Source organism: Nocardia kruczakiae NBRC 101016 (assembly GCF_001612965.1).
GTDB lineage: Bacteria > Actinomycetota > Actinomycetes > Mycobacteriales > Mycobacteriaceae > Nocardia > Nocardia kruczakiae.
Map to the genome: position 1 here is coordinate 1 of NZ_BDBL01000030.1, position 56994 is coordinate 56994.

General features: G+C 68.8%; 60 protein-coding genes (1 of these 60 only partly in view). 24 read left to right on the forward strand and 36 right to left on the reverse strand.

Annotated features, from left to right (window positions below):
* Positions 1–248, reverse strand: a 248-nt coding sequence (locus tag NK1_RS21470; RefSeq protein ID WP_439955956.1) for an SCO6745 family protein, incomplete at its 3' end; no start/stop codon positions are given.
* A 100-nt stretch (positions 249–348) separates the two neighbouring features.
* Entirely contained in the window at positions 349–558 is a 210-nt protein-coding gene (locus NK1_RS21475; RefSeq protein WP_063011276.1) for a calcium:cation antiporter family protein, read from the reverse strand.
* Between the two features lie 330 nt (positions 559–888).
* Here NK1_RS21475 and NK1_RS21480 point away from each other — a divergent pair, with 330 nt between their 5' ends.
* From NK1_RS21480 to NK1_RS21490, 3 genes are read left to right on the forward strand one after another with little or no spacing between them, the layout of a single operon-like run.
* A complete protein-coding gene (locus tag NK1_RS21480; protein ID WP_063011278.1) occupies positions 889–2913 on the forward strand; it encodes a CocE/NonD family hydrolase in 2025 nt (674 codons plus the stop codon).
* The gene (locus tag NK1_RS21485; protein WP_218023149.1) at positions 2900–3910 is read left to right on the forward strand and encodes an alpha/beta hydrolase fold domain-containing protein; all 1011 of its coding nucleotides are present in this window, start codon (positions 2900–2902) and stop codon (positions 3908–3910) included. The genes NK1_RS21480 and NK1_RS21485 overlap by 14 nt, the downstream gene beginning before the upstream one ends.
* Positions 3907–5196 (forward strand): ATP-grasp domain-containing protein, encoded by a 1290-nt coding sequence (locus NK1_RS21490; RefSeq protein ID WP_063011280.1) that lies wholly within the window; start codon positions 3907–3909, stop codon positions 5194–5196. Before NK1_RS21485 ends, NK1_RS21490 begins: the two co-directional genes overlap by 4 nt.
* Before the next feature lie 9 nt (positions 5197–5205).
* Here the strand turns inward: NK1_RS21490 and NK1_RS21495 are convergent, their stop codons facing one another.
* Positions 5206–5835 (reverse strand): class I SAM-dependent methyltransferase, encoded by a 630-nt coding sequence (locus tag NK1_RS21495; protein WP_063011282.1) that lies wholly within the window; start codon positions 5833–5835, stop codon positions 5206–5208.
* A gap of 108 nt (positions 5836–5943) precedes the next feature.
* On the opposite strand from NK1_RS21495, the gene NK1_RS21500 reads away from it, so the two are divergent.
* Together NK1_RS21500 and NK1_RS21505 are read left to right on the forward strand one after the other, a co-directional pair.
* Entirely contained in the window at positions 5944–6987 is a 1044-nt protein-coding gene (locus tag NK1_RS21500; RefSeq protein WP_063011285.1) for an alpha/beta fold hydrolase, read from the forward strand.
* 98 nt (positions 6988–7085) lie between these two features.
* Positions 7086–7490 (forward strand): DoxX family protein, encoded by a 405-nt coding sequence (locus tag NK1_RS21505; protein ID WP_063011287.1) that lies wholly within the window; start codon positions 7086–7088, stop codon positions 7488–7490.
* 9 nt (positions 7491–7499) lie between these two features.
* Here the strand turns inward: NK1_RS21505 and NK1_RS21510 are convergent, their stop codons facing one another.
* A complete protein-coding gene (locus tag NK1_RS21510; protein WP_063011289.1) occupies positions 7500–8336 on the reverse strand; it encodes an RNA polymerase sigma factor SigF in 837 nt (278 codons plus the stop codon).
* Positions 8337–8713: 377 nt separating this feature from the next.
* Here NK1_RS21510 and NK1_RS21515 point away from each other — a divergent pair, with 377 nt between their 5' ends.
* A complete protein-coding gene (locus NK1_RS21515; protein WP_245660725.1) occupies positions 8714–9388 on the forward strand; it encodes a PAS and ANTAR domain-containing protein in 675 nt (224 codons plus the stop codon).
* Here the strand turns inward: NK1_RS21515 and NK1_RS36240 are convergent.
* Both NK1_RS36240 and NK1_RS35410 read right to left on the reverse strand, forming a co-directional pair.
* Complete coding sequence (locus tag NK1_RS36240) at positions 9343–9597, reverse strand: DUF4822 domain-containing protein (RefSeq protein WP_369689827.1); 255 nt, start codon at positions 9595–9597, stop codon at positions 9343–9345. The genes NK1_RS21515 and NK1_RS36240 overlap by 46 nt on opposite strands.
* Positions 9551–10306 (reverse strand): class I SAM-dependent methyltransferase, encoded by a 756-nt coding sequence (locus NK1_RS35410; protein WP_218023150.1) that lies wholly within the window; start codon positions 10304–10306, stop codon positions 9551–9553. Before NK1_RS35410 ends, NK1_RS36240 begins: the two co-directional genes overlap by 47 nt.
* Before the next feature lie 231 nt (positions 10307–10537).
* Here NK1_RS35410 and NK1_RS21525 point away from each other — a divergent pair, with 231 nt between their 5' ends.
* A complete protein-coding gene (locus tag NK1_RS21525; protein WP_063011474.1) occupies positions 10538–11119 on the forward strand; it encodes a carboxymuconolactone decarboxylase family protein in 582 nt (193 codons plus the stop codon).
* Between the two features lie 13 nt (positions 11120–11132).
* Here NK1_RS21525 and NK1_RS21530 read toward each other — a convergent pair whose 3' ends face one another.
* The 10 genes from NK1_RS21530 to NK1_RS21575 form a co-directional block, all read right to left on the reverse strand.
* Complete coding sequence (locus tag NK1_RS21530) at positions 11133–11876, reverse strand: SDR family NAD(P)-dependent oxidoreductase (RefSeq protein WP_063011293.1); 744 nt, start codon at positions 11874–11876, stop codon at positions 11133–11135.
* On the reverse strand, positions 11873–12691 hold the full coding sequence (locus tag NK1_RS21535; RefSeq protein ID WP_063011295.1) for a TauD/TfdA dioxygenase family protein: 819 nt from the start codon (positions 12689–12691) through the stop codon (positions 11873–11875). Before NK1_RS21535 ends, NK1_RS21530 begins: the two co-directional genes overlap by 4 nt.
* Positions 12688–14121: an aldehyde dehydrogenase family protein gene (locus tag NK1_RS21540; RefSeq protein WP_063011297.1), complete on the reverse strand. Its 1434-nt coding sequence runs from the start codon at positions 14119–14121 to the stop codon at positions 12688–12690. The genes NK1_RS21535 and NK1_RS21540 overlap by 4 nt, the downstream gene beginning before the upstream one ends.
* Before the next feature lie 56 nt (positions 14122–14177).
* Positions 14178–15878, reverse strand: coding sequence for a thiamine pyrophosphate-binding protein (locus tag NK1_RS21545; protein ID WP_063011299.1), 1701 nt, complete (start codon positions 15876–15878; stop codon positions 14178–14180).
* The gene (locus tag NK1_RS21550) at positions 15875–16792 is read right to left on the reverse strand and encodes an SDR family NAD(P)-dependent oxidoreductase (protein WP_063011301.1); all 918 of its coding nucleotides are present in this window, start codon (positions 16790–16792) and stop codon (positions 15875–15877) included. The genes NK1_RS21545 and NK1_RS21550 overlap by 4 nt, the downstream gene beginning before the upstream one ends.
* A gap of 32 nt (positions 16793–16824) precedes the next feature.
* Positions 16825–18651, reverse strand: a complete 1827-nt coding sequence (locus tag NK1_RS21555) for a flavin-containing monooxygenase (protein WP_063011303.1) — start codon at positions 18649–18651, stop codon at positions 16825–16827.
* 32 nt (positions 18652–18683) lie between these two features.
* Positions 18684–20060 carry an aromatic ring-hydroxylating oxygenase subunit alpha gene (locus tag NK1_RS21560; RefSeq protein ID WP_063011305.1) on the reverse strand — a complete coding sequence of 459 codons (1377 nt, stop codon included), beginning with the start codon at positions 20058–20060 and terminating at the stop codon, positions 18684–18686.
* A 19-nt stretch (positions 20061–20079) separates the two neighbouring features.
* The gene (locus tag NK1_RS21565; protein WP_063011475.1) at positions 20080–20928 is read right to left on the reverse strand and encodes an SDR family NAD(P)-dependent oxidoreductase; all 849 of its coding nucleotides are present in this window, start codon (positions 20926–20928) and stop codon (positions 20080–20082) included.
* 5 nt (positions 20929–20933) lie between these two features.
* On the reverse strand, positions 20934–22529 hold the full coding sequence (locus NK1_RS21570; protein ID WP_063011307.1) for a Vgb family protein: 1596 nt from the start codon (positions 22527–22529) through the stop codon (positions 20934–20936).
* Positions 22530–22827: 298 nt separating this feature from the next.
* Positions 22828–23532 (reverse strand): DUF4389 domain-containing protein, encoded by a 705-nt coding sequence (locus tag NK1_RS21575; RefSeq protein ID WP_063011309.1) that lies wholly within the window; start codon positions 23530–23532, stop codon positions 22828–22830.
* A 167-nt stretch (positions 23533–23699) separates the two neighbouring features.
* On the opposite strand from NK1_RS21575, the gene NK1_RS21580 reads away from it, so the two are divergent.
* Positions 23700–24521, forward strand: coding sequence for an LLM class F420-dependent oxidoreductase (locus tag NK1_RS21580; protein WP_063011311.1), 822 nt, complete (start codon positions 23700–23702; stop codon positions 24519–24521).
* A gap of 9 nt (positions 24522–24530) precedes the next feature.
* Here NK1_RS21580 and NK1_RS21585 read toward each other — a convergent pair whose 3' ends face one another.
* Complete coding sequence (locus tag NK1_RS21585; protein ID WP_063011313.1) at positions 24531–25337, reverse strand: FadR/GntR family transcriptional regulator; 807 nt, start codon at positions 25335–25337, stop codon at positions 24531–24533.
* A gap of 94 nt (positions 25338–25431) precedes the next feature.
* Here NK1_RS21585 and NK1_RS21590 point away from each other — a divergent pair, with 94 nt between their 5' ends.
* Genes NK1_RS21590 through NK1_RS21610 form a run of 5 tightly spaced genes read left to right on the forward strand, consistent with a single transcriptional unit; the run spans position 25432 to position 30689 of the window.
* Complete coding sequence (locus NK1_RS21590) at positions 25432–26586, forward strand: acyl-CoA dehydrogenase family protein (RefSeq protein ID WP_063011315.1); 1155 nt, start codon at positions 25432–25434, stop codon at positions 26584–26586.
* The gene (locus NK1_RS21595) at positions 26583–27542 is read left to right on the forward strand and encodes an acyl-CoA dehydrogenase family protein (protein WP_063011317.1); all 960 of its coding nucleotides are present in this window, start codon (positions 26583–26585) and stop codon (positions 27540–27542) included. Before NK1_RS21590 ends, NK1_RS21595 begins: the two co-directional genes overlap by 4 nt.
* Before the next feature lie 34 nt (positions 27543–27576).
* Positions 27577–28380, forward strand: a complete 804-nt coding sequence (locus tag NK1_RS21600) for an enoyl-CoA hydratase/isomerase family protein (protein ID WP_245660727.1) — start codon at positions 27577–27579, stop codon at positions 28378–28380.
* A gap of 3 nt (positions 28381–28383) precedes the next feature.
* Positions 28384–29568, forward strand: a complete 1185-nt coding sequence (locus tag NK1_RS21605) for an acyl-CoA dehydrogenase family protein (protein ID WP_063011319.1) — start codon at positions 28384–28386, stop codon at positions 29566–29568.
* Positions 29565–30689 (forward strand): acyl-CoA dehydrogenase family protein, encoded by a 1125-nt coding sequence (locus tag NK1_RS21610; protein ID WP_063011321.1) that lies wholly within the window; start codon positions 29565–29567, stop codon positions 30687–30689. Before NK1_RS21605 ends, NK1_RS21610 begins: the two co-directional genes overlap by 4 nt.
* 10 nt (positions 30690–30699) lie before the next feature.
* On the opposite strand, the gene NK1_RS21615 is transcribed toward NK1_RS21610, so the two are convergent.
* Together NK1_RS21615 and NK1_RS21620 are read right to left on the reverse strand one after the other, a co-directional pair.
* Entirely contained in the window at positions 30700–31479 is a 780-nt protein-coding gene (locus tag NK1_RS21615; protein ID WP_063011323.1) for an SDR family NAD(P)-dependent oxidoreductase, read from the reverse strand.
* A gap of 52 nt (positions 31480–31531) precedes the next feature.
* On the reverse strand, positions 31532–33046 hold the full coding sequence (locus NK1_RS21620) for a class I adenylate-forming enzyme family protein (protein WP_063011325.1): 1515 nt from the start codon (positions 33044–33046) through the stop codon (positions 31532–31534).
* Positions 33047–33225: 179 nt separating this feature from the next.
* Here NK1_RS21620 and NK1_RS21625 point away from each other — a divergent pair, with 179 nt between their 5' ends.
* The 5 genes from NK1_RS21625 to NK1_RS21645 all read left to right on the forward strand — a co-directional run bounded on the left by NK1_RS21625 (position 33226) and on the right by NK1_RS21645 (position 37746).
* On the forward strand, positions 33226–34413 hold the full coding sequence (locus NK1_RS21625; RefSeq protein ID WP_084461349.1) for a CaiB/BaiF CoA transferase family protein: 1188 nt from the start codon (positions 33226–33228) through the stop codon (positions 34411–34413).
* Entirely contained in the window at positions 34410–35681 is a 1272-nt protein-coding gene (locus NK1_RS21630; protein ID WP_063011327.1) for an acetyl-CoA hydrolase/transferase family protein, read from the forward strand. Before NK1_RS21625 ends, NK1_RS21630 begins: the two co-directional genes overlap by 4 nt.
* A complete protein-coding gene (locus NK1_RS21635; protein WP_063011329.1) occupies positions 35682–36479 on the forward strand; it encodes an enoyl-CoA hydratase/isomerase family protein in 798 nt (265 codons plus the stop codon).
* Between the two features lie 140 nt (positions 36480–36619).
* A complete protein-coding gene (locus NK1_RS21640) occupies positions 36620–37243 on the forward strand; it encodes a TetR/AcrR family transcriptional regulator (RefSeq protein WP_063011331.1) in 624 nt (207 codons plus the stop codon).
* Between the two features lie 14 nt (positions 37244–37257).
* Positions 37258–37746 (forward strand): hypothetical protein, encoded by a 489-nt coding sequence (locus tag NK1_RS21645; protein ID WP_439955955.1) that lies wholly within the window; start codon positions 37258–37260, stop codon positions 37744–37746.
* Here the strand turns inward: NK1_RS21645 and NK1_RS21650 are convergent.
* Genes NK1_RS21650 through NK1_RS21665 form a run of 4 tightly spaced genes read right to left on the reverse strand, consistent with a single transcriptional unit; the run spans position 37743 to position 41849 of the window.
* Positions 37743–38723: an NADPH:quinone oxidoreductase family protein gene (locus NK1_RS21650; RefSeq protein WP_063011480.1), complete on the reverse strand. Its 981-nt coding sequence runs from the start codon at positions 38721–38723 to the stop codon at positions 37743–37745. The two genes, NK1_RS21645 and NK1_RS21650, sit on opposite strands and share 4 nt — an antisense overlap.
* A 5-nt stretch (positions 38724–38728) precedes the next feature.
* On the reverse strand, positions 38729–39538 hold the full coding sequence (locus NK1_RS21655; protein WP_063011335.1) for an enoyl-CoA hydratase-related protein: 810 nt from the start codon (positions 39536–39538) through the stop codon (positions 38729–38731).
* The gene (locus tag NK1_RS21660; protein ID WP_063011478.1) at positions 39535–40521 is read right to left on the reverse strand and encodes a phosphotransferase family protein; all 987 of its coding nucleotides are present in this window, start codon (positions 40519–40521) and stop codon (positions 39535–39537) included. The genes NK1_RS21655 and NK1_RS21660 overlap by 4 nt, the downstream gene beginning before the upstream one ends.
* Before the next feature lie 26 nt (positions 40522–40547).
* The gene (locus NK1_RS21665; protein ID WP_063011337.1) at positions 40548–41849 is read right to left on the reverse strand and encodes an acyl-CoA dehydrogenase family protein; all 1302 of its coding nucleotides are present in this window, start codon (positions 41847–41849) and stop codon (positions 40548–40550) included.
* A gap of 94 nt (positions 41850–41943) precedes the next feature.
* Here NK1_RS21665 and NK1_RS21670 point away from each other — a divergent pair, with 94 nt between their 5' ends.
* Together NK1_RS21670 and NK1_RS21675 are read left to right on the forward strand one after the other, a co-directional pair.
* Entirely contained in the window at positions 41944–42777 is an 834-nt protein-coding gene (locus NK1_RS21670) for an SDR family oxidoreductase (RefSeq protein WP_063011339.1), read from the forward strand.
* The gene (locus NK1_RS21675) at positions 42774–43394 is read left to right on the forward strand and encodes a TetR/AcrR family transcriptional regulator (RefSeq protein ID WP_063011341.1); all 621 of its coding nucleotides are present in this window, start codon (positions 42774–42776) and stop codon (positions 43392–43394) included. The genes NK1_RS21670 and NK1_RS21675 overlap by 4 nt, the downstream gene beginning before the upstream one ends.
* Here NK1_RS21675 and NK1_RS21680 read toward each other — a convergent pair.
* Positions 43354–44232, reverse strand: a complete 879-nt coding sequence (locus NK1_RS21680) for an ATP-grasp domain-containing protein (protein ID WP_063011482.1) — start codon at positions 44230–44232, stop codon at positions 43354–43356. The genes NK1_RS21675 and NK1_RS21680 overlap by 41 nt on opposite strands.
* A 104-nt stretch (positions 44233–44336) precedes the next feature.
* Positions 44337–45131, reverse strand: coding sequence for an acyl-CoA thioesterase domain-containing protein (locus NK1_RS21685; RefSeq protein ID WP_063011343.1), 795 nt, complete (start codon positions 45129–45131; stop codon positions 44337–44339).
* 133 nt (positions 45132–45264) lie between these two features.
* On the opposite strand from NK1_RS21685, the gene NK1_RS21690 reads away from it, so the two are divergent.
* Both NK1_RS21690 and NK1_RS33315 read left to right on the forward strand, forming a co-directional pair.
* On the forward strand, positions 45265–45870 hold the full coding sequence (locus tag NK1_RS21690) for a TetR family transcriptional regulator (RefSeq protein ID WP_063011345.1): 606 nt from the start codon (positions 45265–45267) through the stop codon (positions 45868–45870).
* Positions 45871–45938: 68 nt separating this feature from the next.
* A complete protein-coding gene (locus tag NK1_RS33315) occupies positions 45939–46085 on the forward strand; it encodes a DUF1059 domain-containing protein (protein WP_063820473.1) in 147 nt (48 codons plus the stop codon).
* A gap of 196 nt (positions 46086–46281) precedes the next feature.
* On the opposite strand, the gene NK1_RS21695 is transcribed toward NK1_RS33315, so the two are convergent.
* Positions 46282–47040, reverse strand: coding sequence for an SDR family NAD(P)-dependent oxidoreductase (locus NK1_RS21695; RefSeq protein WP_082857473.1), 759 nt, complete (start codon positions 47038–47040; stop codon positions 46282–46284).
* A 94-nt stretch (positions 47041–47134) separates the two neighbouring features.
* Between NK1_RS21695 and NK1_RS21700 the strand changes: the two genes are divergently transcribed.
* The gene (locus tag NK1_RS21700) at positions 47135–47689 is read left to right on the forward strand and encodes a TetR family transcriptional regulator (RefSeq protein WP_063011348.1); all 555 of its coding nucleotides are present in this window, start codon (positions 47135–47137) and stop codon (positions 47687–47689) included.
* Between the two features lie 25 nt (positions 47690–47714).
* Here the strand turns inward: NK1_RS21700 and NK1_RS21705 are convergent, their stop codons facing one another.
* Genes NK1_RS21705 through NK1_RS21750 form a run of 10 tightly spaced genes read right to left on the reverse strand, consistent with a single transcriptional unit; the run spans position 47715 to position 56628 of the window.
* Positions 47715–48548, reverse strand: coding sequence for an NAD(P)-dependent oxidoreductase (locus NK1_RS21705; protein ID WP_063011484.1), 834 nt, complete (start codon positions 48546–48548; stop codon positions 47715–47717).
* Positions 48549–48553: 5 nt separating this feature from the next.
* Entirely contained in the window at positions 48554–49372 is an 819-nt protein-coding gene (locus NK1_RS21710) for an NAD(P)-dependent oxidoreductase (RefSeq protein ID WP_063011350.1), read from the reverse strand.
* A gap of 29 nt (positions 49373–49401) precedes the next feature.
* Positions 49402–49923 (reverse strand): DoxX family protein, encoded by a 522-nt coding sequence (locus tag NK1_RS21715; RefSeq protein WP_084461332.1) that lies wholly within the window; start codon positions 49921–49923, stop codon positions 49402–49404.
* A 3-nt stretch (positions 49924–49926) separates the two neighbouring features.
* A complete protein-coding gene (locus tag NK1_RS21720; RefSeq protein WP_174552743.1) occupies positions 49927–50913 on the reverse strand; it encodes an alpha/beta hydrolase in 987 nt (328 codons plus the stop codon).
* A complete protein-coding gene (locus tag NK1_RS21725; protein ID WP_063011352.1) occupies positions 50910–52571 on the reverse strand; it encodes a thiolase C-terminal domain-containing protein in 1662 nt (553 codons plus the stop codon). The genes NK1_RS21720 and NK1_RS21725 overlap by 4 nt, the downstream gene beginning before the upstream one ends.
* Positions 52572–52623: 52 nt before the next feature.
* A complete protein-coding gene (locus NK1_RS21730; RefSeq protein ID WP_063011354.1) occupies positions 52624–54000 on the reverse strand; it encodes a cytochrome P450 in 1377 nt (458 codons plus the stop codon).
* Between the two features lie 10 nt (positions 54001–54010).
* Positions 54011–54202, reverse strand: coding sequence for a ferredoxin (locus NK1_RS21735; protein WP_063011356.1), 192 nt, complete (start codon positions 54200–54202; stop codon positions 54011–54013).
* Positions 54203–54213: 11 nt separating this feature from the next.
* A complete protein-coding gene (locus NK1_RS21740; protein ID WP_063011358.1) occupies positions 54214–55074 on the reverse strand; it encodes a mycofactocin-coupled SDR family oxidoreductase in 861 nt (286 codons plus the stop codon).
* A 46-nt stretch (positions 55075–55120) separates the two neighbouring features.
* The gene (locus NK1_RS21745) at positions 55121–55825 is read right to left on the reverse strand and encodes an SDR family NAD(P)-dependent oxidoreductase (RefSeq protein ID WP_063011489.1); all 705 of its coding nucleotides are present in this window, start codon (positions 55823–55825) and stop codon (positions 55121–55123) included.
* Positions 55822–56628, reverse strand: coding sequence for a TauD/TfdA dioxygenase family protein (locus NK1_RS21750; RefSeq protein WP_063011360.1), 807 nt, complete (start codon positions 56626–56628; stop codon positions 55822–55824). The genes NK1_RS21745 and NK1_RS21750 overlap by 4 nt, the downstream gene beginning before the upstream one ends.
* A 202-nt stretch (positions 56629–56830) precedes the next feature.
* Here NK1_RS21750 and NK1_RS21755 point away from each other — a divergent pair, with 202 nt between their 5' ends.
* Positions 56831–56994 carry the 5' end (the start) of an aldehyde dehydrogenase family protein gene (locus tag NK1_RS21755; RefSeq protein WP_063011362.1) on the forward strand. 1318 nt of this gene lie beyond the right edge of the window, so 164 of the gene's 1482 nt are visible here — the first part of the coding sequence; its start codon is at positions 56831–56833; its stop codon lies beyond the right edge, outside the window.

Sequence of the window (56994 nt, forward strand, 5' to 3'; positions counted from 1 at the left end):
GAGCGGGCCGCGAGGACGCGCTGCGGCGTCGCGAGCTCCCACACGCCCGGCAGCGCCCGGGCCACCATGGCGGGGGAGAAGCCGAAGAAGGTCGCTGTCACGACGCCGGGGCCGACCGGCCCGAACGGCGCCGAGCGACCGCCGAAGTAGCCGCGCCAGAAGCCGCGGAGCCCCGCCTGCTCGAATGCGGTCCGGCATTCCGGGGCGAAATAGGTCACCGCGTGGATCGGCTCGAACAACGTCCACATCTCGCGTGCTGAAATCACCCGCACCCCTTGTCTGTTCGCATCCTCCGGCCAATGGATCACCTCGATCCTAGGCATCCGGGAACCCGCCACCGAGCCGCCGTCAGGTCGGGATGAGCGCGAGGCCGACGATGCCGACGCGGGTGGAGGTCAGCCCGGTCGACAGTTCCGGCAGTGAGGTCGCCGCGGCCAGCACCGTGGCGCCGAACACCACTCCCGACATCCCGCAGCGGCCGAACAGCTCCTCACCGCTGCGCTCGATGTACACCCCCGCCGCCAGGGTGACCACGGCGGCCATGGCGAAGATCGGCACCGGCCGGTGCCGATCCCGCGGCGGGTGGCGTGGTCGGCTTTCGTGGCCGTGGAGTGCCCGGCCGGTTGATCCTGGCCGCCACGGAGCGGCGAATGCTGTAGCGCAGCTCACACCGTCGGCGCGTAGCGTGCCGCGAGCGCGGCCCAGTGTATCGAAAGATGCTGTACGAGAAGTTGTTTCGCCCGATAACTCATCAGCGGGTGTGCCGCCGGTGTAGTGCGGCCGTGAGCGGGTAGCCGCCGGAAGTGCGTAATCGACGGGGGCGGTGGCAGCCGGCGGTGAGACGCCGCTTCGGGAACCGGCCACCGAGATGTGAACCGAGGAGGACTGATGCGGACGGTGACGTCCATGCCGCAGCAGATCACCGTGGACGAACAGGTGTGGATCCCGATGCCGGACGGGGTGCGGCTGGCCGCCAAGATATGGCGGCCGATCGCCTCCGATGACGCCCCGGTGCCCGGCATCCTCGAATACATCCCGTATCGCAAACGGGACCTGAGCGCGGTGCGGGATTCGATTCACCACCCGTATCTCGCCGGACACGGCTACGGCTGTGTCCGGGTCGACCTGCGCGGCACCGGCGAGTCGGAGGGAGTGCTCGCCGACGAGTACCTCGAACAGGAGCACCTCGACGCCGAAGCGGTGCTCGCCTGGATGGCGGCGCAGCCGTGGTGCAACGGCCGGCTCGGCATGATGGGTATCTCCTGGGGCGGTTTCAACGCGCTGCAGGTGGCCGCCCGCAAACCCGCGGGTCTCGAGGCGATCGTGATCTCCTCGTTCACCGACGATCGCTATTCCGACGACATGCACTACATGGGCGGCGCCCTGCTCTCGGACAACATCGCCGAATCCGCGACGATGTTCGCCTACAGCACGCTGCCGCCCGATCCCGCGCTGGTCGGTGACCGCTGGCGGGAGATGTGGCTGGAGCGGCTGGAGAACTGCAGCCTCTGGGCCGCGAATTGGCTCGAGCACCAGCGCCGCGACGACTACTGGCGACGCGCGTCGGTCTGCGAGAACTACGCCGACGTCCAGATTCCCGTGCTCGCCTCCAGCGGCTGGGCCGACGGCTATTCGAACGCCGTCGCACGGCTGCTCGAGAATCTGGAAGTCCCGCGTAAGGGCCTCATCGGTCCGTGGTCGCACAAATATCCGCATCTCGGCGAACCCGGCCCCGCGATCGGCTACCTGCAGGAGGTGGTGCGCTGGTGGGACCACTGGCTGCGCGATATCGACAACGATGTGATGGACGGTCCGATGCTGCGGACGTGGATGCAGGACAGTGTCCCGCCGTCCACGTCGTACGAACAGCGGCCCGGCCGCTGGGTCGGTGAGCCCGCGTGGCCCTCGCCGCACGTACGGGCCGTGGCGCACCCGCTGGCCCGTAACCGGATCACGCGCCCGGACGAGCCGGTGACCCCGGCGGCTCTCGCGGTCGAGTCGCCGCTGTCGGTGGGGCAGTTCGCCGGGAAGTGGGCGTCCTACAGCGCGCCCCCGGATCTGCCCTACGACCAGCGCGAAGAGGACGGCGGCTCGCTGGTGTTCGACACCGACGAGCTGACCGAACGCTGCGAGATCCTGGGCGCGCCGACCGTGACGCTGGAGGTGTCGGCCGACAAGCCGGTGGCGATGATCGCGGCCAGACTCTCGGACGTCGCCCCGGACGGCCGCGCGACCCGGGTGACCTACGGCCTGCTGAATCTGACCCACCGCGACGGCCACGACGAACCGGAACCGCTGGAACCGGGCCGCCGCTACCGCGTCACCGTGCAGCTCAATGCCGTGGCCCAGGCCTTTCCGGCGGGTCACCGGATCCGGTTGTCGCTGTCGACGTCGTACTGGCCGCTGGCGTGGCCACCGCCGGAACCCGCCCTCGTCACCGTGTACACCGAGGGCAGCGCCCTGACGCTGCCGATCCGGCCGATCGCCGAATCCGACGATGTCGCGGTGCGGCCGTTCGAGGAACCCGAAGGCGCCGAGCCGATGCCCACCACCCGGATCAGGCCGGGGGAGCAGAAGTGGACGGTCTCGCGCGATCTGATCGACTACCGTTCCGCACTCGACATCGTCAAGGACGCCGGCCTGATCCGCTTCGACGAGCACGATCTCGACGTCGACCGCCGCGTCCACGAACGCTACAGCTGGAAGGCGGACGAATTCTGTTCCGCCACAGCGGAAACGTCGTGGTCGATGAGTTTCGCCCGGGGCGACTGGCGGGCCCGCACCGAAACCCGGACCCGCGTCACCTGTACCCCGACCGATTTCTACGTCCATGCCGAACTCGACGGATTCGAGGGCGAACAGCGAATGTTCTCGCGGAACTGGAAGAGGGTGATTCCCCGTGACCACGTGTGACCTGGAACCGGTAGGACCGGTGAATCATGCGAAACCGAGCCTGCGCAGCCGCATGCTGATCGCCGGCATGCGAATGACGCACGCGGACAAGACCTTTGCCGACGCGCACGCGCTGCGGGAGAGTATCCGCAAGAGCCAGCGGCCCGACCGGGACCGCCCGCCGGCCGAATTGCACACCCACTACTGGGTGACGCGCCGGAACATGCGGGGCCGGCCCGTGTACACCATCCGGCCGCTCGAGGGCGGCACCTCCCGCCACGTGCTCTACCTGCACGGCGGCGCCTACGTCCATCAGATCCAGCACGATCACTGGAAATTCCTGGCCCGCCTGGTCGACCGGACCGGATGCACGGTCACCGTGCCGCTCTATCCGCTGGCCCCCGCGCACCACGGCGACGACACGGTGGCGATGGTGCGCGCGGTGCACGACGAGGTCTTCGCGCATACCGCGTCGGAGAACAAGGTGTTCATGGGTGATTCCGCCGGTGCCGCGCTGGCGCTGGTGCTGGCGCGCCAACTCGGCGCGACGGAGGCCGTGACACCCAAGGAGGTCGTGATGATCTCCCCATGGCTCGATGTCACCATGACCGATCCCATGGCCCGGGCTCTCGATCCGTGCGACCCCTATCTCGGTGTCGCGGGACTGGCCGAGGCCGGTCGCCTGTACGCCGGCGAGCTCGACCGGCGCGATCCGATGATCAGTCCGCTGAATGCGCCCGCCGCGACGCCCGGGCGACTCAGCCTGTTCGTCGGCACTCGCGACCTCCTGCTGGCCGATGCCCGCCGTTTCCGGGCGCGGTGCGTGCGCGAGGGGGTCGACCTCGGTTACTTCGAATATCCGGGGATGTTCCACGCGTGGCATCTCTCGGATGTGCCCGAGGCCCGGCACGCGATGCGCCGGCTGGTGCGGCTCGTCCAGCGCCCGGCGCCCCGGACCGACGCCGGGGAATCGATGTACGCGCCCGCGGGGAATATTTCGACCAGAGGAGACGTGTGAATACTGCCGATATCTTCGTGATCGGTCTCGACGACGGAAATCTGCGCACTCTCGACCTGATTCCGGACGCGCAGCGATACCGATTCCATCCGTTGCTCGGGATCGAGGAAACCCAGGAGGGTGAGATTCCGATCGAGGACCTGCTGCACAAAGCGGAGGACACCCTGAAGGGCTTCGACGGGGATATCGCGGCCGTCGTCGGCTACTGGGATTTCCCGGTGACCGCCCTGGTTCCGATGTTGTGTGAGCGGTTCGGATTGCCCAGCGCCGATCTCGAGGCGGTGGTCAAGTGCGAGCACAAATATTGGAGCCGGATCGAGCAGAGCAAGGTGATCGACGAGATTCCGAAGTTCGGGATCGTCGACCTCGACGGCGAGGCCCGCCTGCCCGAGGGGATGACGTATCCGGTGTGGCTCAAGCCCGTCAAGTCCTTCTCCTCGGAACTGGCGTTCCACGTGCACGACGACCGCGAGTTCGAGGCGGCGGTCGAACAGATCCGCGCGGGTGTCGGCCGGGTCGGCAAACCGTTCGAATTCGTTCTCGACCGGATCGACCTTCCGCCGGAGATCGCCGCGATCGGCGGCCAGGCATGTCTGGCCGAGGAAACGCTCACCGGCGTGCAGGCGGCGACCGAGGGATACGTCTATCGCGGCCGGGTCACCGTGAACGGCGCCCTGGATTCGATCAACTACCCGCAGACGCCGTGTTTCCTCCGGCATCAATATCCGTCCCAGTTGCCGCCCGAGATCGTGGCGCGGATGACCGATATCTCCGAGCGCGTCATATCGCAAATGGGCCTGGACAATTCGACGTTCAGCATCGAATTCTTCTGCGAGCCGGACACCGGACGGGTGTCGGTGCTCGAGATCAACGCCCGCCATTCGCAATCGCACGCCGACATGTTCTACGCCGTGGACGGCGTGCCCAACCACCACTGCATGGTGCGTCTGGGCCTCGGCCTCGATCCGCGGTTGCCGAAGGGACAGGGCCGCTACGACATCGCCGCCAAGTGCTACTACCGCCGTTTCTCCGACGGGATCGTGACCAGAGTTCCCACGGCCGCGGAGATCGAGCGGATCCAGGACGACATCCCCGGCGTCACCATCGAAGTGGTTCCCGCCGAAGGAATCCGGCTGTCGGAGATGCCCGCGCAGGACAGCTACAGCTACGAACTGGCGGACATCTTCATCGGCGCCGACAGCGAAGCGGATCTGGTCGGCAAATACGAACGCTGCGTCGACGCCTTGCATTTCGAATTCGACGACGTGGACGACGAGGCGGACTAGGCGCAGCGCTCACCGTCGGCGCGCGGTGCCGACGACCAGGGGCACGATGGTCGGCATCATTGTCGGCATCCGGGTGTGCGCGATGTCCTCGACAGCGAAATCCGCTGCCGCGAGCAGGCTTTCGAAGTCCCGATTGGCGTGGCAGCCGTCCGCGAGGCGTCGTTGCAGCGGTGTCAGCACGTCCTGGACGCCGGCGCGCAGGCCGGTGCCGCGGACGTGTTCGTGGAACAGGAACCGGCCGCCGGGCTGCAGCACGCGATGCACTTCGCGCAGCGCCCGGGCCGGATCGCGCACCGAACAGAACACCAGCGACGCGGTGACCGTGTCGAAACTGGCCGCCGGGAAATCCAGCCGGTGCGCGTCGCCGTCCACGACGGTGACGGGCCCGGCGACGGTGTCGGCGCGTGCCGTCAATCGGGCGCGCAGTGCCGGATTCGGTTCGAGCAGGACGAGTTCGTCCAGGCCGTCCGGGTAATGCGAGATCGACAGTCCGTCGCCGGCCCCGATTTCGAGGGTGCGACCGGAGGCGCGGCAGAGCTGGGCCCGGCGCAGGTCGGCCTGTCCGGCACGTTCGACGCGGGACATGAAGCCCGGATACCAGCTGGCGAAGATGCGTTGGCCGAGAGTTGCGGTGGTCATGGGAACGAGTGTGGCGGGCGGCGGCCCTTCGCGTCATGGCCCGTTCGGGCCATAATCGATGCCGGATGATGCGCCGGCCTCGACGGCCGCCGCACGAGAGGTGGCAGCATGGTGGGCGCCGAGGAGCAGGTGGTCCAGCGGGTGCGGACCGTCGGCGGCGAGGTCGCCTGTTCGGTGGTCGGCAGCGGTCCCGCGCTGTTGATCGGCGGATGGTGGTGCAGCCACCTGATCCTCAACTGGAAGGATCCGTTGTTCCGGGCCTTCATGTCCCGGCTGGCGACTCGGTTCACCGTCATCCGATACGACCAGCCCGGGCGCGGCATGTCCGCGACCGCGGCGCCGGTCGATCCGGATGGTGAAATCGCCGTGACCGCGGACATCGTCGATGCGCTGGGGTTCGAGCGCGTCGCGGTGCTCGGCGCGTCGTCGGGCTCGGCGGTCGCAGCCGGACTCGCGGCCCGGTTGCCCCGCCGGGTCCATCGGCTCGTCCTCTACGGGTCGTTCGCCCGCGGCGCGGACATCGCGCCGGAGGGAGCGCGCCGCGCGCTGGTGGATGCGATTTCCGCGCACTGGGGCCTGGGCTCCCGTTTGCTGGCCGATGTGTTCGTCCCCGGCGCCGACAGCGCCGAACGCGAGCGGTTCGCCCGCTTCCAGCGGCTGTCCGCGACGGCCGAGCAGGCCGCGCAATCATTGTCCGCCACATACGAACTCGACGCCACCGAGTACCTGGCGGCCGTGACCGTCCCGACCACCGTGCTGCACCGCAAGCACGATCGCGCGGTGCCGTTCGCCCTCGGTGTCGACGTCGCCCGCCGCGTGCGTCGCGCGACCTTCGTCGAACTGTACGGTGAGGACCATTTCCCGTGGCGCGGTGACGCGACCGCCGTCGCCGACGCGATCCTGCGCGCGCTGGGATATCCGGTGCGATCCCAGCCGTTGCCGCCGGGTCCCGAAGCGGTGACCGATCGCGAGCGCGAGATTCTGCGCCTGGTGGCCGAGGGGCTGACCGACGCGCAGATCGGCGAGCGGCTGACCTTGAGTCCCCATACCGTGCACCGGCACGTCGCCAACGCGCGCACCAAACTCGGTGTCCGTTCCCGCGCCGCCGCCTCGGCTGCCATCCGCACCGATCGCCCCGGCCGCACCTCCTGATCCCGCCGCGCGCCCGGGTTCATCGCGGCGACACCGGGTAGCCCGACAGTGTCGGCCGATCGGACGGCACCGAACGACAGTTGTGGAATGGAGTTGATATGCGCTTCGATCCCCTCCGTGCGGCGGCGCGCGTGCTGATGGGCTCCACCTACGCGGTACTCGGTGCGGACGCGTTGCGTGCGCCCGGACCTCGGCCGGAGGCGGCGGCGCCGACCCTCGCCGCGGTGCGCTCGGTCGTGCCGCTGCCCGAGGACGACAAGCTGCTGGTACAGGTCAATGCGGGCGTTCAGGTGGCCGGTGGCGTATTGCTGGCACTGGGCACACTGCCCCGCCTGTCGGCGCTGGCTCTCATCGCCTCGATGGTGCCGACAACCATTGCGGGACATGCGTTCTGGGCGATCGACGACCCCGGCGCGCGGAAGCCGCAACAGGTGCAGTTCCACAAGAACATGGCGATGATCGGCGGGCTGCTGTTCGTCGCCTCGGAGAAGCGGGGCGGTTGACCGCCGCGGCTACGGTCGCATCTGCGCGACCGAGTCCTCCGGTGTACTCCACACCCCGTCGCGCAGCGTATCCAGAATGCGGGTCAGCAGTCGTGACACGTGCATCTGGGATACCCCGAAGTGCTCGGCGATCTCCGATTGGGTTTTCGATTCGAAGAATCGCAGGACGAGGATATCGCGGTCGCGCTGCGGCAGATCGGCGATGAGCGGCCGGACCGCGGCGGCCTGCTCGAGCAGTTCGTAGCAGGGTTCGTCGACGCCCAGCGCGGCGGCCGCCGCGGACGGTGCGTCGTCGCGCTCGGTCCGGGCGGCGTCGAGGGAATCGCACTGGTAGACGTTGGCGGCGACGAGAGCCTGGGTGATGTCGATGATGTCGACATCCAGCTCGGCGGCCAGTTCCCGGGCATTGGGCGCACGGCCCAGGCGCTGGGTGAGCGGATCGCCGGCCTTCACGATCCGGTGGCGCAGTTCCTTGTAGCGGCGGGGTACGCGGGCCGCCCAGGTGTGGTCGCGGAAATGTTTGCGCACCTCACCCATGATGGTGGGAACGGCGAACCCGAGGAACGGCGCGCCACGGCCCGGATCGAAGCGGTCGACGGCGAGAACCAGCCCCATGCGGGCGGTCTGCAGCAGGTCGTCGTAGGCTTCGCCGCGGTTGAGGTAGCGGCGCGCGATGTGCTCGGCCAGCGGCAGGCACAATTCGATGATGTGCTCGCGCAGTGCCCGCCGGTGCGGGTCGGTGGCGTCGAGGTCGGCGAGTTTGTCGAACCACGGTTCGATGTTGTCGTAGCTGTCGCTACGCGACCGGGCGCCTCCGGTCCGGTGGGTTCGTGCGGGGTGTGTCATTCGGGCCACTCCGTTTCCGTCGTATGCGACGACATGGAGCGAGCACCTCGATCACGCAAGCTCAACGGTCTTGCGCCTGCGCACGGATGTTCGCATTCGGCTATCGTTCGCTCGGCCTGCGCCGGAGTTTCGAAACAGGTTGGCGCGCAACGCATCTGTGTGGTGCACAATCGAACGCGAGAGGCGGGCGGATGCGCGCCGTTCGCGTACCGGACCGATCCTACGGACCGTCCCGTTCCGTCGGTCGAGAACCGGACAGGATCCGGTATCGGTTGGGCCACGGAACGGATGCCGGACCGCATCACGGCGGCACCGCGTGCCCTCGGCAGGACATCGGCGCAGGTGAGGGCCGTGTCCGGGCCGGAGAGTAGGCTGCGATGATGGTCGCCAGCGGGCACGACGACGGCGTCGAACGGGTGGTGGGCGCCGGTGACCCGCAGGGCGTCGGCCGGTTCCGATTCTGGTTCGCCGAAGAGCGATGGGAGTGGTCGGACGAGGTCGCCAGGATGCACGGTTATGCACCGGGGCAGGTCGAACCGACCACCGAGCTGCTGCTCGGGCACAAACATCCCGACGACCGCGATCGGGTCGAGGCCACCATCGTGACCTCGGTCGAAGATCACGCACCGTTTTCCAGCCGGCACCGCATCGTCGACACCGGCGGCACGGTCCGCGATGTGCTGGTGGTGTCGGAGCCGATGCTCGACGCGTCCGGCGAGGTGATCGGCACGCAGGGCTACTACGTCGATCTCACCGACTCGGTGGACCGGCAGCGCCGCGAACTTTTCGAGGAGGAGCTGCCCGCCGTCATCGAACGCCGGGCGGCGATCGAACAGGCCAAGGGGATCCTGATGTTCGTCTACCGGATCTCGGCGGAACAGGCGTTCCGCGTGCTGGCGTGGCGCTCCCAGGAAACCAATGTCAAGTTGCAGGAATTGGCCGCGCAGTTCGTCGGCGATCTGGACACCGTGCCCCCGGTGCCCGCATCGACGCGGACCCGTCTCGATCATCTTCTGCTGACGCTGCGCCATCCGGGCACGGACGAGGAATAGCGCGTGGCCGCGCCGGCCTGGGTGGCCGGTTCCGGGTGAGTCGTCGGGGTGTGGACGATGTCGTAGTAGGTGGACCGGTCGGCGGCGTCGGGGTGGACACGATAGGTGAAGGTCGTGGCGTCGAGTGTGACGATATCGACGACGCGGCGGAATTCTTCCTGTTTATAGCAGGACGCATTCCAGCGCCAGGAACAGTGGCCGGGTGAAATGTTCGTCCCACCAAGGGTTTTCGCGGCGCTGCCGGTCGGTGGGCCGGGGCTCGCGCACGGCGGTGAGCGCGAATCCGGCGGTGGTGAGCATCCCGATCGTCGCTTCCAGCGAATACAACGCCTGAACGGAGGCGGCGGGCGAGCGTGTCCCCGCGACCTCGAAGCGCTGCCGCACCGTGCGCCCCGCGAAATAGTCGTCGACCGTGAAACCTGTTCCGGCGCCGCTGCGTTCGCCGCGGGCGACGTAGAAGCAGGGGTGCATCGTCACCATCACCAGCCGCCCGGCGGGGCGCACGACGCGGGCGAATTCGACGAATCGCAGCCCGGGATCGGACAGTCCGTGCGGCAGTCGGTTGGCCACCACCAGGTCGACGCTGTCGTCGGGCAACGGCAGCGCGGCCACGTCGGCCTGCCGGAATCGCGCGCGGGCCGGATCGTGTGCCGGATGGCTCGCGGCGGCCGCGACGAATTCGGCGCAGGTGTCGACGCCGTCGACGAAACCCGCGCCGCGCGAGGACAATTCGCGGGTCAGATAGCCTTCACCGCATCCGGCGTCCAGGACGTGCAGGCCCGCGCAGTCGCCGATGAGCGCCAGCAGTGCCGGGTCGGTGAGGCCGCTGCGATACGGGTCGAGATCGTCGCGCACGATGCGAATCCAGAACTCGGCGTTGGCCGCGTACGCGTCCGAGATGGGCTCGTCTCCCAGCACATTCGCTCCCAGTTGCGATCGGGACGGCCGCCGCGGCGGGCGGCGGAATTCGGTATCGAAGTGTAGACCGTGGCGGCGGGACATCGCGCGCGGAACACCGTCGCGAAACAATGGTCGTTTTGATAGCATTTCCAAATCCGGTATTCACCGGAAATGCGGATTCGGGTGGCGAGATGCGGCCCGGAAATTCATGGCCGGGCCGGTTTGCGCATCGGCCGGAAGGAGTCGGTCGTGGCTCGAATAACGCCTGCGGCAAAGTCGGAGTGGTCGCCGGATCTGGTCGGCTTCATCGGGGAATTCCGCTCCTCCGTGCTCGGTGACACCCCGGGCGATACCCACCCCGCCGGGGCCAACCTGCTCGGCACGCTCGCGCGATATCCCGCACTGGCCAAGGCATTCCTGAGCTTCAACGGCCATCTGCTGTACGGATCCACACTCGGCGACCGGCAGCGCGAACTGCTGATACTGCGCGTCGCCGCCGTCCGGCAGTGTGATTACGAATGGGCCCAGCACGCTATTCTCGCGGAAATAGCAGGAATGCCGCAGGCGGAAATAGAAAGGGTCGCGGCGGCGGTGCCGGACGACGAATGGGCCGCTGCCGACAGAGCGTTGCTGATCGCCACCGACGAATTGCTGTCCGACGGTGCGGTCGCCGCCCGCACCTGGGAGATTCTCGCCGCCGAATTCGAGCGGAATCAACTCATGGATATCGTTTTCACCGTCGGCACCTACGATATGTTGGCCATGGCCCTGCGGTCCTTCGGCGTGGAACCCGACGACGACCTGAAGCCCTATCTGCCGCGGCATCGGTAACCGCTAACCCGCCTCAGGTGTTGCGGCCGCCGTTCACGCCGATCACCTGCCCGGTGATATAGCCGGCCTCCTCGCTCACCAGGAACGCACAGGCGGCGGCGATATCCTCCGGCAACCCGATCCGTCCGACGGGAGTAGCGTCGATCTGCTTGTCCACATCGAGGACGCCACGGTCTGCGGTCGCTCGCATCATGGGCGTATCGATGAACCCCGGCGGAATCGTGTTGACCGTGACGCCTTTTCGCGCGAACTCCAGCGCGAGCACCTTCGTCAACCCGAGCACCCCGGACTTCGAGGACACATAGGCGGCCATCCCCGCCGCGCCGCTGTGAACACTCGACGAGGAAATGTTCACGATCCGCCCCCAGCCCTGCTCGACCATATCGGGCAGCACGGCCTGGCAGCAGTCGAAGGTGCCGGTGAGGTTGACCGCCAGCACCCGCGCCCACTGCTGCGCGGTGATGTCGAGAAACGGCCCGGACGTGGTGATTCCGGCGCTGTTGACCAGAATCGACGGCCGGCCCAGCTCGTCGCGGACTCGCCGCACACCGGTATCGATGGCGCCGCGGTCGGACACGTCCACCGCCACCCCGATCGCCTTGCCGCCGGATTCGCCGATCTCCCGCGCCGCGCGATCGGCCGCCGCGCCGTCCAGGTCGAACACCGCCACCGGCGAGCCGTCGGCGGCCAGCCGCCGTGCGATCGCGCCGCCGATCCCGGACGCGCCGCCCGTCACGATCGCGGTTCGGCCGCTCATTTGATCGACTCCTGCCCGACCAGGGTGGACCGGTGCATGCGCCGCGGCTGCGACCGATCGAACGGACAGGCCCGATGCACCAGGCCGGTGTTGTCCCAGATCACCATGTCGCCCACCGCCCACCGATGGGACAGCACCCGGTCCGGGGCGGTCGCCCGCGCCAGCAGATCGTCCAGCAGCGCCCGGCCCTCGTCCGGGGCCATGCCCACCACATGATCGGCCGACGCTCCGAAAACCAGTGAGCGACGGCCGGATTCGTGCGTCCACACCAGCGGATGTTCCCGTCCGCCGCGGCGCGCCCACTCGTCGAGCTGTTCCGGCGTCGGATCGGCATATGTCAGCCGTTGAATGGCCTCGAAGCTGTGCCACACCCGCAGGCCCTCGAACCGCCGCTTCTCCTCCTCGGACAGTTCGTCGTAGGCGACGTAGGTGCTGGCGAACGCGGTTTCACCACCCGTCTCGGTCACCACGTGGGCGCTCATGATGGACGCCTTGGCCGGCACCTCGTCCATGAAACCGTCCAGATGCCAGTAGTCGTTGCTGGCGAAATACTCCACGTTGGGGTTGTCCGGGTCGAAACTGATCTCCATCACGTCCGGATTGGGGTACAGCGGAAACTGCACCAGCTCACCGAGTTTGCGGCAGAACGCGGCCTGCGTCTCGTCGTCGGCGTGCAACCGGGGGAACAGCAGCACACCGTGTTCTTCGAGCGCGGCCAGGCATTCCCCCGGCAGGTCGTCGTCGCTACGGAGACGGTCGAGGTCGACGTCGTCGACCCGCACACCGACCGTTTCGCTGAGTTTCGTGGTTTTCACGCCCCCTCCTCCGGTGCGTAGCCGAGAATCGCCTTCGTCTCGAGGTACTCCTCGAATCCGTATGCGCCCCATTCGCGTCCGTTGCCGCTCTTGCGGTAGCCGCCGAACGGGCAGCCGAAGTCGAAGCCGTCGTTGATCGCCACCGAACCCGCGCGAATGCGGCGGGCGACCGCGCGGGCCTGCTCGAGGTCGGCGCCCGCGACGAAGCCGGCCAGGCCGTAGTCGGTGTCGTTGGCGATCTCGATCGCGTGATCGAGCGAGTCGTAGCCGAGGATGGTGAGGACGGGCCCGAAGATCTCCTCGCGGGCGATCGTCATATCGTTGCCGACATCGGCGAAAACCGTCGGCTTCACATAGAACCCGACGTCCAGCCCTTCCGGGCGACCGGTGCCGCCGGCGACCAGGGTGGCGCCCTCGTCGATGCCTTTGCGGATCAGCGCCTGGATCTTGTCGAACTGGGCGCCCGACACCACCGGGCCCATCGCGACCTCACCGTTCGGATCGCCGACGGTCACGGTGCCGGCGGCCGCGCGAGCGGCGTCTTTCGCCTCGTCCATGCGGGCCGCCGGCACCAGCATGCGTGATCCCGCGCTGCAGGTCTGGCCGGAATTGTTCATCATCGTCACCACGCCCTTGGCGACGTTGGCGGCGAAATCGGCGTCGTCGAGCACGATGTTCGGGCTCTTACCGCCGAGCTCCTGGGTGACCCGCTTGACCGTGGGCGCGGCATTGCGGGCGATATCGATACCGGCCCGGGTGGAACCGGTGAACGAGATCATGTCGATATCGGGATGTCCCGACAGCGGCACCCCCACGCCCGGCCCGTCGCCCTGAACCAGGTTGAACACTCCGGCGGGTACGCCGGCCGCGTCGAGGATCTCGGCGAAGATCTGCCCGTTGAACGGCGACTGCTCCGACGGCTTCAAGATGACGGTGCACCCGGTGGCCAGAGCCGGAAATACCTTGACCGCGATCTGATTCAGTGGCCAGTTCCACGGTGTGATCAGCCCGCACACGCCGATCGGTTCCTTGACCACCAGCGAGGCGCCGTGGCGCTGCTCGAAGCGGTAGTCGGCGAGTGCGGCGATCGCGGTGTCGAGATGCCCGGCGCCCAGATCGACCTGGAAACCGCCCGCGAGCGCGGCCGGTGCGCCCATCTCCTCGGTGAGCGCGGCCGCCAGATCGTCACGGCGGCGCTGATATTCGGCCGCGACGGCCCGCAACACCGCCAGCCGATCGGCGACCGTGGTCGCCGACCAGGTCCCGAACGCGGTCCGCGCCGCGGCCACGGCCCGGTCCACATCCTCGGCCGATCCGGCGGCGACCCGGCCGCAGACCTGCTCGGTCGCCGGGTTGATCACCTCGATGATCTGCGCGGACGCGGGTTCGACCCACCGCCCGCCGATGTAGAACGTCGGATATTCACGCATGAGCCGCTGTCCTTCTCTCTGGATGCGCTGTGGGGCAGATGTTTTCGTGCAGAGGGCTACTGCATTCCTTCCGCGTACCAGGTACGGAATTCGTCGTAGCTGGGCATCTCCTCCGAATTGGCCTTCGGATCGACGGCGACGTGCACGACCCCCGGTTTACCGCTGGCATAGGCCCGTTTGATCGCCGGTGCGATGTCCTCGTCGCGTTCGACGTATTCGCCGTGGCACCCGAAACCCTCGGCCACCTTGTCCAACCGGACACCGGTACTCCAGTGCACACCCGTTTCGAGCGAGCCCTGCCCGAAGGTGCGTTTGTACACGCCGACCTCGAGGCCCCACGCGTAGTCGACGCCGACCACACAGACCAGCGGCAAATTCAGGCGCGCGGCGGTTTCGAGTTCGGCGATCTGGAACTGGAACGAGGAATCGCCGGTGATCAGCATGACCGGCCGGGTGCCGCCGTCGGCCACCGAGGCGCCGATGGCGTAGGGCAGCCCGGTGCCCAGATGTCCGAAGTTCTGGTTCCACATCACGTCGTGCGGTTTCGCCTGGGAGTACGTCCAGCCGAAAATCGTGGTGGCGCCGCCGTCCCTGGCCATGATGCCGTCGGTGGGAAAGGCTTTCGTCGCCTCCACGATCAGGCGCGCCGGATGGACCGGGCTCATCCCGCTGGGCGCCGATTCGGCCAGTTCGGCCAGCCGGGCGGCGTCACGCTCGATCCAGCCCGCCAGCTCCGGTGACGGCGTGCGCGGAGTGTCGCGCAGCGCCTCGACCAGCTGGGGGACCACCGCCCGCAGATCGCCGACCAGCGGCACGTCGATGGGGCGGTTCACCCCGATGGCGGCCGGATCCTGTTCCACCAGAATCCAATTCCGCTCCGCCTCGCCCGCGAGCCAGTGCCGGCCGCGGCCGTAGTGCACGGGTTCGCCGAGTTCGGTGCCGATGGCCAGGCACAGGTCCGACCGCACGACCGCCTCCACCGCCGACGGCGAGAAACCGTAGGGGAAGGTGCGATCCTCGAGGCCGGGAATGTAGGAGGTGCCACCGGAGGTCTGGATCACCGGGGCGGCCATCAGATCGGCCAGTTGCCGTACCGATTCCGCCGCCCGCGCGGTGTGCACCCCGTGCCCGATCAGCAGAATCGGCTGCCGCGCGGCCCGGATGTGCTCGGCCGCCTCGGCGATGCGATCCGCGCCCGCGGTCTGGCCGACGAGGCGATACCGCCGCGGTGGCAGTGCCGGCGGCAGATCGAGCTCCTCCTCGATGACGTGTGAGGGATATTCGATGTACACCGGTCCCGGCGTGCCCGACAGCGCCTTGCGCAGGCCCTCACGGATGATTTCGTCGGTCTGATCCGCGTATTCGATACTGGCGCTGTACTTCACGGAATTCTCGACCAGACCGGCCTGCTGCACGAACTGGATCCGGCCGCGCCGCACCCGCTGCTCGGTGATCCGGGCCCGCTGGCCGCCCAGGAAGATGATCGGCGAATTCTCCACCTTCGCGCACATGATGGCGCCGGACAGATTCGCGATACCGGGGCCCAGAGTGCCGATGCACACCGCGGCCTTCCCGGTCATCCGCGATACGCCCTCGGCCATCATGCCGGCCGACTCCTCGTGATGCGGCGCCACCACCTTCCAGCCACGCTCCTCGGCGCGGTGGAACAGGTGGACGAAATTGGGGTCCGGAATGCCGAAGATGGTGTCGATGCCCTCGGCCTCGAAGAGTTCGAGAATGCGTTCGTAAACCTTCACTGCTGTTTCCCTTCGGTCGCCATCGCGAAGCTGCGGCCGATGTGCTCGGCGTGCGCGCTCAGCGGCGGCAGGATCCACGAGTTGTCGGTGTTGCGGATGTCGTCGATGCGCGCGGCGACCTCGTCGACGGTCCAGGACGGCTGATACACCCCCGGCGTCTCGGCGATATAGGCGCGTGCCACCCGGCCCGCGATCGCGACCAGCAATTCACCGCTGAGACAACAGGATTCGTGCGCCAGGTACGCGACCGCCGGGGCCACCAGTTCCGGGCGCATATCCGGATAGGCGGAGGTGTCGATGCCGTCGGCCATCCGGGTCAGCGCCGAGGGCACGATGATGTTGCAGCGCACCCCTGCCTCGGCGCCCTCGAGGGCAACCACATTCGACAGCCCGATCATGCCCGCCTTCGACACCGCGTAATTGGCGACCGACCGATTGCCGTAGATGCCGCCGATCGAGGAGGTCAGCACCACCCGGCCGTAGCCGGCGGCGCTCATGACCGGGAAGGCCGCGCGCACGGTGTGGAAGGCACCGCGTAGATGCACATCCAGTACGGCCTCGAAATCCTCGTAACTCAGTTCGGTCAGCGATCCGTAGCGCACGGTGCCGGCGTTGTGGATCAGGATGTCGAGGCGTCCGAACCGGTCGAGCGCCGTGTCCACGATCGCCCGCCCGCCCTCCGGGCTGGCGACCGACGCGGTGCACGCCACCGCCGTGCCGCCCGCGGCGGCGATCTCGGCGACCACCTCGGCGGCGACGCCGGCGTCGGGGTCCTCACCGCGCATACTGCCGCCGGGATCGTCGACCACCACGCGCGCACCGCGCTCGGCCAGCAGCAGGGCATAGGCCCGGCCCAGGCCGCGCCCGGCGCCGGTGACCACCGCGACGCGGTCGTCGAATCTCAGTTCGGACAACAGGATATCCTCTCGCGCATCGTGTTCCGGGTCTAGGTGCTCAGCGTCAGGCCGTCCAGAGCGCCGGCGTCACGCCAGGCCCGCAGCAGGTCCTCGAGCACGTAGAAACCACCCCAGAACGGATCGCCGAGGAACGAGCGGCCGTTCGGCTCACCCTCGCTGTTGTAGTAGCCGGGGGTGCATTCGGTGACGAAGGTGCTGTTGTCGACGGTGTTGGCCCGGATCGTCTGCACCCATGCCTCTTCGGCCGCCGCCGTCGGCTCCACGCGGGTCGCGCCGCGCGACTGCGCCTGCGCGATGATGTAGGCGATGTGATCGGCCTGCTGTTCGTACATCAGCGTGGTGGCCGCGGTGACCCCGCCCTGGATGAATCCGGTCGCGAAATGGTTCGGGAACCCGTGCGCCATCATCCCGTGCAGTGTGCGAAAACCCTTGCCCCAGTGCTCGTACAGCGATTTCCCGCCGCGTCCCGCGAAGGGTGCGATGTCGAACTGGCGATCCAGTGCGGTGGTGATCTCGAAACCGCTGGCGAAGACGATGCAGTCGACCTCGTATTCGACGCCGTGCGCGACGACGCCCGTGCGGGTGATCCGCTCGACGCCCTTGGTGTCGGAGACGTCGACCAGCGTCACATTGGGCCGGTTGAACGTCGGCAGGTAGTCGTCGTTGAACACCGGCCGCTTGCACATGTTGCGGTAGTACGGCTTCAACTTCTCCGCGGTCTCGGGATCGGTGACGATCTCTTCCACGCGCCGGCGCAATCGCTCCATGGCGCGGTAGTCCTCGATTTCCTTGAGTTCGAGGAATGTCGCCGGGTCGGCCAGCGCCGCCCAGCCGTCGGTCTCGTTCAATTTCGCGGCCAGATTGCGGGCGACCTCGGTCCAGCCGTCGCAGATCAGATCCGGTTCGCCGGGGGAGTAGAAGGCGAAGGCGGCATTGTGGAAATTGCGCTGCCGTTCGGTGCGCCACCCCGGTCGCAGTGAGGCCACCCATTCCGGATCGGTCGGGTGATTGTCGCGCTCGAAGATATAGGACGGCGTGCGCTGGAAGACCGTCAGATGTTTCGCGCCGCGCGCCAGGTGCGGAATCACCTGCACTCCGCTGGCGCCGGTGCCGATGACCGCGATCTTCTTGTCGCCGAGACGATCCAGGCCGCCGTGCAGGTCACCGCCGGTGTAGTCGTAATCCCAGCGCGCGGTGTGGAAGGTATGTCCCTCGAATTCGGTGATCCCGGGAATGCCGGGCAGTTTCGGCCGGTTGTAGGGCCCCTGGCACATGATCAGGAAGCGGGCGCGGATCTCGTCGCCGCGGTTGGTGGCGATTCGCCAGCGCGCGAGCCGCTCGTCCCATTCGAGTGCGCGCACCAGCGTGTGGAAGATCGCCTTGTCGTAGAGTCCGAAATGTTTACCGATGCGCTGGGCGTGCTCGTAGCATTCGTCGCCGTGGGAGAACTTCTCCTTCGGAATGAATCCGGTTTCCTCGAGCAGCGGCAGATAGCAGTAGGCATCGGAGTCGACCTGGATGCCCGGATACCGGTTCCAGTACCAGACACCGCCGAAATCGCCGCCCAATTCCACGATCCGGAAGTCGGTGACGCCGGCCTGCTGCAGCCGGTGGGCGGTGATGAGCCCGGCGAAACCCCCGCCCAGGATGACGACCTCGATATCGGCGTCGATCGGTGCGCGCGCGACGACCGGCAGGTGCGGGTCGGCCTCGTAGAAGTCCGCGAATTCGCCGGCCGCCTCGAGGTACTGCTGCTGTCCCTCCGGGCGTAGCCGCTTGTCGCGTTCGGCCAGATATTTCTGCCGCAGGGCCTCTCTGTCGACCTCGGGGGTCCGGGTGGGGGCGCAGGGTTTCATCGGAAAATCCTTGGGGGGAGCGGGTATTCGGGTCATTCCAGGTCGGTCGGCGCGCCGGTGCCCATGTATTTCGCGAGGTTGTGGTGCAGATTGACGATCGTGCGCTCGCGGTACGGGTTGGGTTTCGGGCCGGAGAAGCCGCGCGATTTCATGCCCTGCTGGACGGCGGCCATATTGTCGAAATCCTGCGGTAGCACGGTCCGCCAGCCCGGATCGCCGACCGGGGTGTAGATCCATTCGGTCTCCGGTTCCGCCCCGGGCGGGAACAATTCGAAGACCGCGGCCTCGAAGATGCATGTGTCCGGGTCGTATCCGTAGGGCCGGAATCGGTAGCACAGCATATTGTTCAGTGCGTGCCCGATCTGGAAATTGGGGAATATCTGCCAGGCGGTACCGCTTTTCGCGACGATGTCCGGATCCACGGTCGGCCACACCACGCCGCGTTCGGCGTCCTCCTTGCGGCAGGTGTCGAGCCAGTAGCGCATCACCTGATCGGGGGCGGTGTCGGCGGGAAGTTCGTCGGCGAGCCGATTCGCGACCTCCACCATCGTCTCGGTGGTGTTGGTGTTGGCGTTCTCCCAGGTGAAATTCTGCAGTTGCGCGGTCGAGATCCGGGCGTCGGGACCGGCGCCGATCCGCAGTTTCCCCTGGTTCTCCTCCATCCCCTTCGGCGCGTCGTAGCCGATATTGCTGTGCCTGCCCTGGGCGCGGCCCCAGCCGAGGAAATTGCCGAAATTCATGAATTCCGGATGGGTATAGGGGACGTGATAGGTCTCCATGAACGCCTCGAAGGCGACCTTCCAGTTGCAGTCGAAGGTCAGCCAGCGCCGCCAGCGGTACCGCATGTTCTCCAGGTGGAACGGATCCAGCAGGGAGGCAGCCGGTTCCAGATAGTCGCGCAGCGGTTCGCAGCCGGAATCGAGATTGATCCACACCCAGCCGCCCCAGGTATCGATGCGCACGGGCGGCAAACCGTCGTTGCGTTCGGTCAGCCCACACGTCCAGTCGCCGCGTTCGGGCACGAACGTGTTGCGGCCCTCGAGGTCGTAGCGCCAGCCGTGGAATCCGCAGACGAACTGTTTGCGCTGCCCGTGTGCGTCGTGGGCGCCCGGCGGGGTGTCGACCAGCCGGCGGCCGCGATGCGCGCACACGTTGTGGTAGGCGCGCAGCGTATCCGGCGCCGTGCGCACGACGATGATCGAGTCGTCGAGGATGTCGTAGGTGAGGAAATCGCCGACCCGGGCCAGCTCCTCGACACGGCACACCTGCTGCCACACCTTCGCCCACAGCTTGTCGCCCTCGGCGCGGGCGTATTCCGGGCTGATGTAGGCGTCGACGCCGATCGTCATCGGTGTCGACAAGGGTTGCGCCGCAGTCGTTTCGGTGATGCTGACGGCAGTTTCGGTCATGACTTCTCCTGACGGCGTCTCAGCGTGTGATGGCGGCGCGGAACCCGTCGTCCTCGAGGAACAGCGAGGTGTTGTCCGCGCCCAGATGGGTCCATTTCAGGTTCAGCCCGCCGTCCACCAGCACGGTCTGCCCGGTGACGTAGCTCGACAGGTCGGACAGCAGGAACAGGATCGGCCCGGCCTGTTCCTCCGGCCGGGCGCGGCGGCCCATGGCGATGGCACGGCGATCGCGCTCGGGGTCGGCACCTACGTAGGTGCCCGAGGCGGGGGTCGCGGTGACGCCCGGCGCGACCGCGTTGACCCGGATCCCGTCGAGGGCCAGTTCGGCGGCCAGGGTCCGGGTCGCGGCCACGAGTGCGGCCTTCGCGGTGCCGTAGGCGATATGGAAGGGCGCGGCGTTCATTCCGCTGATCGACGACAGCGACACGATCGACCCGGGCAGGTGCCGTGCCTTCAGTTCGGCGGCGACCGCCTGGCTGAAGAAGAACATCGTCTCCAGATTCCATTCCAGCAGCGCCCGCCAATCCGCGCGGGTGACCCGGGTGGCCGGCATCCACGTCGCGGGTGCGGCGCCGCCGGCGATATTGACCAGCCCGTACAGTTCGCCGTCGGCCGCGCGCGCGTGGTCGAGCACCGTCGCGATGCCCTCGTCGGTGGCGGCGTCGGCGGCCACCGCAACGATCGGAAGTCCGTGTGCCGCAAGGGGTGCGATATCGGCGTCGAGTTTGTCGCGCGAGCGGCCCACCGCGATCACCGAGGCGCCCGCCTCGGCGATGCGCCGGGTGACCGCCGTGCCGATGCCGCCACCGCTGGCCCCGGAGACGATGACGACGCGCCCGTCGAGTCCGAAGAAGTCGTCGACAGTCACCGTGCTCACCGGCCGTCGCGCCGGATCGCGAGGACGCTGCCCTCGGCGTCGCCGGAGAGGTAGAGCGTGCCCTCCGGTGCGGCGGCGATGCCGCTGAACGGTCCCTGCGGTCCGGAGAACGGCAGCAGGCCCTGCAACGGTTTGGGGGTCACCCCGGGCGGGGCACCAACCGGCAGATTCCGCGCGATCACCTGGCGCGCTTCGGTTTTCGGATCCAGGCCGATCAGTTCTTTGGCCTCGACGTCGACGATGTACGCCACGCCGTCGTGGACCGCCAGCCCGTGCGGGCATCCGAGCCCGTCGGCCACCGTATCGGCCTTCGAGCCGTCGATCGCCACCACCCGGCCCGCGCCCGCTTCGGCGACCAGGCAGGTGCCACTCGCGGTGAACGCCACGCCCATCGGATCGTGCAGGCCGCTCGCCAGCAGTTCGGTGCGCCCGTCGCGCACGGCGTGCACCGTGCCGGTGCCCCGGTCGGCGACCGCGACGGTGCCGTCGGGGGCGACCGCCACACCGTAGAGCTGGTCCATCCCCTCGACGAGCACCTCGCTCTCGGCGGCGGCCGGGCGGTAGCGCGAGACCGATCCGTTGCCGGTGACGATGAGGTCGCCGTCGCCCGTCGCGGTGAGGCCGCGGATGTAGCCGGGATAACCGGGGCTGAAAAGCATTCCGGCGGTATGCAATTCGCCGCCGGCTGGGACGGCGAGCAGGAAGGTGCCGTCGGCGATGTAGAGGGTGCCGTCGGGGCCGACGGTCAGATCCAGCGGCCAGGTCAGTCCGTCAGCGAGGGCAGTACGGGTGGCCCCGCCGGCGAGGATTTCGGTGATCTTGCCGGTGAAACTGGAGACGAACAGCCGCTCGCCGACGAAGGTCAGGTTGTCCAGGCCGGGGCCGACGGTGGCGAGCACGGTTCGCTCGCCGCTGCGCGGATCGATGCGCACCACCTCGCCGGTCGCGACCTGGGTGGAGACGATGCGGCCGGCGGCATCGAATTTGACCGCATCCGGTCCGCCCAGATCGGCCGCGACCCGCTCGGGTTCACCGCCGTCGGGGTCGATGCGCCAGATCTCGTTGCTGCCCAGCAGCGGATAGTAGAGCTTGCCGTCGGGCCCGACCTCGAGGGCGTTCGGCATCGGCAGGCCGTCCAGCAGGATCCGCGGCGCGCCGCCGGCCGGGTCCAATTCCATCAGCCGTCCACCCGGGCGGCACTCGTCGACGAACAGCCGGCCCTGATGGAATGTGATGCCGTTGGCGCCGGGGAGATCGTCACGGAGCACCCGGGTTTCACCCTTGCCGTCGCGGATGCTGACCCGGCCGTCGTAGTACTCGGTGATGTAGAGCTCGCCGTCGGGTGCGAAGGCGATGTCGTCGGGCGCGACGATATCGCTGCCCATCGCGCTGATCGTCTCCAGATCGCCGGAATCCGGGTCCAGGGCGCTGATCTGGCTGCCCGCCACCTGCGCGACATAGATCCGGCCGTCGGCGCCGGTGCGAATGCCGTTGGCGCCGAACAGCCTGCTCGGCGCGGTGATGCGGTCGAGGGTCCACCCGTCGGCGACGCTCGCCGCGGTCGAGGTGAGGTAGCGCGCCGGTGTAGTCACCGCGAAGCCTCCGTAGTGCTCTGGGACGAGGGATCGCCCGATTCGGTGCCGGCCACACGTCTCCCGCGAGACGATGGTGATGTATGACACCTTCTCGTTTGTGGAGAGCGTAGTTCTCCACTTCCTATCATTCAAGTGTTGTTATCATTGACAGGATTGACGTAGCATGCGGAGGCGACCGATCACCACCTGCGGCGATGCCGTTCGGTGGGTTCGGTTGTCGGCGTCCTACCGTGGCACCGGCGGCGCTACCGCGGGCACGGAGCTGTCGCGCCCGTGTCCCGACCCTGTAGGGGAGTTATCGGACGGGATCGCCGGATTCCGGTGGGCGTGAGGCATTTTCGGGTTCCCGCGGTCCCTGGTCCAGCCGGAACGGCGGGTACTCGTCGCGCATCAGCGACACGTAGGCCCGGACCCGCAGCGTCCACCGGTTCATGCCGAGTACGAAGGCGAACAGGCCGTGCGGATACCGGCCGGTGAACAGCAGCGCGATCGCCGCGATGAAGACGAGGATGCCGAGCAGCGGAATCCAGATGACGGCGGTCCCTTCGTCGTCTCCGCCCCAGTACCGCGAGCTGCCGACGAACGCCCAGACGATCAGATACTGCGGGATCGCCAGCAACCACCATTTGATCAGGACCAGGCCCCGGTGCAACCGCTCGGGATAGTCGACGTCGAGGTCGGCCGGATAGCTCTCGTCGGGGCGGAGGCTGAACGGGGGATACCGGTCGGTGCCGAGTGCCGAGAGCGCGTAGAACCGCACACGCCACGACCAGCGCAGGACGCCGACGTTGAAATCGAACAGCCCGCGCGGATAGCGGCCGGTGAACAGAATGGCGAAGAACGCGATGACCGTCACCACCGCATAGGCGATATGCAGGAAGAACAGCACGATGTAGTGCGGGATCGCCAGAATCCATTTGACGATCCACTGCCAGCGCGACAGCGCGGGGTCCAGATCGCCGCGCACGCGGACCGGGTAGGGAGATGCCTCGGGTTGCATGTCACGCTCCTCTCGGCGGTCGCGGCCCAGCCGAGCCGCAGGGGATACGCACGATTGTTTCGCATTCACACTGCGGGCAGGGGCAATTCGGGCCGGTGCGCGTCACTCCCGCGAAACATCCGCCGAGCCGGGGAATACGCGGATGCGATGACGAGGTTCGGCCTCGTATGAAGATCGGAGTCAACACCTTCCTGACCGATGAGGGCATCGGTCCCCGGGTTCTCGGGCCGGCGCTCGAGGAGCGCGGATTCGAATCGCTGTTCCTCGCCGAACATTCCCATATTCCGGCCAGCCGGGAAACGCCGTATCCGGGCGGCGGGGAGCTCCCGCGCGTGTACTACCGCACCTTCGACCCGTTCGTGGCGCTCGCCGCGGTGGCGGTCGTGACCGAACGCCTGGTGCTCGGCACCGGGGTCACGCTGCTGATCCAGCGCGATCCGATCCACACCGCCAAGGAGGTGGCCACCCTCGACCACCTCTCCGGCGGGCGGGTGGTCTTCGGCGTCGGCGTCGGCTGGAACCGTGAGGAGATGGCCGACCACGGCACCGACCCGCGCACGCGCGGCGCCCTGCTGGACGAGCAGCTGGCCGCGATCCGCGCGATCTGGACCCAGGATCTGGCCGAATACCACGGCCGGTTCGTCGATTTCGATCCGATCTTCGCCTGGCCCAAGCCGGTGCAGCGTCCGCATCCGCCGATCTTCGTCGGCGGCGGGGAGGTCGCGGCGCGGCGTGCGGTGCGCCTCGGCATCGGCTGGGTGCCCAACGGCGTGGCCGATGCTTCGGAGGTGCCGGCACAGCTGGCCGCCGTCGGCGACAGCGATATCCCGATCGCGATCACGCCGGTCGCACCCGAGCCCGCACTGCTCGATGCCTACGCCGAGGCAGGCGTCGAACGGGTGACGCTGTCGCTGCCGACCCTGCCGGAATCGGAATCGCTGCGCGCCCTCGACGAATTCGCGGCGGTCGCCGAGCGTTACCGCGACTGAGGTGTGTAGCTACAGTCTCGCGCGGGGACCCGCGGCGATGGCCTGCCGTGCCAGATCCGAGGAGGCGTTGACCACACCCGCGTCGTAGCGTTCCAGCACGACGGACTGGGTCGCGCGCAGGTGGGCGCGGGCCAGGCGTTCGGCCTCGGCGTCGTCGCCGTCGGCGATCGCGGTCAGCAGCCGGGCGTGCACCCGGGCCGCGTCGTGGGCCTGGGGTTTCGACGGATACTCACCGCGCCGGGTGAGTGTCTCGGCCCATGCCTGCTCCTGTGCCGACCACAGGGTCACCAGGCTGGACACCACGCAGCGCACTGTCGCGTTCGGGGTGAAAGCGACTACCAGATCGTGGAATTCGCGCGCGGTGCGGGTGAAGGCGACGCCGTCGCCGACCACCTGCTCACAGGCGTGGATATTGGCCTCGAGCGCCGGGACCACGACCTCGGCGCGGTCGGGCCGGCGGGCGCATTCGGCGGCGCACAGTGGTTCGAGCATCTGCAGCGCGGCCGCCAGATCGCCGAGGGTGACCCGTGCGCCCTGGAGTGCGAGACCCAGGTGGTAGGCGGCGGAGGTTTCGTCGGGCCGATGGACCTCCGCGCCGCCGACGTTGCCGCGCCGCACCGTGACCAGTCCTTCGGTCTCGAGGATGCGCAGTGATTCCCGGATCGAGGGATAGCTGACGCCGAATTCCTTCACCAGCTGGTCCTGGGTGGGCAGGCGATAGTCGTCGTCGCCGGACAGGATGCGGGTACGCAGCTCGGAGGCGACCGTTTCGGCGATGCGGCGCTGCGGAATCCGCCCGCGACGCGCGGTGGTCACGCGGGCAGCCTTGGTTCCATGAACGGATTCTAACCAGGCCGCGCTGACCGTTCAAGCATTGCTATCCTTATGAGGATTGACGTACCGTCGGGTGATGGACTTCACGATGGGGGAGGCCGCCGACGCACTGCGAGATGACCTGCGGCGCTTGGTGTCCCGGCATGTCCCCGCCGATTTCCTGGGCGCCTTCACCGACGATGCGGCCGATCTCGCCGTGGCGCAGCAGTTCTGCGGGGTCCTGGCCGAGCGCGGACTGCTGTGTGCGGCCTGGCCCCGCGAATTCGGCGGGCGCGGCGGATCGGTGTGGGAGCAGACGGTGGTCCGCGAGGAGATGTGGGCCCATCACGAGCCGCGCGGCGCCCAGTACATGGGGGTCAACTGGGTCGGACCGGCGCTCATGCGGCACGGCACCCCGCGGCAGCAACGCACCCATCTGCCGCCGATCGCGCGCGGTGAGGTGATCTGGTGCCAGGGATTCAGTGAACCCGAGGCGGGATCGGATCTGGCGTCGCTGCGCACCACCGCCCGCCGCGACGGCGACGGCTGGCTGATCAGCGGGCAGAAGATCTGGACCTCCTACGCGACCATGGCGCAGTGGTGTTTCCTGCTGGCGCGCACCGCCACCGGTGCCCGCAGACAACACGGGCTGACCATCTTCCTGGTGCCGATGTCCGCGCCGGGGGTCCAGGTGCGGCCGATCCGCGCCATGATGGGCCCGCACCATCTGAACGAGGTGTTCTTCGACGAGTTGCGGGTGACCGAGGACGATGTGCTCGGCACGGTCGGCGAAGGCTGGGCGGTCGTGCAGGAGGTGCTGGCCTTCGAACGCGTCGGCATCGCCCGCTACGCCCGCTGTGAACGACTGCTGCGTGCGGCGCCGGAGGTTCTGGGCGATCGCTGGGCGGAGGTGCCGGTCGAATTGCGCGGGCGCTGGGCGCGCATGCTGGTGCACTGCCGCCGGGCGCGGTTGCTGGCCTACCGGGTGGTCGCGATGCAGCATGAGGATCGGGTGGCGCCCGGTGATGCCGCCGCCTATCGCATCGCCGTGACCCGGCTCGATCAGGACAGTGCCGAAGTACTGACCGAACTGGCCGACCAGCTCGACACCGCACCGGATACGCAGCGGGAGAACTGGTTTCGCCGCGCGGTCGCCGACCATTGGCGGTACTCGCAGGCCGCGACCATCGCCTCGGGAAGTATCGAAATGCAGCGACTGCTGTTGTCGCGGGCACTGCTGGGGGCGTTGTGAACATCGACCTGAGCAGGGAGGCCGCCGATTACGGCCGCGAGGCGAGCCGGGCCTTCGCGGCCGCGGGCGGGGACCGGCTGATCCAGGACGCCGAGGCCGATCCGGCCCGTCGCGCGGACATCGTGGCGCCCGTCCTGACCGGACTCGGCGCGTGGGAACTGGATCCGTGTCGCGACAGCGAGGATCTGGAAGCGGCGGCGGCGCTGTGCCGCAGTGCCGGCTACTGGGCGCTGCCCTATCCGCTGGCCGAACGGCTGGCGCGGCCGCCCGACGCGGAAGCCGACGGACTGGTGGTGGTCACCGAATTTCACGCTCGGGGTGCGGTCGCCGATCTGGACCTGTGCTGGGCGGCAGTCACGGTGGAGGGCAAACTCTTCCAGGCGCGGACGCTGCCCGACGGCGCGTCGCCGCGGACCTCCGCCTTCGTGACGCCCTTGGCGCTGACCTCGGTCGGGGCGGCCGGAAGCGCGGACGCGGCACTCGTGCTGACGCTGAACTGCTGGACGCTGCTGGGCATGCTGGACCGCGCCCTCGACCTCACTCGGTCCCATGTCCTGATGCGCACCCAGTTCGGGCAGCCGCTGGCGAAATTCCAAGGCGTGCAATTTCAGCTCACCGATGCCGAAGTCGAACGCGGCGGGCTGGACGTCCTCGCGAAATACGCCTTGTGGAGTGTCCGGTGCGGCGGGGAGGATGCTCTCGGCGACGCGCTCGCGGCGCGGGTCGCCGCGCTCGATGCCGCGGAAACCGTCTTCCGGGTCGCCCACCAGCTGCACGGGGCCATCGGCTTCTGCGACGAATCGCCGCTGTCGTGGTTGTCGCGCTACAGCCTGCCGCTGCGCCGGCTGCCGTGGGCGAGTTCCGGGACGCGCGACCGGCTGACCCGCCATCTCGGCACACGGGGTCTGCCCGGGCCGTTCGACGGCGGCGTGGCAGTCGATGCGACATGGCAGTGAGTGCACCTGTGCACCGAATGCGAAAGTGCGGTAAGTGCCTGTGACGGACGAAATTCCGCCCTACGACCTGCCCGACGTGCTGACCGTGACGGGCAGCGGTCCGGTGCGAACGGTGACCATCAACCGGCCCGGCGAATTGAACGCCGTGAACGAACCGCTGCACTGGGCGCTGGCCCACGTGTGGCGCCGGCTCGCGGCCGACACCGCGGCGAAGGTGGTCGTCGTGACCGGCGCCGGCCGGGCCTTCAGCGCCGGCGGCGACCTGGACTGGATCACCTCCTTCCTCGACGATCCGGTGGCGCGGGAGGAGAGCTTGCGCGAAGGCGCGCAGATCATCGAGGAGATGTTGCGATTCCCGCTGCCGGTGATCGCCGCGGTGAACGGTCCCGCCATGGGACTGGGCGCGAGCGTGGCCGTCCTCTCGGATGTGGTGTTGATGTCGCGCAGCGCGTATCTGGCCGATCCGCATGTGAGCGTGGGGCTGGTCGCCGGTGACGGGGGCGCGGCCTTCTGGCCGCTGCTCACTCCGCTGCTGCGCTCGCGCGTGTACCTCTACACCGGCGACCGCATCGATGCCCCGACCGCCGTCGATTTGGGACTGGCCACCGCGGTATCCGAACCGGAGGATCTGCTCGACGACGCCCTGCGGCTGGCGCGGCGGCTGGCCGCGCAACCGGCACCGGCGCTGCGAGCCACCAAACGCGTCGCGAACATGTACCTGTCACAGGCGCTCAGCGGTGCGATGCAGGCCGGATTCGCCGCCGAATCGGTCACCATGTGCTCACCCGAACATCGTGAACGGCTGCTGGCGCTGCGGCGCTCGGCGGCCCGGAGGTAGCCGATGGATGCCCTGGCCGAATTCCGGGAGCAGGTGCGGCAGTGGTGTGCGGCGAATATTCCGCCCGGGTGGCGGGCGCGGCAGACCGGCGCCACGGATGCGGAATTCGTGGACTTCCAACAGGAATGGTTTCAGCGCCTGCGCGCGGGCGGCTTCGCGGTGCCGCACTGGCCGCGAGAGTGGGGCGGCGGTATGCCGGTCGCGCAGCAGGCGGTGCTGTACTCCGAACTCGCCGCACACGACGCGCCGCGGCTGGTGCTGGCGTTCGTCTCGATTCATCACGCGGCCTCGACGCTGCTGGCCGCGGGTACCGCGGAGCAACGGAAACGGCATCTGCCCGCGATTCTGGACGGCGAGATCTGGTGCCAGGGCTTCTCGGAACCGGACGCCGGATCGGATATGGCGGCCTTGCGCACCTCCGCCCGCCGCCGCGGCGACACCTACGTGGTCACCGGCCGCAAGCTCTGGGCCAGCGGCGCGGCGTTCGCGGACTGGTGCCTGCTGCTGGCCCGCACCGATCCGAAAGCCCCGCAACGGCACGGTATTTCGTACTTTCTGCTCGATATGCGATCACCCGGTGTGGAGGTGCGGCCGATCCGGCAGGCCACCGGGGAGTGGCATTTCTGCGAGATCTTCCTCGACGACGTCGAGATACCCGCGGCGAATCTCATCGGTCCCGAGCATCAGGGCTGGCAGGTGGCGCAGCGGACGCTCGGTGCCGAGCGCGGGCTGACGATGCTCGAACTGGCCGAACGGCTGGCACACGGTGGTTTCCGGCGACTGGTCTCGCTGTGCGCGCGGCCGCGCCCCGGTGGCGGATGCGCGCTGGACGATCCGCCGGTCGCGGATCGGCTGGCGCAACTGGACACCGAACTGGCCGGCCTGCGGGGTTTGTGCGCCGATCTGGTCGCGGCCGAGCGGCCCGGCCCGGCCGAGGCCTCGATCGTGAAGTTGTACTACAGCGAACTGCTGCAGCGGATGACGGATTTCGGGACGGAGGTGGCGGGGCTGAGCGCCCATGCGGTGTTGCGCAAACCGCGCTCCAGCGGATGGGAGTCGGGGGCCTGGATGCTCGACTTCCTCGGCTCGTGGGAGTGGACCATTCCCGGCGGCACCAGCGAGATCCAGCGCACCATCATCGGAGAACGCGGACTCGGCCTGCCGCGGGAACCGGTGGTGCCACGATGACCGGGCAGCTGTCGGAGCCGGTGACCGACTTCGCGGAGGTGCACGACGATCTACGCGCGGTGGCGCGGCGCGTCCTCGAGGCGAGCGCGCCGGGGGAGCCGCAGGACTGGACGCCGATCGCGGCATCGGGGTGGCCGGGGCTCGAGGTGGCCGCCGAATTCGACGGTGCGGGAGCCACATTCGCCGAAGTCGCGGTGGTCTTGCGGGAAATGGGCCGAGCCCTCACCCACAGCCCGTACGCCTCGGTGACGGCGCTGACGCTGCCCGCACTCGCCGCGGTGGCGCCGAACGCCGCCCGGGACCGGCTGTTGCGCACGACGGCCGCCGGCGCGGCCGTGCCGATCGTGGTGGCGGGCGGGGACGTCAAGCCACCGTGGGGCGGGTCCGGCGGATTCGTGCCGTTCCGGATCGAGCGCCGCGACGACGACGTATATCTGCGCGGTACAACGGCATTCGCGGCCGATGTCACCGCCGCGACCACTGTGTTGATTCCGGCGAGGGAACCGGACGGATCGGCGGTTCTGGTGGCGGTGTCACCCGGTACGCCCGGTCTCGCGGTCACCGAGCAGCCGATTCTCGACGCGACTCGCACCATCGGCGCGGTGCACGCCGAGGACGCCCGCGTCGACGCGGAGTCGGTCTGGCACTGGACAGGGACCGACCCGTTGCGTGCGCTGTTCGAGCGGGCCGCGCTGGCCACCGCCATCGACAGCGTCGGGCTCGCCGAGGCGGCCCTGGAAGCCACCGTCACCCACGTGCGCACCCGCGAACAGTTCGGCCGGCCGGTCGGCTCCTTTCAAGCGGTGAAACACGCGTGCGCGGATATGCTCGTCGCCCTGCGCATCGCGAACCGGCTCGTCGACACTGCCGTCGCCGCGCACGTTCGTGGCGCCGCGGACGCGTGGATCGCGGTCGCCCGAGCCAAGTCCCACGCCTGTGCCGTCGCGGTCGACATCGCCGGAAAGGCCATGCAGCTGCACGGCGGGATGGGATACACCTGGGAGAGCGGCATCCACCGCTACCTGGAACGCGCCACCTTCAACCGCGCACTGTTCGGCTCCCCGGCCGAACATCGTGCCCACCTCGCCCACCGCTACCGGGAACCGGACTTCACCCCGTGAGGTGCGGTCGTCAGCGGGCGGTCCACCCACCGTCCACGACGATGGTCTGGCCGGTCACGTAGCTCGCGGCGTCCCCCGCCAGCCAGGCGACCGCGCCCACCACATCCTCCGGTGTGCCGTGCCGGGGTAGGGGAGTGTTGCGGCGCAGGTATTCGCGGGGGCGTTCGTTCTCGTAGAGCGGGGCGGTGATCTCGCTGCGGAAGAAGCCCGGGGCGACGGTGTTCACCCGGATGCTGTGGCGGGCCCACTGCACCGCCAATTCGGCTGTCAGACCGGATAATCCGGCCTTGCTGGCGGCGTAGGACGCCTGCGGGATGCCGGGGATGCCCACCCGGCCACTGATCGAGGAGATGTTGACGATACTGCCGCGGCCGGCCGCGCGCATATGCTCGAACACCACCTGCGACAGCAGCAGCGGTGCGGCCAGATTCAGCTCCAGGGTGGACCGGATGGCCGGCAGCGGTTCGGATTCCGCGCGTTCCTCGGTGAACATGGTGCCCGCCGCGTTGACCAGGATTTCCGGCGGACCGAGCCCGGCGGCCGTCGCCTCGGCGATCACGCCGATCCGGTCCAGCTCCGACAGGTCGGCGGCGACGGCGAGGCCGTCGATTTCCGAAGCCAGTTCCTCCAGCCGATCGCGCCGGCGCGCCACCACCGCTACCCGGGCGCCGAGTCCGGCGAGGGTGCGGGCCACGGCTGCGCCGAGGCCCGACGACGCGCCGGTCACGATCGCGACCCGGCCCTTCAGATCGAAGGCGTCCGCTCCGCGACGGCCGTGCTGTTCGGTCACCGCGTACTCCCTTTCGCCGCACCAGGTTTCATGAGGACGCTGTGCCGTGCGGTCACCACGGTTCTCCGGGCCGTGCGGTGACCAACGCCGCGAGTTCGGTGCGCCGGATCTTGCCCATCGCATTCACCGGCAGCGCTGGCACCTGAACCCAGCGCTCGGGCACCTTGTAGCTCGCCAGTTCGCGCCGGCACCAGGCCGTCAGCGCATCGAAATCCACTGCCGGCCCGGTGCTTTCGACGACAGCGGCGACCCGCTGGCCGAGCCGCTCGTCGGGAATTCCGCAGACCGCCGCTGCGGCGACCCCGGGATATCCGGTGATGACGCGTTCCACCTCGAGCGGATAGACGTTCGCGCCGCCACGGATGATCACCAGCTTCTTGCGGTCGATCACCCGCAGCCAGCCCTGCTCGTCCACCGCTCCGATATCGCCGGTCGGTAGCGGCAGCGGCTCGCCCGGACGCACGCGGCCATCGGCCCAGTAGCCCAGCATCGGTGTCCATCGGCCTGCCCACGGCCCGACCGAGGCGGGGGACAGCCGCAATTCGCCCGGTTCGCCGGCAGGCAGGCGGTGTCCACCGTCGTCGTAGGCGGCTACCTCGAATTGCGGCGTCACCCGGCCGCTCGTGCCCGGCCGCCACGCCGAACCGGGCGGGTCGATCGACACCACGGTCGGCGCCTCGGTGAGCCCGTAGGTGACGCGCGGAACCAGGCCGTGAGCCTCGGCGAAGGCGCCTCGCACCGCGTCGGAGGTGTCGGAGCCGCCGCTCCACACCTCGCGCAGCGAGCTCAGATCGGCATTGCGGCGGGCCAGATCGTAGAGCTGGGCGGGTGCGCCGTTCCACACCGTAACCCGATGCGCGGCAATCCATTCCGCCACTCCGTCGGCGTCGCGCCGGTTCATGATCACCGCGGTCCCGCCGACCTGGGCGGTGGTGAGGGTGGACAGGATCATCATGTTGAGAATGGTCAGCGCGAAACTGTCGCCGCGGCGCAGATCCGTACCCCAGCCACGGGTCGCCACCGTGACCGCGCCCGGCAGCAGCATGCCGCGCTGGGAATGCACGACGGCCTTGGGAACCCCGGAGGTACCGCTGGTGAACGCGATTCCGGCCGGTGCCTCGGGATCGGTCTCGACGGGCGGCGCGGGGTCCGCCGCGCGGAGCAGCCCGGCCCATCGGTCGGGATCGACAGCATGCGACATTCGCGGTTGGAACCGCGGTCCCGCCAGGACGACCGACGGCTCCACCAGATCGCACAGCAGTTGCTGTTCGGATGCCGCGGCCGCCTCGCCGATGCCGGCCCACACCGCGCCGATCCGCTGGGCGCCGTGGAAGGCCGCCACGATGGGCAGATCGTTGGGTAGACACGCCGCGACCCGATCGCCCGGACGCACCCCGAGCTGCCACAGCGCGCCGGCCGCCCGCGCCGCCGCCTCGTCGAGTTCGGCATAGGTCCACGCGCCCGACACCGCTTCGATCGCGGTGGCGTCGGGCCGGGTGGCCAGCACCGGATCGAGGATCGCGGCGACCGAAGCGGGAATCCGCACGCCGTTGTTGTCACTGCCCACCGAACCTTGATATCACTATCCTTGTAAAGATTCATCAGATAGCCTGAAGATGTTGCCCCCGAGGGCTGTTCGCGACTCCGCGCGGCCGGTGGGCTTCGATCCCACGTGCCCGGACGCCGTGGTCACGCCCGTCCGGAGCCGGTCGTCGCGCGGGAGTGTCGAACGAGGAGGCACCGATCATGCAGCCGCCGAACACCGCCGCCGGTCCGCTGGCGGGGGTACGGGTCATCGACCTGACCGCGATGGTCATGGGCCCGTACTGCACCCAGATCATGGCCGATATGGGCGCGGAGGTGATCAAGATCGAGCCGCCCGCCGGGGACAACACCCGCTACATCTCTGCCGGACCGGAGCCCGGGATGGCCGGGGTGTTCGTCAACGTCAACCGCGGCAAACGGAGCGTGGTGCTGGATCTGCGCACCGAGTCCGCCAAGGCGGCACTGCGCGCAGTGATCCGCACCGGCGATGTGTTCATCCATTCGATGCGCGGACGGGCGATCGCGGCACTGGGTTTCGACTATCCGGCGGTGGCGGCGCTGAATCCGGCGATCGTCTACACCAACTGCTACGGCTACGGCCGCCGCGGCCCGGACGCGGATCGCACCGCCTACGACGACACGGTCCAGGCCGAATGCGGCCTGCCCTACGTGCAACAACGCCTGACCGGCACCACCGCCTACGTCGGCACCATCATGGCCGACAAGGTCGCCGGCCTCACCGCCCTGTACGCGACGGTGATGGCGCTGTTCCATCGGGAACGCACCGGCGAGGGCCAGGAGGTGGAGGTCGCCATGTTCGAGACGATGGCGGCGTTCATGCTCGTGGAGCACGCCGCCGGCGCCCTGTTCGAACCGGCGCTCACGCCGCCGGGATATCCGCGCGCGCTCACCCCCGACCGCAAGCCCTACCGCACCGCCGACGGATACCTCGCGGCACTGGTCTACAACGACAAACAGTGGAACGCGTTCGTCGGCGCGGTGCGTCCGCCCTGGGCCACCGGCGAATTCGCCACGCTCGCACAGCGGGCCGCGCGGATCGGCGAGGTCTACGCCCTGCTGGCCGACACGTTCCGGGAGCGCACGACACAGCAGTGGCTGGACCTGCTCGGTGCGCTCGACATCCCCGCGGCTCCGGTGAATTCCCTGGACGCGCTGTTCCACAATCCGCATCTCGAGGCGGTGGGCTTCTTCGAAACCGTCGACACGCCGAACGGTCCCGTGCGGTTCCCGGGTCCGCCCGCGTGGTTCTCACGCACCCCCGGCCGCGTGGCCGGACCGGCACCGCGGCTGGGCGCGCACACCGCCGAATTCGTCGGCGATCGCGACACCGGACTGGCGCGCGCCGGTGAGGGCGGAGTCACCGGATGACGGTCGTGCGCGATCCGGCGGACCTGGATTTGAGCGAATTCCTGCGACCCGGCGATCATCTCGTGATCGGGCAGGCCTGCGGCGAACCACCGACCCTGGTCGAATCGCTGGTGCGCCACGGTGCGGGCATCGGCGGGCTGACCGTCTTCATCGCCACCAGTTTCTCCGGATCGTTCACCCCGGCCGCCACCGCCGGCCTGCGGATGCGCAGTATGGGCGCGATCGGCGCGCTGCGCGGCCTGACCGCCTCGCACGCCCTCGAGGTGATCACCTGCCACGTCGGGCAGATCGGGCCGATGCTCGAATCCGGCGCGCTGCAATGCGATTGCGCTTTCATCCAGGTCGCGCCCGCCGACCGGCACGGCAACCACAGCCTCGGGCTGGTGAGCGACCATGTCGCCGCGGCGGTGCGCGCCGCGCGCGTGGTGGTGGCCGAGATCAACGAGCAGGTGCCGTGGACCTACGGCGAATCGATCCCCGGCAGCGAGATCGACTACGCGGTCGAGGTCTCGCGACCGCCCGTCACCGTCGCCCCGCCGCGAATCGGACCCGTCGACGAGGCGATCGCACGCCACGCGGCCGCGTACATCGGTGACGGTGCCGTGGTGCAGACCGGGATCGGCGCCGTGCCCGACGCGCTGTTCCGGATGCTGAGCGACCGGGTGGATCTCGGCGTCCACTCCGGAATGGTCGGCGACGGCCTGGTCGACCTCGTCGAGACGGGTGCGATCACCAACGCCCGCAAGCGCATCGACACCGGCGTCTCGGTGACCGGCGCGCTCATCGGCACCCGCCGGCTCTACGACTTCGCCGACCGCAACCCCGCGATCCGCATGTGCCCGGCCACCTACACCCACGATGCCGCCGTGCTCGCCCGGCTCGACGATCTGGTGTCGATCAATTCCGCGGTGGAGGTCGACCTCACCGGACAGGTCAACGCCGAACAGCACGGAACGGCTTACCTCGGCGGCACCGGCGGACAGGTCGATTTCGTGCGCGGGGCGGCGCGCGCCCGCGGCGGGCACGCCATCATCGCGCTGCCCGCCACTGCCAAGGGCGGCACTGTGAGCCGGATCAGCGCCACTCTGTCGGGACCGGTCACCACCGCGCGCAGTGAAACCGACATCGTCGTCACCGAATTCGGCGCGGCCGAGCTGGCGGGTCGCACCCTCGCCGAGCGGGCGCGCCGGTTGACCGCCATCGCCCATCCCGATTTCCGCGAGGATCTGGAACGGGCCGCGGCCGAGATCACGAAGCGAGGATTCTGAATGGCCGACACATCCACGACCGATTCACCCGGCGCCGACGCGGTGCTGTTCGACGCCCGTGCCGACGGCATCGCCGTCATCACGCTGAACCGCCCCGCCACCCGCAACTGCCTGGACGCCGAGATCCGCGCGGGTCTGTTCGCCGCCTGGGACCGCTTCGAACACGATGCGGCACTGCGGATCGCGATCCTCACCGGCGCGGGCGAGAAGGCCTTCTGCGCCGGGGGCGATCTGAAGGAGATGGTCGCGACCGGAATGCAGGTGCCGCCCCGTGAGATGTACCCGCTGCCCTACGACACCGTCGAATTGTCGAAGCCGACCATCGCCGCGGTGAACGGCGCCGCGTTCGCCGGCGGATGGATGATCGCGCAGGCCTGCGATCTGTGTGTCGCCGCGACGACCGCGCGTTTCGCGGTGACCGAGGTGAAGGTCGGCCGCAGCTCCCCGTGGGCGGCGCCGCTGATCCACATGATCCCGCAGCGCATCATGATGGAACTGCTGCTGACCGGCGCCCCCATCGACGCGCGGCGAGCCTACGAGATCGGCCTGGTCAATCGCCTCGCCGAACCCGGGCGACTGCTGGACACCGCCATCGAGCTGGCTCGCGAAATCCTCAGCGGCGCACCGCTTTCGGTCCGCGCCGCGCGCGAGACGGTTATGCTCGCCACCGAGATGGGTCGTGCGGCGGCCCTGCGGGCGGCCCGCGCGGCCAGTGAACACTGTTATCGGAGCGAGGATGCGCAGGAGGGGCCGGCCGCCTTCGCCGCACGCCGCTCACCGGTCTGGAAGGGGCGTTGACCGATGCCGGCGTCCCCGTGTGATACGTCCATCGCGTCGGATGTGATCCGGGGCAAATGTCGGCACAAATGAGACTCTTGTCACATAAGGCAAACCGACCTACTGTGTGTTCAGTAGGTTGCTTCGACCAAAGGAGTTCGGTGTCCGGTCAGCGACGGCCAGCCAATGTTCGGGCCTACGACACGCTGCTCGCCAAGGGGGAGGAGCGCAAACTGCGCATCCTCGCCGTGGCGCAGCGGATGCTCGCCCGCAACGGGTGGCGGTCGACCACGCTCGCGCAGATCGCCCGGGAAGCCGGAGTCACCCCGGCCGGGCTGCTGCACCACTTCGAATCGAAGGATCAACTGCTGCGCGCGGTCCTGGAGGCCCGCGACACCGACGACGAAATGCACGCGGATCTGGAAGGGGAACTGCCCGAACAGATCTCCGGAGTCGCCGATCGTTTTCACCGCGCACCCGATCTGATCGGCATGTACGCGGTGCTGTTGATCGAGAATCTGGAACCTGATGCGCCGCTGCACGATCACCTGCTCGATCGTTACCGCGCGGCGACCGATCAGGTCGCCGAGAGTATCCGGCGCGGACAGCGCTGCGGGCGCTACAGCGCCGATGTGGACCCTGCCGTCAAGGCTGTGGAGATAGTCGCTTTTCTCAATGGAATGGAAACGTCATGGCTGCTCGATCCCTCGATTCCACTGACCAAGGTGTTCCAGGAGTACGCTCGGTCGCTCGAACGCGAGCTGACGCGCAGCGACGTCCATTGAGGTACCGGCTGGGTGTGGTGGCGCCGACGGTGACCGAAGTGGTGCGCTGTGCCGGCGGCTGGCTGTTCGATCGCGGGATGGCCGGCTGGGAGGTCACCGTCATCGTCGGCGATCCCACCCACGCCCGCGCGCTCGAGATTCTCGGCGCCGTCGTACTCGATATGGAGGACTCACTGTCCTCGCCGATCCACGGACCGCATCCGCATGCGGTGGCGCTGGCCGGTGAGTTGTTCGAAACCGATCATCGCATCCGCTGCGGCGTCCTCGACACACTCGACCGCGGACTGTCCGAGGTCACGCTGCTCGGCGAGTTCTGTCCCGGCGAACTCGACTGCCGGGTGGATACGGTGCAGCACCGATTGAGTGTCGCCGCACGGGCTTTCAAGCGTCAGGCCCTAGCCGCCGCCGGGATACCGGCCACCGCGGTGGCTCCGCTGGAGACGTTCCGCAGTGGAGCACCGGTGTGGGCGCCGCCGGTGGATCTGGTGCCGGTGGCCGGTTAACCGCGCGCCGCGTCGGCGTCCATATCGATGACGACCTTTCCGACCGCGTGCCCGTCGGCGACCAGCCGGAGGGCCGCGGCGGAGTCGGACAGCGCGAAGCGGGCGCCGATATGCGGGCGCAAGCCGTCGGTCAGCAGCCGCCCGATTTCGCCCTCGTTGCGGTCGAATTCGGCCCGGTCGATATCCTGGAACTGGAAGCCCAGGACGTGAATTCCCTTGACCAGCACCAGATTCAGCGGGAGGCGGGGTACCGTGCCGGAGGCGTAGCCGACCGTGACGAAACGCCCGCCGCGGCGCAACGACCGCAGCGCCGGTTCGCTGAGCGCCCCGCCGACCGGGTCGATCACCGCATCGGCGCCGTCGGGCAGCGCGGTACGTAGGGCCTCGCGCAGATCGCCGTCGCGGTGGTCGATCAGACGCGTGGCGCCCAGACAGGCCGCGACCTCGAGTTTGGCGGAAGAGGAGGCCACCGCGGTCACCGACAGCCCGAGCCGCGCACCGAGTGCCACCGCCGCCGACCCGACGCCGCCCCCGGCGCCCAGCACGATCAGCTCCCCGCCCGCCGGCACCCGCGCCACCGACCGAATGCAGTGGTACGCAGTGCGATACGTGACACCGAAGGCCGCCGCGGCGGCCGCATCGACGCCGTCCGGAATCGGCGTGAGCTTGGTGGCGGGGACCACGACCTGTTCGGCGAACGCGCCGTACAGGCCGGTGCCGCGGACCCGGTCGCCGATCGCGACCTCCCCGCACCCGGGCCCGAGCGCGACGACCTCGCCGGCGAATTCGCTCCCGGGTACGAACGGTGGGGGCACGCTGATCTGATACTCGTTCGCGACGAGCAGCACATCGGGAAAGTTGACCGCCGCGGCCCGCACCCGCACCCGCACTTGGCCCGCCCCCGGTTCCGGGACGGGCCGTTCGGCGACGCGCACCACCTCCGGTGGACCGTAGCGCGGGCACAGCGCGACCCGCATCGCGGTCACCTGCCCTGCCATCGGGGTGTGCGCCGTTCCAGGAATGCCTGCGCCCCCTCGGCGGCATCCGCGCTGCGGAAAACCTCGCGCTGCCACTGTTTCAGCCGGCGCGTGGCCCCGGCGTCGTCGGTGACGGCCAGCCGGGCCAATTCCTTCGAGGCGGCCAGGCCCAGGGGGGCGTTCGCGGCGACGGTGGTGGCGAGGGCGACGGCGGTGTCGAGCACCCGATCCGGTTCGGCCACCACGTTGACCAGCCCGATCCGGTGGGCGCGGTCGGCGTCGACCAGGTCGCCGGTGAGCAGCATCTCCAGGGCGATGCCGAGCGGGATCCGGGTGCCGACCGCGGTGCCGCCGCCCGCGGCGAACAGACCGCGCTTGACCTCCGGGAATCCGAACGAGGCCGCGGTCGAGGCCACGATGATGTCGCAGGCGAGCAGCAGTTCCAATCCGCCGCCGACGGCGGTGGCATTGGCCGCGCCGATGATCGGAATCGCGGTCCGCCCGGCGGACAGTCGCGCGTAGGCGTCCAGGGCCGCGCGCTGGTCGGGTGAATTCTGGTGTGCGCCCGCGCCGTCGGCGAACTCGCGCAGATCCATCCCGGCGCAGAAGGCGCGCTCACCGGTCCCGGTGAGCACCAGCGCGCGGATATCCGGATCGGCCTCGGCCGCCAGCAGCGCCTCGCCGATACCGCGAAGTACGGTGGCGTCGAGCGCGTTTCGCGCCTCCGGGCGATTGATCCGCACGACCAGGACCGCGTCGCGGCGTTCGACGACCACCTGGTTCTCGTCGGTGGTGGTCTCGGGTGTGGCGCTCATCGGTACTGCGTGCTCTCGGCGAGGTCGGCCGCCTCGCGCATCAACTTCGGCACGATCGGGCCGAAGGACTGCAGTTTGACATCGTCTCCGGCGCGCTGGAATCCGCGTTCCAGCACGATGGCCAGCTTCCATTTCGCCAGGATCAGGTAGTAGTCCAGGTCGTCGATCTGCCGGCCGGACACGTCCGCGTAATGCGCGACCAGCTGATTTCGCGACGGCATGCCGCGCAGATCCACATAACTCACCCCGGCGGCCTCCGGGGCCCAGGTGTCGTCCGGCCAGCTCTGCACCATCCAGGCCAGATCCCGTTTCGGATCGCCGACCGTTCCCATCTCCCAGTCGACCAGTGCCGCCAACCGGGCGGGCGCGCCGTGTTCGAACATGACGTTGGCGAACTGGTAGTCACCGTGCATCAGCCCCGGGATGTAGTCGAGGGGCCGGTGCGCGCGCAGCCATGCGGTGGCCTCGGCCATCCCGTCGAGGTCGCGGCCGCGGTGGCGGGCGAAGAAGTCGGTCCAGCGCTGGACCTGCCGTTCGTGGAATCCGTCGGGCCGGCCCAGATCCTGTAATCCCCTGGCGCGCCAGTCGACTCGCGACAGCAGCGCGATACCTTCGGCGAGCTGGTAGGCCAGCCCGGCCCGGGCATCGAGATCGGTGTCGAACGGCGCCGGCCAGCGTTTGCTGTCCATCGGCGACCAGCCGTCCACATAGCCCATCAGATAGAAGGTGCGGCCCAGGACGGAATGGTCGGTGCAGACCGCGACGGCGGGTGTATGCGGGACGTCGGTGCCCTCGAGCGCCGCGGTGATCCGCCACTCCCGCGCGATCCCGGCGTCGCGTTCGGGAGGCGCGTCGGCGGGCGGGATACGCAGGACACAGCGGTATTCGCCGCGGCTGATCAGGTAGATCTCGTTCTGAGTGCCGCCGGAGAGGAACCGGGCTTGCGCCGGTTCGCCGCGGCCGGGGAGGTCGCGGGCGTCCATCCACTCCGCGAGGCGGGCGGTGTCGATCACTGGTTACCTACTTCGTGTTCGAGGTAGTCGGCGAATTTCGCCCGGGCGGCGTCGAGCTTCTTCGGGATCCACTGGCTGGGCCACAGATCCTCGCTCGGGCGGTAGTCGCGCAGGACCTGTTTGGCGACGGTGCCCTTGTGCACCTCGGTCGGACCGTCGGCCAGGCCCAGCACGCCGGCGCCGTGGATCATCGTGAAGAAGGGCATCTCGTTGGTGACCCCGAGCGCACCGTGCACCTGCATGGCGCGCCAGGCGATGTCGTGCAAGACGGTCGGCATCACGACCTTCACCGCGGCGATGTCCTTGCGCACCTTGCGGTAGTCGTTGTATTTGTCGATCTCCCAGGCGGTGTAGAGCACGAACAGCCGGAACTGCTGCAACTGGGCGTAGGAATCGGCGATATAGCCCTGCACGAACTGCTTGTCCGACAACCGGCTGCCCGCGGTTTCGCGGCTCAGCGCCCGCTCGCACATCATGTCCAGGGCGCTGCGGGCCAGCCCTATGGTGCGCATGGCGTGATGGATGCGCCCGCCGCCGAGCCGGGTCTGCGCGATGGCGAAGGCCTGTCCGGCGCCGCCGAGCAGTGCCGAATCCGCAACGCGCACATTGTCGTAATGGATCAGCGCGTGCGCGCCGCCGTCGAGCGGTTCACCGTAGAGTCCGACATTGCGTTCGATGCGCACACCCGGGGTGTCGGTCGGTACCAGAAACATCGACATGCCTTGATAGGCACTGACATCCGGATCGGTCACCACCATGACGATGAGGAAGGCCGCGGTGGCCGCGTTGGAGGAGAAGAACTTCCAGCCGTTGATGATCCAGTCGTCACCGTCGCGCACCGCGGAGGTGGTGAACCGGGTCGGGTCGGCGCCGGCCTGCGGTTCGGTCATCGAATAGCTGGAGAACAGCTCACCCTCGAGCAGCGGCCGCAGATAGCGCCGTTTCTGCTCCTCGGTACCGAAATGCGCGATGATCTCGGCGTTGCCGGTATCGGGAGCCTGGCATCCGAAGATCACCGGCGCCCACGACGATCGCCCCAGGATTTCGTTCAGCAGCGCCAGTTTCAGCTGTCCGTAACCCTGTCCGCCGAGCTCGGGGCCCAGATGTGTGGCCCACAACCCTTGGTCGCGCACCTGCTGTTTGAGCGGATCGAGCACGGCGCGGCGGGCCGCGTCCGGTGGCACGAACTGCTGATGCGGCCAGATCAGGTCGAGGGGTTCGACCTCCTCGCGGACGAACGCATCGGCCCAGTCCAGCTTCCGCTGGAACTGCGGATCGGTCTCGAAGTCCCACGCCATTGCGCCTCCTCCCCTTCGGTGGAAATATGATTCTTGTGAAGAAGAATAGCATTCTTGATCGAGCGGATGGGACCGGCGACGAAGGTGATCGCGGATGACCACGGTAGGGCTGGTGACCGGCGCGGGACGCGGGATGGGATCCGAATGCGCCCGCACCCTGGCCGATCGAGTCGATGTACTGGTGCTCGCCGATCGCGACGAGGCCGGGGCGACCGCGGCCGCCGAGCAGCTGACGTCCGAGGGCGCCCGGGCCGAGGCGTTCGTGGTCGACGTCGCCGATCGCGACCGTGTTTCGGAACTGGCGACATACCTCGCCGAACAGGGCGAATTGCGGGCGGTCGCCCATGCGGCGGGGATCTCGCCCACGATGGCGGACTGGCGTCGCATCGTCGTCGTCGACCTGATCGGCACCGCCCACCTGCTCGACGCGGTGCGGCCACTGGCCGTCGCGGGCACCGCGGCGGTGGTGTTCGCGTCGATGGCGCCGCTACTGGACCCGGATCCACCGGATCCCGCCGCCCTCGCCGTGCTCGATGATCCCCTGCACGAGGATTTCCTCGACCGTCTCCGCGACGCCGTGGGCCCGGCGCTGGAGCATCCGGGCATCGCCTACGGGTGGGCCAAACGCGGTGTGCAGCGCCTGGTCTGGCGGGAGGCGGTGCGGTTGGGCCCTGCTGGAGCGCGGATCTGCTCCGTGTCGCCCGGCATCATCGACACTCCGCAGGGCCGGCAGGAAGCGGCCGAACACGCCACCATGCGGCAGTTGGTCGAGCGCACGCCGCTGCGCCGCGCAGGGCGTCCGGAGGAGGTCGCGGCCGTGGTGGCGTTCGCGCTTTCCGACGCGGCGAGCTTCCTCAACGGCACCGATCTGGTCGTCGACGGCGGCGTGACGGCGGCGCTGCGGGCCGGGCCGGACAGTCGGCGATGAACGACGACATCGCGGCCCGGATCGCGCAGCGGGCCCTGGCCGAACGCGGCGCCGCCTACACCGCGGAGGTCCGGCGGCTGCTGGATGCCGGGCTGGCGGTGATGCGGCGCTGCGGAACCGAGTCGCGTCCGCGCGTCGCCGATATCGTCGCCGTCGCCGGCCTGTCCAACGATGCCTTCTACCGGCATTTCGCCTCCAAGGACGCGCTCGTCGCCGCCCTCCTCGAAGACGGAACGGCCCGGCTGCTCGACTATCTGCAGCATCGGATGGGCAAGCGGTCCACACCTGAGGAGGCGGTGTGCGAATGGGTGGACGGCGTGCTGTCCCAGGCGGCCGGTGAGGTCGCCGCGACCACCCGGGCGGTGATGTGGAATGCCGGCGGTCTGGCGCAGGGCTTGGTGACCGGACCGCCGGAGGCCAGTACCCGGCTCGCGGAGCTGCTGCGCGCGCCGTTCGCCGAATTGGGTTGCGAGCAACCGGATGTCGACGCGGCACTGGCCGCGCACGCGGTGGTCGGACGGCTCGCCGAACTGCTGTGGCGGCGGGCCGAACCGACCGCGGCGGACGTGCGGCGCGTCACCGACTTCTGTCTTCGCGCGGCGCGTCCGGGTCGCTGAGATGCGCGAGCGCGGCGAGTAACCGGTGTGGCGCGAGGGTGGTCGGTCGATCGCTGACCTGCCCGTCACCGACCTCCAGGACCCGCCACACGCCGTCGGATCGCAGCGCGAAATCGACTGTGACGAAACGGCATCCGATTTCGCGGACCAGCGGTTCGATTGCGCTGAGATCGGGTTCGGATGCCGGCATCCGGTCCGGAGTGTCGGGGTGTGGGCCGGCCAGCCGGCAGCGGCCGTCGACCCACCAGGTGCGCACCTCCTCGGCGGCGAGGTCCTCGAAGCGGCGCAGCACGAAGCCGCCGGTCAGGTCGGGCCCGCGGAGCTCGCGCAGGCGCTGTGCGACCCGCCAGGCCGCCTCGGTGTCGGCGAGGTCCGGGATGTACATCGCCTCGTGCCAGTGGTGCTTCATCGATTTGGTGTAGTCGCGCACGACGGCGGGGCCGGATCCCAGATGGCCTCGCGCGCGGTCGAATTCGTCGCGGCCGACACCGCGGGTCCAGCACGATTCGGGAGTGTGGCGGGCGAAGACGTCGTACCAGCCGGGAAATTCGTGAGCTCGCCGGTAGTGCCGGGCATCGGTGCGCACTGTGACGCCTCGCGCGCGCAGTGCGTCCTCGAAGGCGGCGTACTGTTCGCTGCGCATCATCCAGCCCCGGTAGATCGCGGGCCCCTCGCCGCGCACCCGCCGCACCGCCCCAGCCGCATCGTCGCGAATGAGGGCGTCGTGATCGATCAGTTCCACCTGCATTCCGCTCGCCCGCGCGGCCTCGGCATCGGCGGCGAAGTGGGCGTCGGCGCGGCCGGGGCGCAGAACGTCTGCGGGAACCAACACGATCATCGGGTCATCCTCGCCCGCCGGCACACGCTCGGCCAAAAGTGGCGGCCGCGGGGACGCCTCCATCCTGCGTGCGTGGCGACCGACGGTCCGCGGTCTTCCGGCGCTCAGACCCTCGTCTCGGCCATATCCACCTGGCGGGCCGCGTTGGCCAGTGCGGTCACGACGCAGGTGCCGATCCGCCCGGTGCGGTCGTAGAGGGTGGCGGTGCCGACCGCGATGCCGTCGGCCGACATATGGTCCTGGGCGTGCAATCCCAGCTCCCGTCCCTCGGGAAGCCTGGTCAGGGTGAGGGTCACGTCGCTGTTGATGTAGCCGACGCCCTCGGTGCCCCAGTTGCAGACCAGATTCGTGGTGTCGGCCAGGAACGCCGCGCGCTGGAACGGCGTGATCGGCTCGCCCTCGACCAGCGGCGGCAGATTCTGCCAGACCGATTTGCGTTCCTCGTTCTGCGCGGCGGCGAAGTCGCCGGACCAGTCGCCGTCCCCGCATTTGAACAGCGGTGGCTGGCCGGTCGGCGCATCCAGCCGCCGCTCGGGCACCGGCAGGGTCTGCTCCGCCTGCCAGATCCGGCCCGGAGGTTGCCGCGCGACGGCCAGATACATCACCGACGCACGCACCCGCACCTCGTCCTGCTGGGTGATCCACGCATCGGCGACGCGCACCCGAGTGCCGGAGCGCACCACCGCACTGTGCACCGTGATCGGTTCGTTCCGCACCGGGCGGAACAGATCGGCGGTGAGGCGCGCGGGAACGAAACCGGCTCCCGGGCAATGGGTTTCCAATTCTCGCGCCAGCAGCCCGCAGATCGCGGGTCCGGCCACGTGATCGGGCGACCATTTGCTCACCGCGAAGTCGCCGGCGACGAATCCTCGTTCGTCGCGGCTGAAGAATGTCATCATCGCCTCGGCCCTTCCGTTCCCGGCCCACTCGAATTAGAACACGTTATAGGACGACATCCGGAGGGCGGCCACCGGTTCGCGCGTTGCCGCCGGTAGCCGAATGTCAGCAACTGTCGTCACCTAGGATCGGATCATGAGTCGATGGGAACCCAATGCGCGCGGCCGGCTGTCCGAGGCGGCTCTCGAGCTGTACTCCGAGCGCGGGTTCGACGAGACCACCGTGGCCGAGATCGCGGAGCGCGCGGGCCTCACCGAACGCACCTTCTTCCGGCACTTCGCCGATAAGCGGGAGGTGCTCTTCGGCGGTCAGGACCTGCTGACCGGCGCGATCGCCGAAGCGGTGGCCGCCGCGCCCGCGGATGCGGACCCGATGACGACGGCGATCGCGGCGATCCAGGCGGCCGGTGCGCGGATTCCCGCTCTGCCGGCGTGGCAGCGGCGGAGGCGGGCGGTGATCGCGGCCAATCCCGGACTCCAGGAGCGTGAACTCCGGAAAATGGCCGTCCTGGGGAGCGAGCTCGCCGACGCGCTGCGGACCGCGGGCGCGTCGGAGGCCGTCGCGACCGTCTGCGCCCGGGTCGCGGCGACCGTCTTCGGCATCGCCTTCGACCGGTGGCTCGACGGTTCCTCCACGCGCGAATTGTCACACGTTACAGCCGAGGTATACGCCGAGCTCAGGGCCGCCGTCGGTGCCGGAGATGCGGTCTCGGGTGGGGAGCGGGCCGGTGACCCGGGGTGACGGGCGGCACAGAATGTGCCTAAGGTGACGGGGAACGACACGTCCAGCCCGACCGATGGAGAACGACGTTGAAGACCAGACTGGGCTGCCCCTGCGGTGAACAGATCGTCGGCACCGACGAAGACGACCTCGTCGAGAAGACGCAGAAGCATCTGGCCGAGAACCACCCCGGTCACGACTATTCGCGCGACGAAATCCTCTTCCTCGCCTACTGATTCTCCGTATCGGCGGCCAGACAACGCATCGGCGCGTAGTTCGCAGCCGGTCTCCGGCCCGTTGAACCAGCCCGCCGAGGCGCCGGTACCGCCGTCGGGTGCGAGCTCGACCCCGACCGTGGCCGAACGCGCTCGCCACCGTCGCCGAGGTCGCCGAACCGGTCGCGGTGCGGGCCTGAGTCGCCGGTCGGCCGGGTCAACCGGCCGACCAGCCACCGTCCACCGGGACCACCGCGCCGTTGATGAACGAGGCGGCGTCGGAGGCGAGGAAGACGGCGACCTCGGCCATCTGCTCGGGTTCGGCGATACCGCGCATCAGCGACATCACCGGCTGCAGCCGGGTCACGCCGTCGAGATCCCATTCCGGGGTCGGCCCGGCGATACCGGTCATCGTCGGGCCGGGCAGGATCGCATTGCATCGGATGCCGTCCCCGGCATGGATCCAGGCCACGTTGCGGGTCAGTCCCACCACTCCGTGTTTGGCGGCGGTGTAGGCGATTCCCGCTGCGCCGCCGCGAATTCCGGCCTCGGAGGCGGTGTTGACGATCGAACCGATGCCCTGGTCGAGCATATGGGGCAGCACCGCCCGGGTCATGAGGAAGGTACCGGTGAGGTTGACCGCGACCGTGCGTTCCCAAGTGGTCACCGGGGTGTCGGCCGGCAGCGCCATCTTGTCCATGATCCCGGCGTTGTTGCACAGCACGTCGATCCGGCCGAAAGTGTCCATCGCGGTGCGGGTGGCGCGGGCGACATCGATTTCGTCGGAGATGTCGACGACTACCGGAATCGCGGCCGCGCCGATCTCCGCGGCGGTACCCTGGGCGCCGTCGGAACTGATATCGGCGGCCACGACCATGGCGCCGCATTTGGCGAATGCGATGGCCATGGCCCGCCCGATGCCGGAGCCGGCGCCCGTGACGATGGCCACCCGGTTGTGAAAGTTGCTGGTGCTCAACGGTGTTCCCTCCTCGGTGCGCTGCGGGCCCGCCGGCACGTGTCGACGTCGCCGTTTCAACCGGACATCACTGTCCGGTTGGTAGTGTAGGCCGGTGACCGAGCAGCGTCGAGTGAATCGTGGACCCGGTGCGGCCGCCGCCAATCGAGCGGCTCTGATCGCCGCCGCTCGCGAGGTGTTCGCCGAATCGGGTTTCGAGGCTCCGCTGAGTCTGATCGCCCGGCGCGCGGGCGTCGGGCAGGGGAGTCTGTACCGGCACTTCGCCGACCGGGAATCACTCGCGCTGGCGGTCTTCGAAGACAATGTGATGGGGCTGGAAGCCTATGCGGCACAGTCGGATACCGGACTGGATCAGCTCCTGGAACGCATCGTGGACCAGGTGGTGACTTCGATCGCATTCGTCGAACTGATCGATCCGTCGCTGACCGACGGGCGACTGGCACGGATGAGCAGCAGGGTGGCGGCACTGCTGGGCGATCATCTCGACACCGCCCGGGCGGCCGGCCGGGTCCGCGCCGATCTGACGTGTCAAGACCTCATGCTCGCGCTGGCGATGCTGGCGGCATTGCTGGCGCGGGCCGGTACGGAGGAGCGCCGGGTGCTGGCCGCCCGCGGGTGGTCGCTGATCGAGCAGGGGTTACGAGCATGAGCGGCACCCGGGGGCTGGGGTGCGGTCAGTGGGTGGGGACCTGCGGGGCGGCGTTGTCGTCTCGGCCGAAGGGCGCGGCGGAGATGGCGGCGTCGAGTACGCCGAGAGTGCCGCCGAGTTCGGTGGTGAGGGCGCGGACCACCGCGACGTCCTTGCGCAGGAATTCACCGACCGCGTCACCGAATTCGGCCACCGATCTCTTCGCGGCCATACTGGTCACGACGCGTCCGGAGGAACTGGCGTGGGGGAGCGCCGACAGCAGTGCCGCTTCCGTGACACCCAACTGGCCGGCCAGCCGCACCGCCGCGGCGACCAGGCCCGCCTGCGCCGCGAACAGGGCATTGTTGACGAGCTTCACCCGCTGTCCCGCGCCGAGCGCGCCGACGTGCAGGATCGGATCGGCATAGCACGACAGCACCGGCCGCAGATCGGCGGCGGTGTCGTCGTCGGCGCCGACGAAGACCGTCAGCGCACCCGCGGCGATATCGTGCGGTCCGCCGCTGACCGGCACGTCGGCCACCCGCACGGCATGCGGAACCGCTTGTGCGGCAACGGCTTGCGCGGTGCGCGGATCACCGGTGGTGTGCAGGGCCAGGATCGATCCGGGTGCCATGGCCGCGGGCAGGTCACCGTCGAGACAGACCTCGCGCACCTGATCGTCGGAGAACAGGCACACCAATACCGCGTAGGCACCCTCGGCGGCCGCGGCGGCGGTGTCCACCGCGCGGGCGCCCGCCTCGGCCACAGCGTCGCGAACCGCGTTGCGCCGCACCGTGACGCGGACTTGGTGTCCGGCCGCGGTGAGCCGCCGCACCATCGGCAGGCCCATCCGCCCGGCGCCGACGAATCCGATCCGCATCCCGGTCACCGCTGGTGATTCATCAGCGCCAGGGTGGCGTCCGCGGCGGTGAGGACCACGCCGGGCTCGGCCCCGGCCGCATCGGCCAGACTCGCGACCAACGAGACGTCCTTGCGCAGCAGCGCCCCCGCGTACTGGGCGAGCCGGTCGAGACTCACTCCGGCATCGACGATGCGCCCCAGCGCGAAGCTGTTCGCGGTGCCGTGCGCGATCACCTCTCCCAGCCTGGCCGGATCGACGCCCAGGCCGGAGCCCAGGGCAAAGGTGCTCATCGCGGTCGCGAGGTTGGCCGTGAACAGCAGATTGTTGAGCAGCTTGGTGACCTGCCCGGAGCCGACGTCACCGAGATGTACCACCGGGTCGGCGTAGCTGTCGAATACGGGGCGGCAGCGGCGTACCACCTCGGCGTCACCACCGGCCATCACCAGCAGCCGCCCTTCCTCGGCAGCGGGTCCGCCGCCACTGACCGGCGCGTCGATCAGCGAAATGCCCTGCACAGCGGCCGATTTCGCCAAGTCGCGGCAGGTGTCGGGGTGGACGGTGCTGTGGACGGCCACCACACCACCCGCCGACATGCCCGCCAGGACGCCGTGTTCGCCGGTGAGGACCTCGCGCACATCGTCGTCGCCGACCACGCAGACACAGACCAGATCGCTACCGGCGCCCAGCGCGGCGGGAGTTTCGGCGGTCGCCGCGCCGGTATCCGCGAACGCCTCCAGGGTGGCGGCCCGGCGGGCCCAGAGCGTGGTCGGATGCCCGGCCGCGATGATCCGCCGCGCCATGGGGCCACCTTGGCTGCCCAATCCGATGAATCCGACTCGCATCTGCGCACCTCTTCCGTCGAATGCCGCTGTCACGCCGTGGGTTCCGGCTGCTGCGCGGGAGCCGGCGCCGGACGCCAGAAGGTCGCCAGCAGCCCGGCCGTCGCTACCACCGCCACCCCCGCGGCGATCGCACCGCCTGCCCAGCCCACGACCTCGATATCGGTGGCGTGGTCGAGCGAGAGCCGTCCGGGGCCGAGCATGGCCGTCGCCGAGGCGGTGACGGCGAGCACGAGGACGTACTCGTAGCCCTCCTCGAGCACGAAGAATCCGTTCGGGCGATGCGCCAGCAGTCCGGCGACCAGCATCACCGAGATGATCGCCGCGCACGCCAGCGGCGTGAACAGGCCCACGATCAGCAGCGCGCCGGCGCCGATTTCGGTGACGACGCTCAGCCAGGCCTGCAGGATGCCGTTGCGCAAGCCCAGTCCGGCGAACCAGCGGGCGGTTCCGTCGATGCGGCCGCCGCCGCGCCAATGGTTGTAGCCGTGCGCGATCATCGTCGCGCCGATCACCAGGCGCACCAAGAACAGTGCCGTGTCGGATGCGTGCACGCCTCACCTCACCTCCCGGTCCGAAACGGGTTCGGCCCCATCGAATTGTCGGGGGTGACAGTCGAAACCGTCACCCGCGGTAAGCAGGCATTCCTCCGCGAAACCCAGCACTCCCAGGTGGTAGGCGCGAGCGGAGCGTCCGACGCTGAGGTTGTGGCCACTACCGGGCTGGCGGTTGAGCACCACTCGCGACGCGGCGGTGAACGTGGCGCCGACATGTGTCATCGCGTCGGAATCGTTGCGCCACACCCGCTCGTGATCGCCGAGGGTGAAGCGCACCGGAATATGTACCCGGGCGGCCAGTGCCGGAAATTCGGTATCGGCCCAATCCGTGACCGCGGCGGCCTCGAGGCGCGGGCCGACGGCGGCGAGCGCCGCACCGCCGAGCAGATCCGGCGGATACAGCGAAGCGGGCCGCCACAGCAGGTCGCCGAGTCCGCGCGGCCGCTCGACCGGCCCTCGTGGCCCCATCACTATCTGCCGGGCAGCGGCAGCGAATTCCCTTCCGGTACCGGCTAATTCGATACCGAGCAACGCGGCGCCCCGAGGGTCGGCGGCCATCCGCAATGCCAGTTCGCATCCGGCGGAATGGGCGATCACGAAGGTGCCCGCGCCCCGGTCGGCATCCGGAACCAGCTGGCTGACAGCGGAATACATCACGTCGACGCGGCGCTGCGGATCCCAGAGCCGTTCGGTGAACGGCGCCGACGCGCCGTAACCGGGCCGGTCCAGAGCCAGCACGGTGAAGCCGAGCCCCGCCGCGACGCGCACCAGCGACAACTCGGGGTGGCCCGGACAGTCGAAATAGGCGGCGGTCGTCGCGCCCCCGTGCAACGCGACCAGCACCGCACGGGGCTCACGCGCCCGCATGAGCAGCCCCGACACCGCGATCCCGCCCGCCTTGGTCACCACCTGCTCGGGCGCCTCCCATGCACGCGCCGCCGGCGATGCCGGATATTGCGCTGCGGATCGCTGCGCTTCCACTGTCATCGCTCGCTCCGCAGCAACAGCACGCCACTGGGTGTCAGCCCGCCGCTGCTGGTCACCGCTACCCGCGCGCCGGCGACCTGACGCGGGCCGCATGCACCGCGCAGTTGGGCGACCGCTTCGTGGATCAGGCCCATGCCGTGGGTGCGCCCGTGCGAGAGCTGCCCGCCGTGCGTGTTGAGTGGCAGGATGCCGTCGCGCGCAATGTTTTTCCCGCCGTCGAGGAAGTCCTTGGCCTCGCCGATCTTGCAGAATCCCAGCGCCTCGATCCAGGACAGGCAGTTGAAGCTGAAGCCGTCGTAGAGTTCGGCGACGTCGACGTCCTCGGGCCGGAGATCGGTGCGCGACCACAGATGTGCCGACTGGCCGAGTACCTGCGGCTCGTGGGTGAGGGTGCTCTGATCCCATTCCACCCGCTCGATGATCTGAGTGCCCACGGCCTCCACGTAGACGGGCGGTGTGGCGAGGTCGGCGGCCGTCTCGACGGCCGAGACGATCACCGCCACCGCGCCGTCGCAGGGCACGTCGCAGTCGTAGAGGCCGAACGGACTGGTCACCGGCCGCGCCGACAGATAGTCCTCCATCGTGAGCGGATCCCGGTACACCGCAGTGGGATTCAGTGCGGCATTGGCGCGCTGGTTCAGCGCGATCCAGCCCAGCGTCTGCTTGGTCGTGCCGTAGCGATGGAAGTGCCGCTGCGCGTTCTGGGCGAGAGTGTGCGCCGCGGAGGTCGCCCCGAACGGCAGCTGCCAGCTGGGGGTGCGGCCACCGCCCAGCGGTGCCGTCGCACCGGTGCGGAGCATTTCGTTGTAGGTGGCCTCCCACACCGTCCGGAAGCACAGCACGTGCCGGGCCAGCCCGCCCGCGACGGCCAGCATCGCCGCGATCACCGAGCCGCCGGGCCCGAAAGTCTCGATGCCGCCGTTGTGCCAGGTCGGCCGCACTCCCAGCGCCGACTCGAGCGCGGTCACCCCGCCCTCACCGAATCCGCCCATATTCCCGCCACCCGGATACGAGGAGAGCCCATCGATATCGGCCATGGTGAGTCCGGCATCGGCGACGGCACGCTCGCACGCCTGTACGGTCAGCGCCAGGGGAGGCACCATCAGCCGCCGCCCGATATCGGACATCCCGATGCCGGTCAGCGCCACCCGATCCTCGAATTTGGTGGGGGAGACGCGGGGCCGTACCTGCTCGGCGAAGCGGTCCGGGTCGATGTCGTCGGCGGGCAGCGGCGCCGGTTCCGGCTGCTCGGCCGTGGGCCGGAACAACGGAAGCCACACGTCCTCGTGCTGTTCGAATACGACCTCCATCCGCATGCCCAGCACCAGATCGGCGGCCTCGCAGCCGATGACGGTGGTGGTCAGGCGAATTCGCGGATCCTCCACCAGCGCGACCTGCCCGACCACATACGGCGGCGGCAGCCCGGGTAAACCGAACCGCTGGTTGTGCGTGAATCCGATGAGCGTCGCCACACCGGAGACCTCACGCACCCCCATCTCGGTGCCACGGCAATAGCGGCACACCGGCTGCGGCGGATGGATCAGCTCGGCGCAGGTCCGGCACTCCTGGATCCGCAGCCGATCGTCGGCGCCGGCGGTCCAGAAGAACTCGTTCTGCGCGGTGAGCTGCGGTAGCGGCCGCCCGGACGCGGTGGTCACCTCACGCCTCCTGCTTGTCGGTGCGATCTGCGAATGCGGCTGTGCGCGCGGATCAGTGGATGTCGGCCTGTTCCTTGCGGGCGGTGACCGGCGCCGCCAGCTGCTGTTCGTCGCAGATCGCCTGCAACTTCTCCAGCGTCGCGTCGAGCCCCTCGCCCAGGCGCGGGCCGGGGGTGAAGGTCGCCGGCAGATGCCGCATGCCCTGGATGACGGCGATGGTGTCGTAGTGCACCGTGGTATCGGGGTCGCAGCGGTAGTCCGGCATCCGGTCCAGCACCGCCAGCAGCATCCGCTTGAACACCGTGCGGGCCACATTCGAGCCGATGCAGCGGTGGATGCCGAGCCCGAAGCTGTAGTGCCGGTTGCGATGCCGGTCCAGGACGATCTCGTTCGGATCCTCGAAGACGGCGGGGTCGCGGTTGGCCATCGCCCACGACAGCCACACCCGGTCGCCCTCGGCGAACCGCGCGCCGACCACCTCGCAGTCCTCGGCGATGGTGCGGCCGTCACCCGGAGCGGGTGTGTAGTACCGCAGGAATTCCTCGGTCGCCGAATCGAGCAGCGTGTCGCGTTCCCGGCTGAGGGTTGCGCGCTCGTCCGGATGCTCCGACAACCATTCCAGCGAATGCGCGGTCAGCGCGGTCGTGGTGTCGAAACCGCCGCCGATGATCAGCGCCAGCATGCCGAGCATCTCCAGGTCGGGCAGTTGGGCGCCGTTGACCTTCGCCCGCACCACCGCGTCGATCATGCCCGGGCGCGGGTTCTGCTTGATCTCGATCAGGTTGTTGAGCAGGTCGAGGCCCATTTCCCGGTGCATCGCGGTGATCCGCTCGATATCGGGGGAGTCGGGCGGGGTGTAGACGGCGGCATGGACCGGTTCGTTGTAGACCGTCCACTTCTTCAGCGGGATGCCGAGCATCGCCAACGTGAGAACGGCGGGAACGATATTGGCCAGATCGTCGACGAAATCGATGTGGCCCGATTCGATCTTCTCGTCGATCGCCGCCCGCACGACCTCGTCGATGAACGGAATCCAGCGGTTGACCGCCGCCGGGGACAGATACGGGTTGAGCGCCGACCGCAGTTCGCGATGTTCGGGCTCGTCCATCTCCAGGATCCCGCCCCGGATGGCGGCGGCGCGTGGCGGCTTCGGAATCGAAATGCCCTGGTAGCCACGGCGTTCCCCGGCAGGGTCGTGATCGTTGGACACATAGGGGCAGCGGGCGAGCTCGAAGACCTCGCGATTGCCGGCGGCGACCCAGTGGCCACCGTGGGTATCGGACCAGGCGATCGGGCAGTGCTGCTGCATGTCCTGGGTGATGGACAGGAAATTGTCGCGATATTCCGGGGCGTACCGGTCGAACGAGTACTGCGGTTGTTTCCGCTCGTCGTCCGCCGGTCCGGCCTCGGTGATGTTCTCGGCGGTCACGGCGTTCCTCTCAGGTGATGGTGATCGCTCGTTCCGGGCACGACTGGGCGGCCTCGCGGACCTGTTCCTCCTGATCGGAGGGGACGTCCTCGCTGACCGCCGAGGAGTGGCCGTCGATTTCACTGAGTACGAACGACTTCGGAGCGACCATGGCGCACAGGGTGTGTCCCTGGCAGCGCTCCGGATCTACGCGCACCTTCACGGTTTCTCCCCTTAGATGTGATAGTCGTACCACTTGAGATAGCCGCCGGCGTCCACCCGCATCTGCATGCCGGTGACGTAGCGGGATTCGTCGGAGGCCAGGAACAGCACCATGTTGCTGGTGTCCTCCGGTTCGATCCACGGCACCGGCATGGCCTGCTGCACATGGAACGCGGGCTGCGCGTCCTGCAGGGTCGGCTTCTCGAGGTCGGGCCGGAAGGAGCGATACATCGGCTCGCTGCGCAACATGTCGGTATTGCAGTTGGTCGGGTGGATGACATTGGCGCGGATGTTGCGAGAGGCGATATGGGTCGCCAACTCGTGCATGTACATCGACAGTCCGCGCTTGGCGACCATATAGGCGATGCCGCCGGGATCCTTACCGGGTTGATCGACCTTGGCCACATCCATCAGCGCCGCGGTCGAGCCGGTGGCGATGATCGAGGCGCCGGTGTCCAGATACGGCAGTGCGGCGTGCACGGTGTTGATCACGCCGATCAGGTTGGTGTCGATGACGTCGGTCCAGGCCTGCCACTGCGGTTCGCCCTTCATGCCGGCGATACCGGCCTGGGCCACCACGACATCCAGATGTCCCAGTTCGCCGACGCCGCGTTTCACCGCCTCGCGCAGTGCGGCGATATCGCGGACGTCGGCCTGGACGGCGACGATCCGGCGGCCGGTCTTCTCCACCAGTCGTTCGGTTTCCTCGAGGTCTTCCGGCCGCGCCATTGCATAGCCGATGGTCTCGATGTCGCGGCAGATGTCGACGGCGATGATGTCGGCGCCCTCGGACGCCAGTTTCACCGCGTGACTGCGGCCCTGTCCTCGTGCGGCACCGGTGACGAGGGCGACTTTGCCTTCCACGCGTCCCACTGGTGGTCCTTTCGGTTGTGTTGTGCCTCGGCGCGTTTCGCGCCGGTTACGTGTTGCGGCCGCCGTTGACGCCGAGGATCTGGCCGGTGATGTAACCGGCTTCCTCGGAGACGAGGAACGCGCAGGCGGCGGCGATGTCCTCGGGCCGGCCGACCCGGCGGACCGGGGTGCGGGCGATGTGGTCGTCGATGGTTCCGCCGAGCAACTGCGCCTGTTCGGTCTTGCGCAGCATCGGGGTGTCGATGAACCCGGGTGGGACCGCGTTCACGGTGATGCCTTCGGGGCCGAGTTCCAGTGCCAGCGATTTCGTGAGCCCGTTGACCGCCGACTTCGCCGAGACGTAGTGCGACATGAACGGTTGCCCGGAATGGGTGCTGGAGGAGGAGATGTTGACGATCCGGCCCCACCGCGCGGCGCGCATATCGGGCAGAACGGCCTGGATGCTGTGGAAGACGCCGTGCAGGTTCACCGCGATGGTGCGCTCCCACTGGTCGAAGCTCAGATTCGCGAACCGGCGATAGCCCTCCGCGCCGGCGGAGTTCACCAGCACCGTCACCGGGCCCAGCTGCTCGCGGATCGCGGTGAGCGCGGCGTCGATCTGGGCGCGGTCGGTGACGTCGGCGGTGTGGTCGAATTCGGAGTCGCCGGGTTCGATGTCGAGGGTGGCGACCTGAAAACCGTCGGCGCGCAACCGATTCGCCACCGCCAGGCCGATTCCTGATCCTCCGCCGGTGACCACCGCTGTTCTCACGCCCACGGTTCGGCTCCGGCGATCGTGGTGCGGTGCAGTTCGCGTTCGGAGGTCGCGTCGTAGGGCAGGGCGCGGTGCAGGATGCCGGTGTTGTCCCACACCACCAGATCGCCGACCGTCCAGTCGTGGGTGTAGGCGAACCGCGGCTGGGTCGACCATTCCAGCAGTTCGTCGAGGAGTGCGCGGCTCTCGGCCGGATCCATGCCCACGATGTGGTCGGCGGTGGCGCCGATGACCAGGGACCGGCGGCCGTCGCGGCGCTGCCACACCAATGATGTTTCGTGCGTGGGCAATTGGCGCCAGTCGGCGACCTGCTCGGGGGAGGGGTCGGGGTGTACGAGCCGCTGCGAGGCCTCGAAGCTGTGCACCACGCGCAGATTGTCGTAGCGCTTGCGTTCGGCTTCCGACAGTCCTTCGTAGGCGGCGTAGGTGCTGGCGAACTGGGTGCCGCCGCCTTCCATCGCCACGTGCCGCGCGGTGAGCACGGTCGCCTTGGCCGGCACGTCGTTGGTGGTGTCGTCGATATGCCAGAAGAAGGTGCCCTCGAGATATTTCGCGGCCCGGTTCTTCTCGGGATTCAGTGTGATGGTGAAGATTTCGCGGCCGCCGGGGGCGAGTACGGTGCCCAGCCGCCGGCAGAACGCCAGCTGGGCCTCGTCGTCGAGATGCAGTCCGCGGACCACCAGGACTCCACGCCACTTCAGGGCCTCGAGGCACCGGCTGATCACCGTGTCGTCGTGCAGATCCTCGACCCCGGTGACCTCCACTCCGATGGTGGGGTTCAGCGCCGTCGTCTCAACCACAAGAATCTCCCTTCCAGTTCTGAGAACCGTACTCTCGCTCGGTGTTTCTCCGCAAGGTTTCCTGGATTCGGGCTCGTTCCGGGTCCCGCGGGGTAACCGGGACGATCGGCGGGACGTGTTCGGCCATTGCCGGGGCCGATCCTGCTTGGATGCATTATTCTCCGTTATTGAGAATGGAATTTCCATAGAACGAGGAGACGGGATGCCACAGGGCAACGCGACGGCCGGCGACGGACGCGCCGTCACCAGACGAATGCTGATCGACGGTGAACTCGTCGCGGGGGAGCGCAGTTTCGCCTCACTCAACCCGGCCACCGGAGAGGTCTACGGTTACGCGCCCGAGGCGAGCATCGCCGATACCGAGGC

Excerpts from the sequence above, each read along its gene's own strand:
- NK1_RS21530 (WP_063011293.1), bottom strand. The coding sequence starts at position 11,876 with ATGAGCGGCCGAACCGCGATCGTGACGGGCGGCGCGTCCGGGATCGGC.
- NK1_RS21710 (WP_063011350.1), bottom strand. The coding sequence starts at position 49,372 with ATGCGAGTCGGATTCATCGGATTGGGCAGCCAAGGTGGCCCCATGGCG.
- NK1_RS21610 (WP_063011321.1), top strand. The coding sequence starts at position 29,565 with ATGACCGGGCAGCTGTCGGAGCCGGTGACCGACTTCGCGGAGGTGCAC.
- NK1_RS21650 (WP_063011480.1), bottom strand. The coding sequence starts at position 38,723 with ATGCGGGTCGCGCTGTGCCCGCGCTACGGTCCACCGGAGGTGGTGCGC.
- NK1_RS21505 (WP_063011287.1), top strand. The coding sequence starts at position 7,086 with ATGCGCTTCGATCCCCTCCGTGCGGCGGCGCGCGTGCTGATGGGCTCC.
- NK1_RS21625 (WP_084461349.1), top strand. The coding sequence starts at position 33,226 with ATGCAGCCGCCGAACACCGCCGCCGGTCCGCTGGCGGGGGTACGGGTC.
- NK1_RS21660 (WP_063011478.1), bottom strand. The coding sequence starts at position 40,521 with ATGGACGCCCGCGACCTCCCCGGCCGCGGCGAACCGGCGCAAGCCCGG.
- NK1_RS21540 (WP_063011297.1), bottom strand. The coding sequence starts at position 14,121 with ATGCGTGAATATCCGACGTTCTACATCGGCGGGCGGTGGGTCGAACCC.
- NK1_RS21680 (WP_063011482.1), bottom strand. The coding sequence starts at position 44,232 with ATGATCGTGTTGGTTCCCGCAGACGTTCTGCGCCCCGGCCGCGCCGAC.
- NK1_RS21575 (WP_063011309.1), bottom strand. The coding sequence starts at position 23,532 with ATGCAACCCGAGGCATCTCCCTACCCGGTCCGCGTGCGCGGCGATCTG.
- NK1_RS21665 (WP_063011337.1), bottom strand. The coding sequence starts at position 41,849 with ATGGCGTGGGACTTCGAGACCGATCCGCAGTTCCAGCGGAAGCTGGAC.
- NK1_RS21480 (WP_063011278.1), top strand. The coding sequence starts at position 889 with ATGCGGACGGTGACGTCCATGCCGCAGCAGATCACCGTGGACGAACAG.
- NK1_RS21560 (WP_063011305.1), bottom strand. The coding sequence starts at position 20,060 with ATGACCGAAACTGCCGTCAGCATCACCGAAACGACTGCGGCGCAACCC.
- NK1_RS21515 (WP_245660725.1), top strand. The coding sequence starts at position 8,714 with ATGATGGTCGCCAGCGGGCACGACGACGGCGTCGAACGGGTGGTGGGC.
- NK1_RS21705 (WP_063011484.1), bottom strand. The coding sequence starts at position 48,548 with ATGCGGATCGGATTCGTCGGCGCCGGGCGGATGGGCCTGCCGATGGTG.
- NK1_RS21690 (WP_063011345.1), top strand. The coding sequence starts at position 45,265 with ATGAGTCGATGGGAACCCAATGCGCGCGGCCGGCTGTCCGAGGCGGCT.
- NK1_RS21720 (WP_174552743.1), bottom strand. The coding sequence starts at position 50,913 with ATGACAGTGGAAGCGCAGCGATCCGCAGCGCAATATCCGGCATCGCCG.
- NK1_RS21555 (WP_063011303.1), bottom strand. The coding sequence starts at position 18,651 with ATGAAACCCTGCGCCCCCACCCGGACCCCCGAGGTCGACAGAGAGGCC.
- NK1_RS21670 (WP_063011339.1), top strand. The coding sequence starts at position 41,944 with ATGACCACGGTAGGGCTGGTGACCGGCGCGGGACGCGGGATGGGATCC.
- NK1_RS21580 (WP_063011311.1), top strand. The coding sequence starts at position 23,700 with ATGAAGATCGGAGTCAACACCTTCCTGACCGATGAGGGCATCGGTCCC.
- NK1_RS21510 (WP_063011289.1), bottom strand. The coding sequence starts at position 8,336 with ATGACACACCCCGCACGAACCCACCGGACCGGAGGCGCCCGGTCGCGT.
- NK1_RS21675 (WP_063011341.1), top strand. The coding sequence starts at position 42,774 with ATGAACGACGACATCGCGGCCCGGATCGCGCAGCGGGCCCTGGCCGAA.
- NK1_RS21635 (WP_063011329.1), top strand. The coding sequence starts at position 35,682 with ATGGCCGACACATCCACGACCGATTCACCCGGCGCCGACGCGGTGCTG.
- NK1_RS21495 (WP_063011282.1), bottom strand. The coding sequence starts at position 5,835 with ATGACCACCGCAACTCTCGGCCAACGCATCTTCGCCAGCTGGTATCCG.
- NK1_RS21685 (WP_063011343.1), bottom strand. The coding sequence starts at position 45,131 with ATGATGACATTCTTCAGCCGCGACGAACGAGGATTCGTCGCCGGCGAC.
- NK1_RS21500 (WP_063011285.1), top strand. The coding sequence starts at position 5,944 with ATGGTGGGCGCCGAGGAGCAGGTGGTCCAGCGGGTGCGGACCGTCGGC.
- NK1_RS21655 (WP_063011335.1), bottom strand. The coding sequence starts at position 39,538 with ATGAGCGCCACACCCGAGACCACCACCGACGAGAACCAGGTGGTCGTC.
- NK1_RS21590 (WP_063011315.1), top strand. The coding sequence starts at position 25,432 with ATGGACTTCACGATGGGGGAGGCCGCCGACGCACTGCGAGATGACCTG.
- NK1_RS21630 (WP_063011327.1), top strand. The coding sequence starts at position 34,410 with ATGACGGTCGTGCGCGATCCGGCGGACCTGGATTTGAGCGAATTCCTG.
- NK1_RS21605 (WP_063011319.1), top strand. The coding sequence starts at position 28,384 with ATGGATGCCCTGGCCGAATTCCGGGAGCAGGTGCGGCAGTGGTGTGCG.